Origin of the sequence: Pseudomonas sp. P7548, from assembly GCF_013386585.1 — a bacterium.
GTDB lineage: Bacteria > Pseudomonadota > Gammaproteobacteria > Pseudomonadales > Pseudomonadaceae > Aquipseudomonas.
In genome coordinates this window covers 1-57,671 of sequence record NZ_JACARO010000024.1, presented here as the reverse complement: position 1 = coordinate 57,671, position 57,671 = coordinate 1, and the positions used below count along the sequence as shown (strand labels likewise).

The window sequence follows — 57,671 nt, the reverse complement described above, 5'->3', positions numbered from 1 at the left end:
CCTACCTGCTGTGGTTGGGTGTGCAATGCCTGCGCGCGAACATGTTGCCCAGCCTCGACCCGACACATGCCATCACACAGGGCCACGCCTGGCGCGAAGCCTTCCAGCGCGGCCTGCTGACCAACCTGCTCAACCCCAAGGCGCTGCTGTTCTGTTCGGTGCTGCTGCCGCAGTTCATCAACCCGCAGGCCGGCCCGGTGGCGGCGCAGTTCGCGTTGCTGGGTGTGATCCTGGTGGCGGTCGGTTTCGCCTTCGACTGCTGCTACGCCCTGGCCGGTGCGCGCATCGGCCGATGGCTGGCGCGCAATCGTTCGGCGCAGCGGGTGCAGCAATGGTTGTTCGGCAGTCTTTTGATCGGTTTTGCGGTACGCCTCACCTTTGTGCAACACGCCTGAGCGGTCCGGCGTATCCACGTCATCTTTTGTATCAAAGACGCGTGTAAGATACGCCGCACTTAGCCAGGGATGCTCACCATGTTCGATTCGTTGAAAGCGATCAGCCGCCGTATAACCAGTGCGTTACTGACTGTGGTGGGGGCCGTCTTTGGCGAATGGCATCCGCCGTTCTGGCTGCGCGCTATCGGCCGGGGCCTGGCGAACCTGGGCCACAAGGCCCGCGCCTATCCGCGCCAAGCCGGTGCTGGTGTGCTGGGCCTGGCGTTGCTGGCCGGCGCCGGGTTCTATGGCTGGCAGTGGTATTCCCACCTGCCGCAGCCCCACACCGTGGGTTACTCGCTGCACAAGCCGAACCTGACCGACTACACCCAGCAGCCACCGGTTGTGGATAACTTGCAGGTGCGCTTTGCCGAATCCGTGGCCCCGCTGGCCGCCATTGGCAAGCCGGTCACAGAAGGCATCACCCTCAAACCACCCGTGGCGGGCGCCTGGCGCTGGTCCGATGACCGCACCCTGCAATTCGTGCCGGAAAAAGACTGGCCGGTAGACGCCCATTACACCCTGGACCTGGCCAAGAAAAAGCTGCTGGCCGACGGTGTATTGCTCAGCCAGTACAGCAGCCAGTTTTCCACCCAACCGTTCCGCGCCACCCTGGCGCAAAACGAGCTGTACCAGGACCCGTCCAACCCGACACTGAAACAACTGGTGGCGACCTTCCATTTTTCCCACCCGGTGGATGAAGACAACCTGCGTAAACGCGTGTCGGTGACCCTCGGCAAAGGCCTGGCCTACCGCGACGCCCAGTTGCCCAACCGCCCGGAAGTCACCTTCGACGACACCAGGCTCAACGCCTACGTCCGCTCCGCCGCCCTGGCGACGCCGCTGGAAAGCACGCCGGTGAGCGCCAAGCTCGATGAAGGCATCAAGGCCCGTGACGGCGGCAACGCCAGCACCGCGCCGCTGGTCTCGGAAGTCACCGTGCCCGGCCGCTATCGCCTGACCTTCACCGGCGCCGAAGTGAGTTTTGTCGACAACGAACGTGGTGAGCCGGAACCGGTGCTGATGTTCAGCAGCTCCAGCGCCGTCGCCGACGAAACCATTGCCGGTAAGGTGCAGGCCTGGCTGCTGCCGGAAAAAGCCCAGGACGACACGCGCCCCTATAACAGCAACGACATCGACGACGCCCTGCTGGCCCGCAGCACCAAGGTCACCCTGACCCACGTGCCCAGCGTCGAACCGCTGAACACCCTGCACGCCTTCAAGTTCAAGGCCCCGGCCGGTCGCGCTATTTACGTGCGCGTGCCTGCCAACCTGGAAGCCATCGGCGGCTACCTGGCGAAAAACCCTACGGCGTCGCTGATCAGCATGCCGGCGTACCCACGCACCCTGCAGTTCCTGTCTGACGGCGCACTGCTCAGCCTAAACGGCGAAAAACGCCTGGGCTTCATGGCCCGTGGCGTGCCCGGCGCCCACGTGGAAATCGCCCGCCTGCTGCCCAACCAGTTGCAGCACCTGGTGGACCAGAGCAGCGGCAGCTTTGCCCGGCCGAACTTTGGCAACGAATACTTCGACCGCATGGTTGAGCGTCAGTCGCTGGACATTCCCCTGTCGTCCAACGACCCGGCAAAAACCGTCTACGACAATGTGGACCTCAGCCATTACCTCACCGCTAACGGCGGGCGGCGCGGCATTTTTGTGCTCAAGCTCAGCCCGCAGGATGACCCGGCAACCCGCACCTTTGAGTACGACCGCAGCAGCACCAGCGACCTGCGCTTCATCGTGGTGACGGACCTCGGCATCATCGCCAAGCGCTCCAGTGACGGCAGCCATGACGTGTATGTGCAATCCATTGGCAACGGTTCGCCGGTGTCTGACGCCCAAGTCGACATCATTGGCCGCAACGGCTTGCCCGTGAGCAGCGGCCGCACCGACGCCGAAGGCCACGCGCATTTCGCCAAGCTGGATGAACTGCGCCGTGAGAAAACGCCGCTGATGTATGTGGTCACACGGGGCAATGACCAGTCGTTCCTGCCGATTGCCCGCCAGTCCCAACAGTTGGATTTGTCACGCTTCGACGTAGGCGGTCTGGAAGAGGACGGTGCGATTGATCGCCTCAGCGCCTACCTGTTCACCGACCGTGGTCTGTATCGGCCGGGCGAGACCGCGCACCTGGGCATGATCGTGCGCAGCGGCAACTGGAAAGGCGCCCTGCACGGCCTGCCAGTCGAGCTGCAAATCACCGACCCACGGGGCCTGGAAGTGATTCGCCAGCCCCTGAAACTGTCGGCCAGCGGCTTTGAAACCTTTGATTTCCCCAGCAGTGAAGTCGCCCCGGCCGGTGAATACACCGCGACCTTGCAGTTGATTGGCCAGAAGCAGACCCGCACCGACCTGGGCAGTGTCAGCTTCAAGGTGCGTGACTTCGAGCCGGACCGCATGAAGGTCAGCCTGAGCCTGCACGACACGCCGGTACTGGGCTGGATTCCACCGGACCAGGTGGTGGCCAAGGTCACCGCCATGCACCTGTTCGGCGCCCCGGCATCCGGCCGGCGTGTCACCGCCAAGATGTCCCTGAGCCCAACGCTCGCGGCGTTCGACCGCTACCCGGATTACCGCTTCCGCCTGAACAACGCCCTGGAGGACGCCAGCACCGAAGACCTGGCCGAAACCACCGTGGATGACAACGGCCAGGCCACGCTCGACCTCAACCTGCAACGCTTCGCCAACAGCACCTATCGCCTGCAGGTGATGACCCAGGTGTTCGAAGCCGAAGGCGGTCGTAACGTGGCGGCGCAAAACGCCTTGCTGGTGTCGTCCGCGTCTTACCTGGTCGGTGTGAAAAGTCAGGATTCGCTGTCGTACGTCGCCAAGGATGCGCCGCGCCAGGTGCAATGGCTGGCGGTCGCGCCAGACCTTACACCGGTAGCGGTAGACGGCCTGACCACTGAAGTGGTGGAGCACCGTTACGTGTCGGTGCTGGTGAAGCAGTCCAACGGCACCTACAAATACGAGTCGCGCATCAAGAACATCAGCCAACCGGCCTCACCGCTGGTGATGACCAAAGACGGCGCCAAGCAGGCCCTGAACACCGGTACGCCGGGGGATTTCACCCTGCAACTCAAGGACGCCAACGGCAACCTGCTTAACCAGATCGACTACAGCGTGGCCGGGCGCGGCAACACTTCGCGCTCCCTGGAGCGCAACGCTGAACTGCAACTGCGCCTGGATAAACGCAGCTATGCCACCGGTGATGAGATCGCCATCAGCATCCGCGCGCCGTACACCGGCGCGGGCTTGATCACCATCGAGCGCGACAAGGTCTACACCCAGCAGTGGTTCAAGGCTGACAGCACCAACAGCGTGCAGCACATCCGCGTGCCTGCGGGGCTTGAGGGCAATGCCTACGTCAACGTGCAGTTTGTGCGGGACATGGGCTCGGCCGAGGTGTACATGAGCCCGCTGTCCTATGGCGTGGTGCCGTTCAGCATCAACCTGGATGCGCGGCGCATGGCGCTGAAGGTCGAAGGCCCGGCGAAGATCGAGCCGGGGCAGGCCCTGGACATCAAGGTCACCGCCGACCGCCCGGGCCGCGCCGTGGTGTACGCGGTGGACGAAGGCATCCTGCAAGTGGCGCGCTACCAGACGCCGGACCCGCTGGGTTTCTTCTTCCAGAAACGCGCGCTGGAGGTCGGCACCAGTCAGATCCTTGACCTGATCCTGCCGGAATTCAGCCGCCTGCTCAGTGGGGCGGCACCTGGTGGTGATACAGAAGGCGCCCTGGCCAACCACCTCAACCCGTTCAAGCGTAAACACCAGCCGCCTGTGGCGTGGTGGTCCGGTTTGGTGGACCTGCCGGCCGGTGAAACCGTGCTGCACTACCAGGTGCCGGACAGCTTCAACGGAAAGCTGCACCTGTTTGCAGTGGCGGTGGATAACGACAGCGTCGGCGTCAGCGACGCCAACACCGAGGTACGCGGACCGATCGTGATCACCCCGAACGTGCCAGCCTTCGTGGCGCCGGGCGATGTGTTCAACGTAAGCGCCGGGGTGTTCAGCAACCTCGACGCCGCGGCGGATGTGAAGTTTGAACTGCAGACCAGCGACGGCCTGAACGTGCAAGGCGACAAGGGCAGCACGCTGTCGCTGCAACCGCGCAAGGAAGGCACGGCCGAATTCAAGATCAAGGTCGGCGAAACCCTGGGTTCGGCGGACCTGCGCTTTGTCGCCGTGCTGCCGGATGGCAAGCGAATCCAGGTGGCGGAAACCACCTCGATCCGCCCACTGAGCGAGCATTCCGTGGCCTTGAGCCTGGGCCGTTTCGACAGCGCCAGCAAAGAGCTCAAGCCCACCCGCGAGCTGTTCAGCCAACTGCGCGACGTGCAAGTGGGCGTGGCCGCGTCGCCGCTGGTATGGGCCAACGGCCTCAAGCATTACCTGGACGATTACGGCTATGCCTGCACCGAGCAATTGGTGTCCAAGGCCATGCCGGCGCTGATCTGGGGCGGCAACGCGCCGGAAGCCGAGCAGGCGTTCACAGGCGCGGTGCGCATGTTGCGCCAGCGTCAGAACGGCGCCGGTGGTTTCGGTCTGTGGGCCGCCAACCCGGATGTAGCCCCTTACGCCAGCCTGTACGCGACTGACTTCCTGATCGAAGCCAAGGAACGTGGGCTGCCGGTGCCAGAAGATCTGCTGGTGCGTTCCAATGCGTACCTGACCGACCTGGCCAATGGCCCGAGCGAAGGCCTGTCGGAATTGCGCAACCGCGCTTACGCCAGTTACCTGCTGAGTCGTCAGGGGATTCTGGTGAGCGGTGCGTTGAGTGATATCCGCGAGCGTTACGAGAGCTACTTCAAGGACACCTGGCAGAACGACTTGGGCGCCGCGTACCTGGCCGCCAGCTACAAGCTGCTCAAGCAGGATCGCCAGGCCGATACGCTGTTCCGCAAAATCCCGTGGCGCTCCCTTGTGGATAAGTGGGACAGCGACGGTCTGTACTACGACCCGTTGGTCCACGACGCAGAACACCTGCACCTGCTGGCGCGTCACTTCCCGGAGATGATCGACGACGTGCCGACGGCGCTGCTGGACAAGCTCGGCAAACGCCTCAACGAACAGCGGTACAACTCGCTGTCGGCTGCGCTGTTGCTGCGTGCCCTGGACAACTACGGCCAACGTGCGCAAAGCGACATGACGCTCAAGGCCACCGCGTGGCTGAGTGACAAACAACAGCAATTGCTGGAAATGGCTGGCCAGCCACCCCGCGCTGCCGTGCCGAGCGCCACGCAGAAACTGGTGATGGAGAAAACCGACGGCCCGGCCGCGTTCTACATGCTCAGCGAAGCCGGCTTCGACAAGGGTGCCAAGCTCAAGTCGATCACCAATGGCCTGGAAATCATCCACGAATACCTCGACCTCAAGGGCGACCCGGTGAGCAAAGTCGCCGTCGGCGATGAGTTCCTGGTGCGCCTGCGCCTGCGGGCCACCGACCGCGACCAAGTGCAGCAAGTGGCTGTGGTCGACCTGCTGCCGGGCGGGGTCGAGCCTGTGTATAACCTGCCACCGGAGCCGGAAGCCGCGAGCACCGAGGAAAGTGAAGGCGACGATGCCGAGTACGTGGAAACCGGCGAAGACAGCCAAGAGGCGGATGCCTGGCAAGCGCCGATCGGCGAAACCGAGCTGAGCAACTGGCAACCGGACTACGTCGACGTACGTGATGACCGCGTGGTGTTGTACGGCACCGCGCTGCGTGATGTAGGTACTTTCGTGTATCGCGTGCGTGCCACCAACGCCGGGACCTTCAATACGCCACCCGCTTATGCCGAAGGCATGTACGAAACCACCCTGCAAGGGCGCGGCAAAGTAGGCCAGCTTGAAATTACCAAGCCTTAAACGCCTGGCGCCGCTGTGTACGGCGGTGGTGGTGCTGGCGGGGTTGCGGCTATGGCCGCACGCCCCGCTGGAGCAGGCCGTGACCTCATCACGGGTGGTGCTGGCCGACGACGGTTCACTGCTGCGCATGACACTGGCGGACGACGGGCAATACCGCTTGTGGCTCCCCCTGGAGCGGATGTCACCTTCATTGGTCGAAGCCTTGTTGCTCAAGGAAGACCGTAATTTCTACTGGCACCCGGGGGTCAACCCTCCGGCATTACTGCGGGCGGCCATGGCCACTTACAGCGGTGGCCAGCGCCAGGGCGGCTCGACCTTGAGCATGCAATTGGCACGACGCCTGTGGGACCTCAACACCCGCCAGGTACCGGGCAAGCTGCAGCAGATGGCCCTGGCGCTATGGCTGGAAGCGCGCTACAGCAAGCACGACATCCTTGAGGCCTACCTGAACCTGGCGCCCATGGGCGGCAATATCGAAGGCGCCGAGGCCGCCAGCCGCATCTATTTTGGCAAGTCGGCGGCGCAGCTTTCGTTGTCCGAGGCGCTCGCGCTGGCGGTGATTCCCCAACAACCCGGACGGCGTGCGCGCTTCGGGCCATCGCTGCAAAACGCCAGGCTGCGCTTGATGGCCGACTGGCGCGCCACTTATCCACAGGACCCGCGCAACGACAGCTTGCTGGACTTGCCCCTGGAAGCGCGCAACCGCCAGCAGATCCCGTTCCTGGCGCCGCACCTGAGTGAACAGCTGCTGGCGTCCCAGCCGGGCAACGAACTCAACAGCACGCTCAACTTGCCACTGCAGCAATTGCTGGAACGCCTGATTACAGGCTTTATCGCCGAGCGGCGCAGCACCGGTGTGGAAAACGCCACAGCCATCCTGATCGACAGCCGCGACCAAAGCGTCAAGGCACTGGTGGGCTCGGCGGACTACTTATCCACAGGCATCCACGGCCAGGTCAACGGTGTACTGTCGCGGCGCTCGCCCGGGTCGACGCTCAAGCCGTTCCTGTACGGGCTGGCGCTGGATCAGGGGGTGATTCACCCCATGAGCATCCTCAAGGACCTGCCGAGTAACTTCGGCTACTTCCAACCGGAAAATTTCGACGGCAGTTTTGTCGGCCCACTGACGGCGCGGGATGCGTTGATCCGCAGCCGCAATATCCCGGCCGTGTGGCTGGCCAGCCAGGTAAAATCACCTTCGCTGTACGGGCTGTTACAACGCGCCGGCATCAAGGGCCTGCGCGACGAAAGCCATTACGGCCTAGCCCTGGCGCTCGGCGGCGGCGAGATGACCCCGGAAGAGCTGGCCCGTCTGTACGTGATGCTGGCCGGCGACGGGCATTTACGCCCGTTGCGCTATTTGCAGGAACAACCTCAATCCACCGGCCCGCAACTGCTCACGCCCCAAGCGGCATTCATGGTGCGTGACATGTTGCGCCGCAACCCACGCCCCGACGGGTTGCCGAGCCGCCATTGGCGCACTGCCTGGAAAACCGGCACCTCCTGGGGTTTTCACGATGCGTGGAGTGCCGGCCTGGTCGGCCCTTACGTGCTGGTGGTGTGGGTGGGCAACTTCGATGGCCGGCCGAACCCGGCATTTATCGGGGCCAAGACCGCCGCGCCGTTGTTCTTCCGCATCGCCGACGCGTTGCCCCTGGCGTTGCCCAACGTGGTGATCAAACCCGACAAGCCGCCCGTGGGGCTGGTGCGCATCGACGTCTGCGCCGCATCCGGCGAGCTGCCCAACCGCTGGTGCCCGCAAACCCGCAAGACCTGGTACATCCCCGGTGTGTCGCCGATTCGTGTATCCAACCTGCATCGCCCGGTGCTGATCGACACCCGCACCGGCAAGGCGGCGTGCCCGCCCTTTGATGCGCAATACACCCGAGAAGAAGTCTTCGAATTCTGGCCCAGCGACGTGCAACGCCTGTACCGCGCAGCCGGCCTGCCTCGGCGCACACCACCCACCGTGATGAAAAACTGCCAGCCCAATCGCATCAGTGACACGAGCGAAGCGCCGCAGATCCGCTCGCCACTGACCCAGGTGAGCTACCAGTTACGCCTGTCCCAACCCCAGGAAAGCATCCCGCTGAACGCCAACGCCGCCAGCGATGCGGTGACGCTGTACTGGTTCGCCGACCAGACCCTGATCGCCCAGGGCCCGCCGCAAGCCCTGCTGAACTGGCGGCCGGGCAAGTCGGGGGAGTATCGGTTGCGGGTCACCGATGATCAGGGGCGCAGCACCAGCCGGGGGCTGAAAGTGGAGTTCGTGCCCTGATCAGGCGTCTTCGTCGCTGAAACTGCCTTTGCTCACGCGTTTGGCAAAATGTTGATACGCCACGCCCATCTTACGTTGCTCAAACAGCGAGAACGCCAGGGTGCCGAGCAAGATCAGCATCCAGATCAAAAATTGCTTCAACGCATCCACATGGGCGACAAACAGCAGCAAGGCCACCACTCCGCCGATGACCGCTCCCAACCCTGCCCACGCGCCGAGTACACGTCCCACGGCCAGGCGTATCCCTTTGGGCAGCAACAACCGGGTCCAGATCAACACCATGAAAATCGTCAGCATGAAGCCGAACGCCGCCATGAACGGAATCGGAAAACCACCTTCGCGGTACAGCCAGGCGAGCAACTGATACACCGGACCCTGTCCGGCCATCTGTGGATAAGTGTCGGGCCCCGGTAAATGCAGTTGCGCAAAATGGGCCGGGGTCAGGGCCATCACGCCGACGCCGAGCAACCCGACTATCGCACCATAGAAGCCACCGGCGCGCCATAACGGCGCCAGCACGCGGCGGTTTTCCACATCGACGGTCAACGCCACACCAAACACGGCTTTCGGTTCTTTGCCCTGTGCGATCACTGTATGGCCATCGCGCTCACAGGCGTCGCCGATCAGCATCACGTCCAGATCCTGCACCAGCAGAAGTTCGCCCTGGCGACGGGAACTGCCCAGCAACGCGTATTCGTCAGGCGATTTATTGCCAAACAGGTCAATGCCCTCGGCAATCACCGCCACCTCACCGCTGGCGTCCTTCAGGCGGAAATCATTGCAGCGCGCCTCGCCAGACACTCGGCTCCAGCTCCAATCGCCGTCTTTGTCTTGGGTGCCTTCTTCGACAATCCATACATACCCCACGCACGGTTTGCCATTGACCGGCGACAGCTGGGTCTTGTCCGCAATGACCTTGCCGCGCACCTCCACCAGGCCCATGGCCAGTGAGCGTATCTGGCTGGTGGCCAGGCGCTGTTCGGTTTTGTAGAAGTTGGGGCCAAAGCTGACCAGCAGGCCGATCAGGATGAGCATCGGAAAAAACAGCGCGATCAGGATGTTCGGCGCGAACACCATCAAGGCGATAAAACCGGCGAGGAACACCAGGCCCAGCGCGGTTTTCCACTTCGGCTTTTTCACCACAACGCCCGCCTGAGTGGTTTTCATGCCCCGGCACCTCAAGCTTCACGCCTTCGTAACGGGTTTCTTCAGCGCTGATGGCCAGCAGCGGGATGCGCTGATAGCTGAGCATCCGCGCAAAGAACAGGTCGGGGAACACCGCAATGGCGATGTTGTAGAGGTTGACCGACTCATTGAAAAACTCGCGGCGGTCGGCAATGCGCTCCTCCACGGCCGAGATGGCTTGCTGCAACTCGACCATGTTGGGACCGGAGATCAACGTCGGGTAACCCTCCGCCACCGCAATCACCGACTTGAGCGCCGCATTCAACTGGTTGGACGCATCGACCTTGTCGTTGAGGCTGCTGGCATTCAGGTACTGCTGGCGCGCATCGCTGAGCCGGGTGAACAGCGCGTGCTCGTGATTCATGGCGGTCTGCACCACACGCATCAGGTCCGGGATCTGATCGGCTCGCTGCTTGAGCAGCACATCGATGTTGGCAAAGGCTTTATCCACATCGTTACGCCGCATCACCAGGCCGTTGTAGACCCCCACCATCCAGCCCACCAGGCCGACGACAATGATCAGCACAACGATGCCGGCAATTAGCAGTTCAATATTCATGGTGAGCGCGTCCCTGGGTGAGTTATCCACAGGGGGCATTCTAGGGTTAAAGCCGGACCGTGCGCTCGGCAGTAGCCCACAGATTCGACAAGAGGTCGTTAATTGGATTGGGCCATTCGCACCACTTCATTTCGGTCCACCTTGCCCAGCGCATTACGCGGGATGGTCTGGCTCAACACGATGCGCTGGGGCAATTTGAACGGCGCCAGACGCGTGCGCAACCAGGCGAGAATCTCATCCGCCGTGGTGTCGGCAGCATCCTGTTCCAGCTTGACCAGCACCACCACGCGCTGCCCGGCGTTGCAATCCGGCGCGCCGGCAACGGCGGCGTCGGCGATTGCCGGGTGCAGGATCAGTTGGTTTTCCACTTCCACCGGGGAGATCTTGTCGGTGAAGCAGACGATCTGGTCTTTGCAGCGCCCCACAAAACGAAATTCGCCGTTGGGTTCTTGCTGCATCAAATCGCCGGATGAAAACCAGCCATCACGGCTGTGGCTGATGATGTCGCCGGGGCCGGTCCAGTAGCCGAGGCTCAGATTGGGGCCGCACATCTGCAATTCGCCCACCTCGCCCGGTGCCACGGCCACGCCGTTGGCGTCAACCAGGCGGGCGCGCCCGGGCACGGCGGTGAGGGTGTCCCAGGCCGAACCGAAGGCCATGCTGCCCAGGCATTCCGTCAGGCCATAGGTGTTGTTCAGTCGCAGGTCAAAGGTGTCCTGAAAGGTCTCGGCCACCCTCGGCCGGCAGGCGTCGCCGCCAATCCCGCAGACCTTCAACGCGCTGAGATTCCGTGGGCGCCTGCGCTGGGCGTCCACCAGCGGCGGGCAGATAAACGGCGCGACAAACAGCATCGAGCCGCCCTCTTGCTCGATGGCGTCGAGCAGTTTGTCGGCATCGAAGCGGCTGAACATGACTTCCTGGCAGCCCTTGATGATCGTCGCCAGCAACACGAACGAGCCAGACACATGGGCCACCGGGGTGCTGCCGAGGGTGCACGAATCCAGATCCAGCTGCCACGCGCCCAAGGCGCCGACCACGTGGGCAATCGCGCGCTGGTTGTAGGCCACCAACTTGGGCATGCCGGTGGTGCCGGAGGTTGCCAACAGCAAGCAGGTTGAGTCGATATCAACGGGCACTGCCGCCGTTTGAGGGCTGCCTTCACCCAGCAGCGCGTGCCAGTTCGTGCTGCTGAAGGTGCGCGTGCGTTCGATAGCCGCGTCGTCTATCTGGGCGATGACGGGTTGCAAATCCGCTTCGTGGATAAACAGCCGAGGCCGCAGCCAGCCCAGAAACTCCTCCAGCTCCCGCGCGGTGAATTCGGTCTTGAGCGGCACCATGATTGCGCCGCTCATCATCGCGGCAAACAGGAACACCGCATACAGCGGCGAAGTGCGCACCAGCATGACGATCCGATCGCCCGGCTCGACACCCTCACGCTTGAACCCATTGCTCAGACGCACCACCTCACCGGCCAGGCGGTGATAGGACCACACGTCACCGTCGGCAATCAGGGCAATGGCATTGGGCCGTTCGGCCGCGTGCTGGAACAGGGCCTGCAACGGGGCTTGCGAGGCGGACAGGGCTTCAAGGGGTTCGAAACAGGTCAGCATGATGGTCTTCCAGGGGTGGCTTGGCGCGTTCTCCCCAAGGGAACACCTGGAAGGGCCGGTTTATTTCGTGAAGGTTCGTTTACGCATAATCGGAGACTCACATCCTTGTGGCGAGGGAGCTTGCTCCCGCTGGGGCGCGAAGCGGCCCCCGCTCTTTTGGGGACTGTTACGCAGTCCAGCGGGAGCAAGCGCCTTCGCCACAAAGACAGCGTCAGGCGACGACTTCGCCGAGGAAGCTGTAATCGATGTAACCCTCACCACGGCCGCCGTAGAAGGTGTTGCGGTCGTAATCATTAAGAGGCGCGCCGCTGCGCAGGCGCTCCGGCAGGTCGGGGTTGGAGATGAAGAGCCGGCCGAACGCGACCAGGTCGGCATCGCCCGCCGCGAGGATTTCCTCGGCGGTGTCCTGGGAAAATCCGCCAGCCGCCAGGATCGGCCCCTTGAAGATACCGCGCAGGCTTTTGGAGGCCACGGCAGGGACGTTCAACTCGATGTCTTCGTAACCGCGAATGCGCGGCTCAATGACGTGCAGATAGGCCAGGCCGAAGCGATTGAGTGCCTCGGCCAGGTAGCCGAAGGTCGCGGCCGGGTTGCTGTCGGACATGGTGCCGAACTGGCCGCTCGGAGAAATGCGCACCGCTACGCGGTTACCACCCCACACCGAGATCAGAGCCTCGACGACTTCGAGCATGAACCGCGTGCGGTTCTCGATCGGGCCGCCGTAAGCGTCGTCGCGGTGGTTGGAGCCGTCCTGCAGGAACTGGTCCGGCAGGTAACCGTTGGCGCCATGCAGTTCTACACCGTCAAAGCCTGCAGCCTTGGCGCGTTCTGCCCCACGGCGGAATTCTTCGATGACGCCTGGGATCTCTTCGAGACGGAGCGCACGGGGCACCACCTGATCCACCTCGGCGATGCTGTCACCGTCGCGGATCACCGATTTTTCTTCACCGCGAATCGCCGAAGGGGCGACGGGCTGCGCACCGTCCAGGTTGCCCGGGTGCGCCTGGCGGCCGCCGTGCCAGATTTGCAGGTAGATGCTGGCGCCTTTGGCGTGCACGGCGTCGGTCACACGCTTCCAGCCGGCCACTTGCGCATCGGTGTAGATGCCGGGCGCCAGTGCATAGGCGATGCCCATGGGCGACACGCTGGTGGCTTCGGCGATCAGCAACCCGCCTTGGGTGGCGCGCTGGGTGTAGTACTCGACCATCAAGTCGCCGGGTACATCACCGGCTTCGGTGCGCAGACGCGTGAGCGGTGCAAGCACGACGCGGTGAGTCAGGTTGAGGGTGCCGACTTGGGTAGCGCTGAATAGCTTGGTCATGATGAGTTCCGTGTTTTTGAGTGGATGCGGTGACTAGACCTGGGCGATGCCGCCATCGACAAACAGGTCGATACCGGCCACGAAGCTGCTGTCTTCAGAGGCGAGAAAGAGGGCAACCGATGCCACCTCTTCAGGCCGGCCAAGGCGACCGAGCGGAGTGGCGTGTGCGAATTGAACGCGCAGGGCGTCAGCCTCTTCGGGCGTGGACACCTGGCTGTCCATGATCGGTGTATCGATGGCGCCCGGGCTGAGGGTGTTGACCCGGATGCCGCGGTCTTTCAGCTCCATCGTCCAGGTGCGTGCGAACGAACGGACCGCCGCCTTGCTGGCGCTGTAGGTGCCGTAGGTGGGATAGCCTTTGACCCCGGCAATCGAGCCGGTGAGGATGACGCTGGCGCCATCGCGCAGCAGCGGCAACGCTTTCTGCACGGTGAGCGCGAGGCCGCGCACGTTGACGTCGAAGGTCTTGTCGTAGTGTTCGGTGGAAAACGCTTCCAGGGGGCGAAGCTCCACCACACCCGCGTTGGCAAACAGTACATCCAGCTTGCCCTTCGCCTGCTCGACCGTCGCGTAGAGCCGGTCGAGGTCGCGGGGTTCGGACGCGTCGCCCTGCACCGCCGTGATGTCGCCACCAATCAGGGTGACGGCGTTGTCCAGTTCGGCTTGCCGGCGGCCGAAGATGAAAACGCTGGCGCCTTCATCGACGAAACGCTTGGCTGTCGCCAGCCCGATACCGCTGTTACCGCCCGTGATGACGGCGACCTTGCCTTGTAGCCTGGCCATGCAGTGCTCCACCTGTTGAGTGCCCGTGGGTTACGGACCAAGGACTCAACGGTACTGACGGAGGTGCATGCCTTGTAGAGGGTGACCAAGCATGAAGGTTATTCCAGATCAGAATAGCTTGGCCTTGAGCAAGAGGATCAGGTCGGCGGGGATGCCGTTGCCATCCGCGATTCCACGAACGCAACAAAAGCCCGCGCCTTGGCGCTGGCCTGACGACCCGTGGGAAACACGGCCCACAGGTCGATCGAGGGCAGTGTCCAGTCTTGCAGCACGGGTTTCACGGTTCCGGCCTGTAGCTCGGGTGCGAACATCCATTCGGAGGAGATAGTGAGGCCCAGCCCCGCCAGCACCGCTTCACGAATACCTTCAGCCGCACTGATGCGCAGCCGCCCGCGAACGGTCACAGTGGTTTTTTCCGAACCTTGCTGAAACGCCCACACCGCGCCACCGCCCCGTTGGTCGTAGACGACGGCTTGATGGGACGCCACATCCGCAGGTACCTGCGGCTCGCCAGCGCTTTCGAAATAGGCCGGTGTGCCGAGCACCAGGCGGCGAGACTGGGCGATTTTCCTGGCGGTCAAACCGGAGTCGACCAGGTCGCCCATTCTCAGCGCCACGTCGATGCCGGCTTCGATGAGATCGACGTTGCGATCATCCAGCACCACCTCGACCTCCAGCGACGGGTGCTCCGCGAGGAACAGCCCCAGGTGCGGCACGATGTGCAGCCGTGCAAAGGTCACGGCGGCGCAAATCCGCAAACGGCCGGTGAGCGCCATCGCGGCTCCCCGCGCGGCCATGTCCGCCTCGTCAGCCTCTTCGATCGAACGCTTGGCGTGTTCGTAGAAGTTTTGTCCGGCTTCGGTGGGCGTCAGGCCGTGGGTAGAACGCAGCAGCAGGCGCACGCCCAGCCGCTCTTCCAGCTGGGCGATGGCTTTTGAAATCGCTGGCTGCCCCACGTGAAGCTGGCGTGCCGCACCGGAAAACGAACCGGTTTCAATGACGCGTACCAAGGCTTCCATGGCAGCCAGTCGATTCATGACGGTTTACTCCACGGTCACCGACTTCGCCAGGTTGCGCGGCTGGTCGACGTCGGTGCCCTTGAGCACGGCAACGTAGTACGACAGCAACTGCAGCGGGATGGTGTAGAGGATCGGCGACAGGGTGTCGTGGATGTGCGGCATGTTGATGACGTGGGTGCCTTCACCGTTGGTCATGCCGGCTTTTTCGTCAGCGAACACGATCAATTGGCCGCCACGGGCGCGCACTTCCTGCAGGTTCGACTTGAGCTTCTCCAGCAGTTCGTTGTTGGGCGCAACGGTGACCACCGGCATGTCGTCATCCACCAGGGCCAGCGGGCCGTGTTTCAGCTCGCCGGCCGGGTAGGCTTCGGCGTGGATGTACGAAATTTCCTTGAGCTTGAGCGACCCCTCCATCGCCACCGGGTATTGCGCACCACGGCCGAGGAACAGGGTGTGGTTCTTGTCGGCGAACAACTCGGCGACTTTTTCCACGGTGCTGTCCATGGCCAAGGCTTCGCCCAGGCGGGTCGGCAGGCGGCGCAGTTCTTCTACCAGCGTGGCTTCGACGCCCTCGGCGAGGGTGCCGCGCACTTGGCCCAGGGACAAGGTCAGCAACAGCAGGCCGACCAACTGGGTGGTGAAGGCCTTGGTGGACGCTACGCCGATTTCGCGACCGGCCTGGGTGAGCAGGGTCAGGTCGGATTCACGCACCAGGGAGCTGATGCTGACGTTGCAGATCGCCAGGCTACCGAGGAAACCCAGCTCCTTGGCGTTACGCAGTGCAGCCAAGGTGTCGGCGGTTTCGCCGGACTGGGAGATGGTCACGAACAGGGTATCGGGCTGCACCACCACCTTGCGATAGCGGAACTCACTGGCGACTTCGACCTGGCACGGGATACCGGCCAGTTCTTCCAGCCAGTAACGGGCAACCATACCGGCGTGGTAGCTGGTGCCGCAGGCGACGATCTGCACATTGCGCACTTTGGCGAACAGCTCGGCGGCTTGCGGGCCGAAGGCGTTGACCAGTACTTGATTCTGGCTCAGGCGACCTTCAAGGGTGCGTTGCACCACGGACGGTTGCTCGTGGATTTCCTTGAGCATGAAGTGGCGGAACTCGCCTTTATCGGCAGCCTCGGCACCGTCGCGGTATTGCACCGCTTCGCGCTCGACGGAATTGCCGTTGACGTCCCAGATCTGCACGCTTTCACGGCGGATGTCGGCAATATCGCCCTCTTCCAGGTACATGAAGCGGTCAGTGACCTGGCGCAGGGCCAGTTGGTCGGAGGCGAGGAAGTTTTCCCCCAGGCCCAGGCCGATCACCAGCGGGCTGCCACTGCGGGCGGCAACCACACGGTCGGGTTGGCTGGCGGACACAACGGCCAAGCCGTAGGCACCGTGCAGTTCCTTCACGGTGGCTTTCAGGGCCACGGTCAGGTCGCCCAGGGTCTTGAGCTTGTGGTTCAGCAGGTGCGCGATGACTTCGGTGTCGGTGTCCGAGGTGAACGCGTAGCCCAGGCCCTTGAGTTGTTCACGCAGCACTTCGTGGTTTTCGATGATGCCGTTGTGCACCACGGCCAGGTCGCCGGAGAAATGCGGGTGGGCGTTACGCTCGCAGGGCGCACCGTGGGTGGCCCAACGGGTGTGGGCGATGCCCAAACGACCTACCAGCGGCTCGCCGGCCAGGGCCTGCTCCAACTCGCTGACCTTGCCCGGGCGACGCATGCGCTCAAGCTTGCCGGCGTTGGTGAAGACCGCCACGCCGGCGCTGTCATAGCCGCGGTATTCCAGGCGCTTGAGGCCTTCGAGCAAGATGGCGGTGACGTTGCGTTCAGCGACTGCGCCTACAATTCCACACATGGTGTTTCTCCTAGATGATTGCCGCGCATATCAGCGTAATGCCGCGGGCTTGGATCTGGTCGCGGGCCTCAAGCGGCAGGCGATCATCGGTGATAAGGGTATGGACGCTGCTCCAGGGCAGTTCCAGGTTGGGAATCTTGCGGCCGATCTTGTCGGATTCGACCATCACCACCACTTCACGGGCGACCTCGGCCATCACACGGCTCAGGCCCAACAGTTCGTTGAAGGTGGTGGTACCGCGCTGCAGATCGATGCCGTCGGCGCCGATGAACAGTTGATCAAAGTCGTAGGAACGCAGTACCTGCTCGGCAACCTGACCCTGGAACGAGTCCGAATGCGGGTCCCAGGTGCCACCGGTCATCAACAGCACCGGTTCGTGTTCCAGCTCACTCAAGGCGCTGGCCACATGCAGGGAGTTGGTCATCACCACCAGACCGGGCTGGTGGCCCAGCTCCGGGATCATGGCGGCGGTGGTGCTGCCGCTGTCGATGATGATGCGGGCGTGCTCGCGCAGGCGCATCACGGCGGCACGGGCGATGGCGCGCTTGTACACCGAGATGGGCTGGGCGGCGTCACCCACCAGTTCCTGGGGCATAGTGATGGCACCGCCGTAGCGGCGCAGCAACAGGCCATTGCTTTCGAGGGCGGCCAGGTCCTTGCGGATGGTGACTTCCGAGGTTTCGAAACGCTTGGCCAATTCGTCCACGCTGACTTCGCCCTGTTCATTGAGCAAAGTCAGAATGTTGTGGCGCCGTTGGGGTGTATTTCGTTTCGACATGGTGATGATAAGTTTCGTTTCGAAAGATAACGAAGGCAATAAAAACCTATTGGCGAAAGATCGTCAAGCGGGGCGTGGAGAATTTTTGGGAAATCACAAACCAAATGTGGGAGCTGGCTTGCCTGCGATAGCGGAGTGTCAGGCGACACCCGTCTTGGATGTCAGACCGCTATCGCAGGCAAGCCAGCTCCCACAGGGGAACCTCACTAGGCCATAGAGCTGTGGATAACTCAGCTCTTCTTGATTTTGACCGGGCGTTTCCAGCCGTCGATATTGCGCTGGCGGGCACGGGCGACAGCCAGCTGAGACTTATCCACATCCTGATTGATCGTCGAACCCGCTGCGGTATTCGAGCCATCACCAATGGTGACAGGTGCAATCAGGGAGTTGTTGGAACCGATGAATACGTCTTCACCGATAGTTGTCTGGTATTTGTTGGCGCCATCGTAGTTGCAGGTAATTGCACCCGCACCAATGTTGCTGCGAGCGCCGATGACTGCGTCACCGAGGTAGGCTAGGTGGCCAGCCTTTGCGTCGTCGCCCATACGCGCGTTTTTCAATTCAACGAAGTTACCCACATGTGCCCTGGCCCCCATCACTGTGCCAGGACGTAGACGCGCAAACGGGCCGGCATCGCTGCCCTCGCCCATGATCGCGCCGTCAAGGTGGCTGTTGGCTTTGACCACCACGCCTTTGCGCAGAGTACTGTCCTTGATCACGCAGTTCGGGCCGATCACTACGTCGTCTTCGATGATCACGCGGCCTTCTAGGATCACGTTGATATCGATCAGCACGTCACGGCCGACGGTGACTTCGCCGCGTACATCAAAGCGAGCCGGGTCGCGCAGGGTTACGCCCTGGGCCATCAGGCGGCGGCCTTCACGGAGCTGGTAGTGACGCTCAAGCTCTGCCAGCTGCTTGCGGTCGTTGGCGCCCTGCACTTCCATCGGGTCGTGGGGCTGTTCCGTGGCAACCAGCAGGCCATCGCTCACGGCCATCTCGATGACGTCAGTGAGGTAGTACTCGCCCTGGGCGTTGTTGTTGGACAGGCGGCTCATCCAGTCGGCGAGCTTGTTGGCAGGCACCGCCATAATGCCGGTGTTGCCTTCGGTGATGGCGCGCTGGGCTTCGCTGGCATCTTTGTGTTCGACGATGGCGGCAACCTTGCCATCGGCGTTACGCACAATGCGACCGTAGCCGGTCGGGTCATCCAGCTCTACGGTGAGCAGGCCCATCTGGCCAGGCACCACGTGCTTGAGCAGGCGCTGCAGGGTGTCGACTTCGATCAGCGGCACGTCGCCGTAGAGGATCAGCACGGTGTCGGCGGTGATAAATGGCACGGCTTGCGCGGTGGCGTGGCCGGTGCCGAGTTGCTGGTCTTGCAATACGAAATTCAGGTCATCGGCCGCCAGGCGTTCACGCACCACATCGGCACCGTGGCCGATCACCACGTGGATGCGTTGTGGATCAAGTTGCCGGGCGCTGTGGATAACGTGGCCCAGCATGGAATTGCCGGCAACCGGGTGCAGCACCTTGGGCAGGGCCGAACGCATGCGGGTGCCCTGGCCTGCGGCGAGAATGACGATTTCAAGAGACATGAATGGCTACCAATCCTGGGCGGTCCGGCTTCAGACCAGAGAAGTGTTTTGCTGAAAAAGAAAAAGGGTAGCCGAGGCTACCCTTTTTAATCAATCGCGCTTGAAGCATGACGGCGTGGCCGCTTACTTCTTGCGGATCTGCTGGAGCGTGCGCAGCTGGGCTGCAGCCTCGGCCAGACGTACAGCAGCAGCGCTGTAGTCGAAGTCCGCACCCTTTTCGTTCAGGGCCTTCTCAGCAGCCTTGACGGCTTCCTGAGCGGAGGCTTCATCCAGGTCGCCAGCACGTTGCACGGTGTCGGCAAGTACCTTGACCATGTTCGGCTGAACCTCGAGGAAACCACCGGAGATGTAAAACACCTCCTTGTCCCCGCCTTGCTTGGTCAGAGTGATCGGACCTGGCTTCAAGCTGGTGATCAGCGGTGCGTGGCCCATGGCAATACCAAGGTCACCCAATTCGCCGTGTGCAATCACCATCTCTACCAGACCGGAGAAAATTTCCCCTTCCGCGCTGACGATATCGCAATGGACTGTCATAGCCATCTGATTGCCTCAACCTGATGAGCGCCCGTTTCCGGGCGCTTGGATTACAGTTTCTTGGCTTTCTCGATCGCTTCTTCGATGCCGCCGACCATGTAGAACGCTTGTTCTGGCAGGTGGTCGTAGTCACCGTTGAGGATGCCTTTGAAGCCAGCAATGGTGTCTTTCAGGGAAACGTATTTACCCGAGGCACCGGTGAAGACTTCAGCCACGAAGAACGGCTGCGACAAGAAACGCTGGATCTTACGAGCGCGGTTAACCAACTGCTTGTCGGCTTCCGACAGCTCGTCCATACCCAGGATCGCAATGATGTCCTTCAGTTCTTTGTAACGCTGCAGCACGTACTGAACGCCGCGAGCGGTGTCGTAGTGCTCCTGGCCGATCACGTTCGGGTCCAGCTGGCGCGAAGTCGAGTCGAGTGGATCGACCGCTGGGTAGATACCCAGGGAAGCGATGTCACGGGACAGTACGACGGTGGCGTCCAAGTGGGCGAAGGTGGTCGCAGGCGACGGGTCAGTCAAGTCATCCGCAGGTACGTATACCGCTTGGATCGAGGTGATCGAACCTTCTTTGGTCGAAGTGATACGTTCTTGCAGAACGCCCATCTCTTCGGCCAGGGTCGGCTGGTAACCTACTGCCGAAGGCATACGGCCCAGCAGTGCGGATACTTCAGTACCGGCCAAGGTGTAACGGTAGATGTTGTCGACGAACAGCAGAACGTCGTTACCTTCGTCACGGAACTTCTCGGCCATGGTCAGGCCAGTCAGTGCTACGCGCAGACGGTTTCCCGGCGGCTCGTTCATCTGACCGTAAACCAGTGCCACTTTGTCCAGAACGTTGGAGTCCTTCATCTCGTGGTAGAAGTCGTTACCCTCACGAGTACGCTCACCCACACCGGCGAACACGGAATAACCGCTGTGCTCGATGGCGATGTTACGGATCAGTTCCATCATGTTTACGGTCTTGCCTACACCGGCACCACCGAACAGACCCACTTTACCGCCTTTGGCGAACGGGCAAACCAGGTCGATAACCTTGATGCCGGTTTCCAGCAGGTCGTTGCCGCCAGCTTGCTCGGCGAACGACGGTGCAGCGCGGTGGATGCCCCAACGCTCGTCGGTGGCAATCGGGCCAGCTTCGTCGATCGGGTTGCCCAGTACGTCCATGATCCGGCCCAGGGTCGCTTTACCGACCGGTACGGAGATGGCTGCGCCAGAGTCGACAACGTCCAGACCGCGCTTCAAGCCTTCGGTGGAACCCATCGCAATGGTACGAACTACGCCGTCGCCCAGCTGCTGCTGAACTTCCAGGGTAGTTTCCGCGCCTTGTACTTTCAGCGCGTTGTAGATGCTCGGTACGCTGTCGCGTGGAAATTCCACGTCGATAACGGCGCCGATGATTTGAACGATACGTCCGCTACTCATAGCTGGATCCTCTGAATATTTGAACCGTTAAACCGCGGCAGCGCCGCCGACGATTTCCGAGATCTCTTGGGTGATCGCAGCCTGACGCGCCTTGTTGTAGATCAGCTGCAAATCGCTGATCAGATCACCGGCGTTATCGGTAGCGTTTTTCATCGCGATCATCCGCGCCGCTTGTTCAGCTGCGTTGTTCTCGACCACCGCCTGGTACACCTGCGACTCCACGTAGCGCACCATCAAGCCGTCAAGCAGCTCTTTGGCGTCTGGTTCGTAGAGGTAGTCCCAGTGGTGCTTGAGTTCCTGATCCGGAGTCGCCACCAGTGGAATCAATTGCTCCACGGTTGGCTGCTGGGTCATGGTGTTGATGAACTTGTTGGATACCACGGACAGGCGGTCAATCCGGCCTTCCAGGTACGCATCCAGCATCACCTTCACACTGCCGATCAAATCATTGATCGACGGCTCTTCACCCAGGTGGCTGATAGCTGCAACGACGTTACCGCCGAAGTTACGGAAAAAGGCCGCACCCTTGCTACCAACAACACACAGATCGATCTCGACGCCCTTTTCGCGGTTTACCGCCATGTCCTTGACCAGGGCCTTGAACAGGTTGGTATTCAAACCACCGCACAAACCACGGTCACTGCTCACTACCACATAACCCACACGCTTAACTTCGCGATCGATCATGAACGGGTGGCGGTATTCCGGGTTGGCGTTGGCCAAATGCCCAATTACCTGGCGGATACGCTCCGCATAAGGACGGCTAGCAGCCATGCGCATTTGTGCCTTGCGCATTTTGCTGACCGCCACTTTTTCCATGGCGCTGGTAATTTTTTGCGTGCTTTTGATGCTCGCAATCTTACTGCGAATCTCTTTTGCGCCTGCCATGTAACACCTATCAGGTTAGCAAGCGGGAGCCTTGCGGCTCCCGCTGCGGCTTACCAGGTTTGGGTGGCCTTGAACTTCTCGATACCGGCTTTCATGCCAGCGTCGATTTCGTCATTGAAGTCACCCTTCACGTTGATCTTGGCCAACAAGTCGGCGTGATCGCGGTTGAAGTAAGCAATCAGCGCTTGTTCAAAGCTGCCGACCTTGGTGATTTCGACGTCAGTCAGGAACCCACGCTCAGCGGCATACAGCGACAACGCCATGTCAGCGATCGACATTGGGGCGTATTGCTTCTGCTTCATCAGCTCGGTAACGCGCTGACCATGCTCAAGTTGCTTACGGGTCGCTTCGTCCAGGTCAGAAGCGAACTGGGCAAATGCCGCCAGTTCACGGTACTGAGCCAGAGCGGTACGGATACCACCGGAGAGCTTCTTGATGATCTTGGTCTGAGCGGCACCGCCCACACGGGATACCGAAACACCGGCGTTCACTGCAGGGCGGATGCCCGAGTTGAACATGGCCGATTCCAGGAAGATCTGACCGTCGGTGATGGAAATCACGTTGGTCGGAACGAACGCGGAAACGTCGCCAGCCTGGGTTTCGATGATCGGCAGTGCGGTCAGGGAACCGGTTTTGCCGGTCACTGCGCCGTTGGTGAACTTCTCTACGTACTCTTCCGAAACGCGGGATGCGCGCTCCAGCAGACGGGAGTGGAGATAGAACACGTCGCCTGGGTAAGCTTCACGGCCTGGTGGACGGCGCAGCAGCAGGGAAATCTGGCGGTAAGCCACTGCTTGCTTGGACAGATCGTCATAAACGATCAGCGCGTCTTCACCGCGGTCGCGGAAGTATTCGCCCATGGTGCAACCGGAGTACGGTGCCAGGAATTGCAGCGCAGGAGATTCCGAAGCACTGGCAGCCACGATGATCGTGTTGGCCAGGGCGCCGTTTTCTTCCAGCTTGCGAACCACGTTGGCGATGGTCGATTGTTTCTGACCGATGGCTACGTAGACGCAGAAAATGCCGCTGTCTTTCTGGTTGATGATCGCGTCGATCGCCAGAGCGGTCTTACCGATCTGACGGTCACCGATGATCAGCTCACGCTGGCCACGGCCGACTGGGATCATGGCATCGACAGCCTTGTAGCCAGTCTGTACAGGCTGGTCTACCGACTTACGCCAGATCACGCCTGGAGCAACTTTCTCGACCGCGTCGGTCTCGGTGTTGCCCAGTGGACCTTTACCGTCAACAGGGTTACCCAGTGCGTCGACAACGCGACCCAGCAGTTCCTTACCAACAGGAACTTCCAGGATGCGGCCAGTGCACTTGGCGCTCATGCCTTCAGCCAGACTGGTGTACGCGCCCAATACAACGGCACCTACGGAGTCTTGCTCCAGGTTGAGGGCCATACCGTAGACGCCGCCCGGAAACTCGATCATCTCGCCGTACATGACGTCGGCCAGACCGTGAATCCGCACGATGCCGTCAGATACGCTGACGACAGTGCCTTCGTTACGGGCTTGGGAGGTCACATCGAGCTTGTCGATGCGGCCCTTGATAATTTCACTTATTTCGGAAGGATTGAGTTGCTGCATTGCTCTGCTGCCCCTTCAAACTCAAGATTTCAATGCTTCGGCAAGTTTCGCGATTTTGCCGCGAATCGAGCCATCGATAACCAGGTCGCCGGCACGGATAACAACACCACCGATCAGTGATGCGTCCTCCGAAGCTTGCAGGCGCACTTCCCGATTGAGTCGTGCACTGAGAACCTTGGCGAGTTTGTCTTGCTGTTCTTGGTTCAATGCAAAAGCACTGGTCACTTCAACGTCTACCGACTTCTCTTCTTCGGCCTTGTACAGGTCGAACAGAGCGGCGATCTCCGGCAACAGCGGGAGACGGTCGTTTTCGGCAACGACATTGATGAAGTTCTGTGCCTTCACATCAAACTTGTCGCCGCACACTTCAATAAAAGTGGCGGCCTTGTCTGCGCTCGTCAGGCGCGGGGCCTTGAGCACGCGCTGCATGGTGTCGTCTTGCGACACCGCTGCTGCCAGGCCGAGCATGGCTGACCAAGAGGCCAGCTGCTGGTGGGCCTGGGCGTGCTCGAAGGCTGCCTTGGCGTAAGGTCGGGCCAACGTGGTCAGTTCTGCCATGATCGCCCTCGCTTAAATTTCAGCAGCCAGTTTGTTAACCAGCTCCGCGTGCGCGTTTTGATCGATTGTGGCACCGAGGATCTTCTCAGCACCGCCGACCGCCAGAGCACCCAGTTGGGCACGCAGCGCGTCTTTGACGCCGTTCAGTTCCTGTTCGATCTCGGCATGAGCCGAAGCCTTCACACGGTCAGCTTCGACGCGGGCTTTTTCAACAGCCTCTTCGACGATCTGGTTACCGCGTTTCTTGGCTTGCTCAATGATTTCAGCTGCCTGTGCCTTAGCTTCGCGCAGTTGATGACCCGCTTTCTCTTGGGCCAACTCCAGGTCGCGAGCTGCACGGGTGGCAGCGTCCAAACCGTCCGCGATCTTCTTCTGACGTTCGTGCAAAGCCGCGATGACCGGAGGCCACACGAACTTCATGCAAAACACTACAAAAATGAAGAACGCAACGGATTGGCCAATCAGGGTTGCATTAATGTTCACGCCAACACCTCGCTCATTCGTTGTCCATCACCCCAATCACTCGAAAAGTCGAGTGATTAGCCAGCGAGTTGACCAACGAAGGGGTTCGCGAAGGTGAAGAACAGAGCGATACCAACGCCGATCATGGTCACGGCGTCGAGCAGGCCGGCGACGATGAACATTTTAACTTGCAGCATTGGGACCATCTCTGGCTGACGCGCTGCGCCTTCCAGGAATTTGCCGCCCAGCAGGCCGAAACCAATGGCAGTACCCAGGGCGCCCAGGCCGATCAACAGTGCAACAGCGATAGCGGTTAGACCAACTACAGTTTCCATCTTTCCTCCCGACTTTTACGTCGTATGGTTTAGGTTTTTTAGATTTTAAAGCGGTAAAACAAATCGTTTCATAGCCCTGTTGGGCCACCTTCCCGTTTCACCGGGAAGGACATCAGACTAGTCGAGACTGGTCTTAATGGTTCTCTTCGTGCGCCATCGACAGGTAGACGATGGTCAGCATCATGAAGATGAAGGCCTGCAGGGTGATGATCAGGATGTGGAACACAGCCCACGCCCACTGCAGAACTACGCCCAGGCCGCTAAGCCAGAGCAGGCCGCTGCCGAACATCACAGCGATCAGGATGAACACCAGCTCGCCGGCATACATGTTGCCGAACAGTCGCAGGGCCAGGGAGATCGGCTTGGCGACCAGGGTCACGAACTCCAGCAGGAAGTTCACCGGAATCAGCAGGGCTTGAACGAAGATGTTCTTGCTGCCGAACGGGTGCAGGGTCAGTTCGCCGATGAAGCCGCCGATGCCCTTGACCTTGATGCTGTAGAAAATGATCAACGCGAACACCGACAGGGCCATGCCCAGGGTGGCGTTAGGGTCCGTGGTGGAAACCGCACGGAATGGAATGTGGTGATCGCCGGAGATCAGGATGGCCAGCTGAGGAATCCAGTCGACCGGTACCAGGTCGACGGCGTTCATCAGGAACACCCAGACGAAGATGGTCAGTGCCAGCGGTGCAATCACCGGGCTACGGCCATGGAAGCTGTCTTTCACGCTGCCATCGACGAATTCGACCAATACTTCAACGAAGTTCTGCAAAGCACCTGGCTGACCGGAAGTCGCCTTCTTTGCCGCCATGCGGAAAATCAGGACGAAGATCAGACCCAATGCGACCGACCAGCCCAGAGTATCCAGGTGGAAAGCCCAGAAACCCATTTCTTTGGCTTCTGCTGCGGAGTGGGCAAAGCCCCAGCCGCCATTGGGTAGCTGACCGAAGGTCAGGTTCTGCAAGTGGTGCTGGATATAGCCCGAAGCGGTTGTTTCTGCCATGGTTGCCTCAAACGCCCTAAGGTCTCGAAAGTCTTGTTTTCATTAGCAGGGGAGCGAACCAGCTGACCAGTTGGGTCAACACGAAGACGCCGAATACAGCCAGCGGCGCCAATGGCTTCACACCTGCAAAGGTCAGTGCAAACAGCACTGCCGTCAAAATCAGTTTCCCCGCCTCGCCGGCATAAAAGGACCGGACGATAGCCTGGGCTGCTCGGGCGCCGGAAAACCGAAAGGCCCTGTGAGCAAAATACATATTGGGCAGCAAGGCTATCAGGCCTCCGCAGAGTCCTGAATATCCGGCAACGACTCCATGCCAATACCAAAGCGCCAATGCGGCGATCAGCAAAATGACAAATTGAGCCAATAAAACCGGAAAAACGGCCAAGCGATGGAACGGCAACGTGTTTGGCGTGCGGGTTTCCATCACTCTTGCTCCTCAATGGTCGGCTGCCGGAAATCAATAACTTGGCATAATTTGTGCCGACAAAATGCGCGCAGAGTATAGGGGCGGTTCAGCCCCTATTCAACTGTCGGGTAGTGTTTTCCGATCGCGCGCTACATAAGCAAATGTTTCAGCGGATGTGGGCAAGGACGCCCTGAAGCTCATCGAGTGAGTTATATCCGATCACCAATTGCCCTTTGCCTTTCTTGCCATGGCGAATTTGCACCGCAGAGCCCAGGCGCTCGGCCAGGCGCTGCTCGAGGCGCGCGATATCCGGATCAGGTTTGGCTGTTTCGACCGGTGCAGGTTTGCCGCTGAGCCACTGGCGAACCAGGGCTTCGGTCTGACGAACGGTGAGCCCCCGTGCGACAACGTGTCGCGCCCCTTCAACCTGTTGATTTTCGGGCAAACCGAGCAAAGCACGGGCGTGGCCCATTTCCAGGTCGCCGTGGGACAACATGGTCTTGATGACTTCCGGCAGAGCGATCAGGCGCAGCAGGTTGGACACCGTCACGCGGGATTTACCCACCGCCTCGGCCACTTGCTGCTGAGTCAGCTGGAATTCCTGCTGCAGACGCTGCAACGCAATCGCTTCTTCGATCGGGTTGAGGTCTTCGCGCTGGATGTTCTCGATCAATGCCATAGCGATGGCGGTTTCATCCGGCACGTCGCGCACCATGGCCGGGATGGTTTCCTTGCCGGCCTGCTGGCTGGCGCGCCAGCGGCGTTCACCGGCGATGATCTCGAAGCGCCCACCACCGATTGGGCGTACCACGATTGGCTGCATCACGCCCTGGGCCTTGATCGAATTGGCCAGTTCCTCCAGCGCCTGGGGGTCCATGTCTCGGCGTGGCTGATATTTGCCACGCTGGATCAGGTCCAGGGGCAGGTGCTGCAACTCGCGCTCGTCGGCCTGTACCGCTTGTTCTTCAAGCGACGTGACGGTCGGACCACTCAGCAGTGCATCCAGTCCACGTCCGAGACCTCGTTTCTTGACGGCCATGGGGATTCCTTAAGTTGGCTGGGCAGCAGCGGTGCGTGAGTTGCGGCGTTGGCGACGAACCATCTCGCCGGCAAGGGCCAGGTAAGCCAGTGCGCCACGGGATTGTTTGTCATACGCCAGCGCCGGCATGCCGTAACTGGGCGCTTCGGCCAAACGGATGTTGCGTGGGATCACCGTGTCGTACAACTGGTCGCCAAAGTGTTCCTTGAGCTGCGCCGACACATCGTTCATCAGGCTCAGGCGCGGATCGAACATGGTGCGCAAAAGACCTTCGATCTGCAGGTTCGGGTTGAGCAACTCGGCGATACGCTTGATGTTATCCACAAGGTCGCTCAGACCTTCCAATGCGTAGTACTCGCACTGCATGGGGATAATCACCCCATCGGCGGCCACCAATGCATTAAGCGTGAGCATCGACAGCGACGGCGGGCAGTCGATCAAAATGTAATCGTAATTCTCGCGGATCGGCGCCAAAGCGCTGCGCAGACGGCTTTCTTTCATCTGCATTTCCAGCAGCACCACTTCCGCCGCGGTCAAGTCGCGGTTGGCCGGCAGCAGTTGATAACCACCGTGTTCGGAGAAGTGCATGGCCTGGGCCAGGTCGCACTCGCCAATCAGCAAGTCGTAGACCGAGTTTTCCAGGCCGTGTTTATCCACACCGCTACCCATGGTGGCGTTGCCCTGTGGATCAAGATCGATCAACAGCACCCGGCGCTTGGTAGCGACCAGGGATGCTGCGAGGTTGATACAGGTGGTGGTTTTGCCCACGCCACCTTTCTGGTTCGCTATCGCGAATACCTTAGCCATTCTTGCTTGTGTTCCCAATCATGCCGTGCGGCGCAGTATCAGCAGATGGCGTTGGCCTTGGCAACCGGGTACGGCCAAGGCGTGTTCGCTATCGAGGTGGAAGTCTGCCGGCAATGCTAACAGCTCATCGCTTGGATGGACGCCCTTCATTGCCAGCCAGCGGGTGTCGCGGTCGCCCAGGTGGCGAGTCCAGTTGCTGAAGTTCTCCATGCTGCTGAACGCCCGGGAAACAATTCCGTTGAAAGGCTGTTCAGGCGTGAAGGCTTCGACGCGACTGTGGATAACTTGCAGGTTATCCAGCTTGAGTTCGAGTTTGACCTGGGTCAGGAAGCGGGTTTTCTTGCCGTTGCTGTCCAGGCAAGTCACTTGGGACTCGGGAAACAGGATCGCCAGTGGAATACCCGGCATGCCGCCGCCACTGCCCACGTCGAGCCAGCGGCCGTTTTCGATGAATGGCATCACGCTCAAACTGTCGAGCAAGTGGCGGGACACCATTTCGTCCGGATCACGCACGGCAGTCAGGTTGTAAGCCTTGTTCCACTTGATCAACAGGGCCAGGTAACCCAGCAGCAGTTCATGCTGGGCGGCAGTCAGGTCAACGCCCAACTGGCGCGCACCTGTGGATAACTCTTCGGCATGTTGCGAGGTGACCAACGAACTCAAGCGCTTTGCTCCAACTGACGGCCCGCGCCGCGTTTTTTCAAATGAATCATCAATAGCGAAATGGCTGCCGGGGTGACGCCGGGAATACGTGAAGCCTGGCCCAGTGTCTCTGGACGAGTTATCCCCAGCTTGCTTTGAATCTCTTTCGACAACCCGGAAATCCCGGTGTAGTCGATATCCGCAGGCAGCTTGGTGTCTTCACTGGCGCGCAGACGAGCAATCTCATCCTGTTGGCGATCAATGTAACCGGCGTATTTGGTCTTGATTTCGACCTGTTCCGCGACCTGTGGATCTTGCGCGCCATTGCCTGTCACTTCGACCAGACCAGCGTAGTCGATTTCCGGACGAGACAGCAGGTTCAGCAAGTTGTATTCGTGAGTCAGCGGCGTGCCGAATTTTTCGGCGATCGCATCGCCCTGCTCCGTACGGGGGCGAACCCAGGTGCTTTTCAAGCGTTGTTCTTCCAGCTCGATGCTTTCGCGCTTTTTGCAGAAGGCAGCCCAACGCACGTCGTCGACCAAGCCCAACTCGCGACCTTTTTCGGTCAAACGCAGGTCGGCGTTGTCTTCACGCAGGATCAGACGGTATTCCGCCCGCGAAGTGAACATCCGATACGGTTCCTGGGTACCCAGAGTAATCAGGTCGTCGACCAACACGCCGATGTACGCTTCATCGCGACGCGGGCACCAGCTGTCTTTGCCCTGGGCGCGCAATGCTGCGTTGGTCCCGGCCAGCAAACCTTGGGCGCCGGCTTCTTCGTAACCGGTGGTGCCGTTGATTTGCCCGGCGAAGAACAGGCCGCCGATCACTTTGGTTTCCAGGCTGTACTTCAGGTCACGCGGGTCGAAGTAGTCGTATTCGATGGCATAGCCCGGGCGCACGATATGGGCATTTTCCATACCGCGAATCGACTGCACGATCTGGATTTGCACGTCAAACGGCAAGGAAGTGGAAATCCCGTTTGGGTACAGCTCGTGGGTGGTCAAGCCTTCGGGCTCGATGAAGACCTGGTGGCTTTGCTTGTCGGCAAAGCGGTGGATCTTGTCTTCAATCGACGGACAATAGCGTGGGCCAATACCTTCGATCACCCCGGAATACATCGGCGAACGGTCGAGGTTCGCAGCAATGATTTCGTGGGTGCGGGCGTTGGTGTGGGTAATCCAGCAGCTGACTTGTTTCGGATGCTGCTCTTTGGACCCCATGAACGACATCACGGGGATAGGCGTATCACCGGCTTGCTCGGTCATTACCGAGAAATCCACAGAACGCCCGTCAATACGCGGCGGGGTCCCGGTTTTCAGGCGGCCGACACGCAGCGGCAATTCACGCAGGCGTTTTGCCAGGGCAATCGAGGGCGGATCACCAGCGCGGCCGCCGGAATAGTTCTGCATGCCGATGTGGATAAGTCCGCCGAGGAACGTACCGGTGGTCAATACCACGGATTCCGCGAAGAAACGCAGGCCCATCTGGGTCACAACACCGCGCACCTGATCCTGTTCGACGATCAGGTCATCGGCGGCCTGTTGAAATATCCACAGGTTCGGCTGGTTTTCCAGGGTTTCGCGGACCGCGGCCTTGTACAGGATACGGTCGGCTTGAGCGCGAGTTGCGCGCACGGCCGGGCCTTTGCGGCTGTTCAGCACGCGAAATTGAATACCACCCTTGTCGGTAGCCATGGCCATCACGCCGCCGAGGGCGTCGATTTCTTTGACCAAATGGCTTTTGCCGATCCCACCAATGGCGGGGTTGCAACTCATCGCACCGAGGGTTTCCACGTTATGCGTCAGCAACAGGGTTTTTACGCCCATGCGTGCTGACGCCAGTGCTGCCTCGGTACCGGCATGACCGCCGCCGATGACGATCACTTCAAAACGGGAAGGGAAATCCACCACGCACCTCGTGCCTGCTTAATGTAGGTAATCAGGAATTGTTTGTTGAAAGGGTTTTAGAGCTTTGGCGGCAAGTATAGGGACTTAGCCCTTCCTAAAGAACCCTTTGCACAAAATTTAACCAGCTGTGGATGAATCACAGACAATAGAAATTAAAAGAGAGAAATTTATTAAATCTTTGTTTTTATGTTTATTTCTACTGACCTACCTTTCTGTGGATAGATTTACACATCCCTTTATTTACGTGGTGTACAGCGATTCAAAAGTCTGTGGTCATGTGCCAATGAGGCCCTTGGATAAGTGCTCTAAGCCTGTGGATGAAAGAGGTGGTTATCCACAGTCGGGTTTTTACTCAGGTTTCAGGCCCTGTTATCAACTGGGCACAGAGGCGGTTATTCACAGGGCTTAATCCACAGAAATTCACTTCCTGGGCCAAATGGCGTCCACGCGAATGCCTCCAAAGTCTTGGTGACGGAAGGAAAATTCGGGAGGTGTCGGGCGAAAGGGGGAGAACAGACAGGCACGAATGGCCTGTCTGTGGATAACGAAAGGTTATTTACCGATGCAAAAGCTGGAAAAGATTCGTCCGAGCAAGTCATCAGAGCTGAATGCCCCGGTGATTTCCCCCAACAGTTGCTGTGCTTGACGCAGATCCTCGGCCAACAGCTCTCCAGCACCTGCCAGGGTCAGCTGCGCCCGACCGTGCTCCAACGCCGCGCTGGCGTGTCGCAGGGCTTCCAGGTGCCTACGGCGTGCACTGAAGCTGCTCTCCGAGGTCTGCTCGTATCCCATGCAGGCCTTGAGGTGCTCACGGAGCAATTCCAGGCCTTCGCCGGCCGCCTTGGCACTCAAGCTGATGGTGACATGCCCGTCCGCACTGGTTTCCATCGCGATGGCTTCACCGGTCAGGTCCGCCTTGTTGCGGATCAAGGTGACTTTGGCCGGGTCCGGCCTTTGCTCAAGAAATTCCGGCCACAATGCAAAGGGATCTACAGCCTCAGGCGCCGTGGCATCCACCACCAACAGCACGCGATCCGCTTCACCGATTGCCTTGAGCGCACGCTCCACACCAATTTTTTCCACCTGGTCATCGGTATCGCGCAAGCCGGCCGTGTCGACCACGTGCAGTGGCATGCCATCAATGTGGATATGTTCACGCAGGACGTCCCGTGTGGTGCCGGCAATCTCGGTAACGATCGCCGCTTCACGGCCCGCCAACGCGTTCAGCAGGCTGGATTTGCCCGCATTCGGCCTGCCGGCAATTACTACCGTCATGCCGTCACGCAACAGCGCCCCTTGGCCCGCTTCACGCAGGACGGTGGATAACTCGTCGCGAACCTTGTCCAGCATCGCCAGAACGTGACCATCGGCAAGAAAGTCGATTTCTTCTTCAGGGAAATCAATGGCCGCTTCCACATAGATGCGCAGGCTGATCAGTTGCTCGGTCAAGTTGTGCACACGCAGGGAAAACGCGCCCTGCAGCGAGCGCAACGCATTGCGCGCTGCCTGTGCAGAACTGGCCTCGATCAAGTCGGCAATTGCTTCGGCCTGGGCCAGATCAAGCTTGTCATTCAGGAACGCCCGCTCGCTGAATTCCCCGGGCCGTGCCAGGCGGCAACCCAATTGCAGGCAGCGCTGCAGCAGCATATCCAGCACCACCGGGCCGCCATGGCCCTGCAGTTCCAGGACATCTTCACCGGTAAACGAGTTCGGCCCCGGGAAATACAGGGCCAGGCCCTCGTCTAATACGCTTTTGTCAGCATCCAGGAAAGGGCCGTAATGGGCATAGCGCGGCTTCAGCTCGCGGCCACTGATGGCCTGGGCCGCCACGCCTGCAAGCGGCCCGGAAATTCGAACGATACCGACACCGCCGCGACCTTGAGCGGTAGCGACAGCAGCGATGGTTTCACGAGGAGCGCTCATCAGCAGGTTCCAGAACAAAAGTGACAGAAAGCAAAACGCCCCACTAGGGGGCGTCTTGAGTGGTTATCCACAGAGTAATTTACGCCGCAGCTTTTTTGGTAGCCGCTTCGATTTTACGTGTGATGTACCACTGTTGAGAGATCGACAACACGTTGTTGACCACCCAGTACAGCACCAGACCAGCAGGGAACCACAGGAAGAAGAAGGTGAAGATGATTGGCATCATTTTCATGACCTTGGCCTGCATCGGATCCGGCGGAGTCGGGTTCAGTCGCTGCTGGATGAACATGGTCGCGCCCATGATGATCGGCAGGATAAAGAACGGGTCTTTGATCGACAGGTCAGTTATCCACAGCATGAACGGAGCCTGGCGCATTTCTACGCTTTCCAGGAGTACCCAGTACAGCGAGAGGAACACCGGCATCTGTACGAGAATCGGCAAGCAACCGCCCAACGGGTTGATCTTCTCCTTCTTGTACAGCTCCATCATGGCCTGGGACATTTTCTGCCGGTCATCACCATGTTGTTCTTTCAGAGCCGCCAGTTTCGGAGCCACGGCACGCATGCGCGCCATCGACTTGTAGCTGGCTGCCGACAGCGGGAAGAAGATCCCTTTGATCAGCATGGTCAGGAAGATGATCGAGAAGCCCCAGTTACCCACAATGCTGTGGATATGTTGCAGCAACCAGAAGATCGGCTGGGCAATGAACCACAGGATGCCGTAGTCCACAGTCAGTTCCAGGCCTGGGGACAACTCCTTGAGTACTGCCTGGCTTTTCGGGCCGGCGTACAGGGTAGCGCTGGTTTCAGCCTTGGCGCCTGGTGCCACGGTCAACGCCGGGCCAGTAAAACCAATGATGTAGTTGCCTTGGCTGTCTTTGCGGGTTTGCACCAGGTTGGCTTCACCCTTGTTCGGGATCCAAGCGGTCACGAAGTAGTGTTGCAACCAGGCAACCCAGCCACCTTGCACGGTTTCTTTCAGCGCGCCCTTGTCGATATCTTTCATCGACACTTTTTTGTACGGCTCGCTACTTGTCCACAGGGCGGCGCCCAAGTAAGTCGCGGTGCCGGTGGCAGTGCTGGAAGAAGGATCGGCGCTGTTGTCACGCTTCAATTGGGCAAACAGGTTGCCGGTCCATGCCTTGTCGCTTTCGTTGTCGATCAGATAAGTGACCTTCAAGTCGTACAAACCTCGGGTGAAGCTGAAACGCTTGATGTAATTGACGCCGTCGAGGCTGAATTTCAGGTCGACGTTCAACTGGTTCTGGCCATCAGCCAGTTGGTAAGTCTTCTGTTCGGTCGAATAAACCGGACGACCGGTCGCACGTGCATCCGGACCGTTGGTGCCGGTCAGGCCACTTTGTGCCAGATAAATACGTTCGCCACCGTTATCGAACAGTTGGAACGGAACATCCGGGTGATCCTGACGACGTGGATACAGCGGCAGCTTCAGCTGGGCGATATCACCACCTTGTGGGTCGATTGCCAGGTCGAGCACATCCGTTTTTACGTGGATGAGGTCTTTATTGGTGATAACCGGCGTTTCAACTGGGGTGCTGGTATCGGCATTCGCGCTGGGTACATCGGCACTGGCGGAAGCATTGTTACCCAACGGGGTGTCCGGAATAGCCGGCGCAGCCTGATTGGTAGCAACATTCTGAGTCGGCAGGGCAGCTTGGCCATAGTCCTGGTTCCAATTAAGAACCATGACGTAGGACACGATTGCCAGGGCGACGATCAGGATCGTGCGTTTAATATCCATGATTACTCGGCCATCGAAGAAGAACGGGAGGTAGGGATAGGTGGAACCGGGTCATAACCACCGGGATTCCACGGATGACAGCGACCTAAACGACGAAAGGTCAGCCAGCCACCGCGCAGAAGACCATGATTTTCTATGGCCTCTAACGCGTAGCAAGAACAACTGGGGTAGAAACGACAGTGGTTGGCCATCAGAGGACTAATGGCGTAGCGATAAAACTGGATCGGAACGAGGGCCAGTTTACGCATCAAGGCTGTCTACCCCTACAGTTTCGGAGCTGACTGCTGGTGCTGGCTTGTGGGTACGCGCCAAACGTTTCCAGAGCTTGCCGAAATGCTGAATCAATTCGGGGTTTTCTACATCCCCCAAGCCTTTGCGCGCGACGATAACAATATCCCAACCAACCAGAGTGTCCTGGTGGAGGCGAAACGATTCGCGCATCAGACGCTTGAGGCGATTGCGCTCAACGGAGAGCTTTACGCTCTTCTTGCCAATCACCAACCCGAGACGGGGGTGATCAAGATCGTTGTTACGCGCAAGGAGCAGGAGATTTTTCCCCGGAACCTTGCCGGTGGGGGAGTCAAAGACTGCCTTGAAGTGCCGGGGGGTTAGCAGACGCTTTTCCCGACTGAAGTCCTGACTCACCACCAGTACCGGATTATCAAACTGCCAGACGCGCACGACCTTTGGCGCGGCGACGCGACAGGACTGCACGGCCGTTCTTGGTAGCCATGCGAGCACGGAAACCGTGGGTACGGGCGCGTTTGATGGTGCTTGGTTGGAAAGTACGTTTCATGGCGTTGTTACCTGGTTCGTCCACAACGGGCCGGAATGGCCCCCGTTTTAAGAGACCGGCGATTCTAGAGAAAGCAAGCCTCTAGGTCAATTTCCAACCAGCTTTTCCTTTAATTAGATCTCTAACGGTCAGGAAGCTCTTTTCTGTGTGCCTGCCTTTCATGTGCTTGGGCATAGATATAAAAATAAAGAAGGAAGTTATTTAAAGCTTTTCTGTAAAGCTTATAAAAGCTAGAGAACAGATCGTCTGTGGATAACTGCATTGAGGCTAGATTCTACGTGCTGTACAGAGAATGACAACTACGGGGGAAAACGGTGCTCTCCCTGTGCTGCGCTGTCGGATAAGCTGTGGGTGAAACAGGTTGTTATCCACAGGTCAGTTACCCACAGACTTTCGACCCCACTTGTACAACGAGCTCAGGCGCGCTTATCCACAGAGCTTATGCACAGACCATTGGTCGTATTTTTTGTGGTTAAGGCATTGATTTTGGGTGTGCTGTGAGCAACCTACATGTGGATAAGTGGGCGTCTCGCCGCTACAATGGCGGCTGTTTTTGCCTCACCGGCTTTCAACTTAGGGGATATCCGTGTCAGTGGAACTTTGGCAGCAGTGCGTGGAGCTTTTGCGCGATGAGCTGCCTGCCCAGCAATTCAACACCTGGATCCGTCCGCTACAGGTCGAAGCCGAAGGCGACGAGTTGCGTGTCTACGCGCCGAATCGTTTTGTTCTCGACTGGGTCAACGAGAAGTACCTGAGCCGCGTTCTCGAATTGCTCGACGAACATGGCAACGGACTCGCGCCTGCGCTTTCCTTATTAATAGGCAGCAAACGTAGTTCCGCACCTCGCGCCGCACCCAATGCACCGCTGGCTGCTGCTGCATCGCAAGCCCAGGTAGCGACCGCTCCGGTTGCCACCCCGCCTGCCCCGGCACCTGCGGCGTCAAAATCTGCTGCGCAGAAGAATGCTCCAGAGCACGAAGAGCCGTCCCGCGACAGCTTTGACCCGATGGCCGGCGCCAGCTCACAACAGGCCCCGGTGCGTGCCGAACAACGCACTGTCCAGGTCGAAGGCGCGCTCAAGCACACCAGCTATCTGAATCGCACCTTTACCTTTGAGAATTTCGTCGAAGGTAAATCCAACCAGTTGGCCCGCGCGGCTGCCTGGCAAGTCGCCGACAACCCCAAGCACGGTTACAACCCGCTCTTCCTTTATGGCGGCGTAGGCTTGGGTAAGACGCACTTGATGCACGCTGTGGGTAACCACCTATTAAAGAAGAACCCGAATGCCAAGGTCGTGTACCTGCACTCGGAGCGCTTCGTGGCTGACATGGTCAAGGCCTTGCAGCTCAACGCAATCAACGAGTTCAAGCGGTTCTACCGCTCCGTTGATGCCTTGCTGATCGATGACATTCAATTCTTTGCGCGCAAGGAACGTTCCCAGGAAGAGTTCTTCCATACCTTCAACGCCCTGCTCGAAGGTGGCCAGCAGGTCATCTTGACCAGTGACCGGTACCCGAAGGAAATCGAAGGCCTGGAAGAACGCTTGAAATCCCGTTTCGGTTGGGGCCTGACCGTTGCGGTCGAGCCGCCAGAATTGGAAACCCGCGTTGCGATCCTGATGAAGAAGGCCGACCAGGCCAAAGTCGATCTGCCACACGATGCGGCATTCTTCATTGCCCAACGCATTCGCTCCAACGTGCGTGAACTGGAAGGCGCGCTCAAGCGCGTCATCGCTCACTCGCACTTCATGGGCCGCGACATCACCATCGAGCTGATTCGCGAATCCCTGAAAGACTTGTTGGCGCTGCAAGACAAGCTGGTGAGTGTGGATAACATCCAGCGCACCGTGGCCGAATACTACAAGATCAAGATTTCCGACCTGCTGTCCAAGCGCCGCTCGCGCTCGGTCGCACGTCCTCGTCAGGTGGCCATGGCACTCTCCAAAGAGCTGACCAACCACAGCCTGCCGGAAATCGGTGATGTGTTTGGCGGTCGCGATCACACCACGGTCTTGCACGCGTGCCGCAAGATCAACGAACTTAAGGAATCCGACGCGGATATTCGCGAGGACTACAAGAACCTGCTGCGTACACTGACTACTTGATGACACCAGCGCAGCTTATTAAGGCAAGGGACTAGACCATGCATTTCACCATTCAACGCGAAGCCCTGTTGAAACCCCTGCAACTGGTCGCAGGCGTCGTCGAGCGCCGACAGACCTTGCCGGTGCTCTCCAACGTATTGCTGGTGGTCGAAGGCCAGCAACTGTCCCTGACCGGTACCGACTTGGAAGTCGAGCTGGTCGGTCGTGTACAGCTGGAAGAACCCGCCGAACCTGGCGAGATCACCGTACCGGCGCGCAAGCTGATGGATATCTGCAAGAGCTTGCCGAACGATGCGCTGATCGACATCAAGGTCGATGAAGCCAAATTGGTCGTCAAGGCCGGTCGCAGCCGCTTCACCTTGTCCACGCTGCCAGCCAACGATTTCCCGACGGTGGAAGAAGGCCCAGGCTCGCTGACGTGCAGCCTGGAGCAAAGCAAGCTGCGTCGTTTGATCGAACGCACCAGCTTCGCGATGGCCCAGCAGGACGTGCGTTACTACCTCAATGGCATGCTGCTGGAAGTGTCCGAAGGCATTATCCGCGCTGTGGCTACAGACGGCCACCGCCTGGCGATGTGCTCGATGCGCGCTGACATTGGTCAGCCTGACCGCCACCAGGTCATCGTGCCGCGTAAAGGTATCCTGGAGCTGGCTCGCTTGCTCACTGAACCAGAAGGCATTGTCAGCATCGTGCTGGGCCAGCACCACATCCGCGCAACCACCGGCGAGTTTACCTTCACTTCCAAGCTGGTCGACGGCAAGTTCCCGGACTACGAGCGCGTTCTGCCTAAAGGCGGTGACAAGCTGGTACTCGGTGATCGCCAAGCCCTGCGTGAAGCGTTCAGCCGTACTGCGATCCTGTCGAACGAGAAGTACCGGGGTATCCGCCTGCAACTGGCCAATGGTCAGTTGAAAATCCAGGCCAACAACCCGGAGCAGGAAGAAGCGGAAGAAGAAGTGGGCGTCGACTACAACGGCGGTTCACTGGAAATAGGCTTCAACGTGAGCTACTTGCTCGACGTGCTGGGTGTGATGACCACCGAACAGGTTCGCCTGATTTTGTCCGACTCCAACAGCAGCGCCCTGGTGCAAGAATCTGATAACGACGACTCGGCTTACGTTGTCATGCCGATGCGCTTGTAATCATGCCCAGCAGAAGCTAGATGTCCCTCAGTCGCGTCTCGGTCACCGCGGTGCGCAATTTGCACCCGGTGACCTTCTCCCCCTCCCCCCGCATCAACATCCTCCACGGTGCCAACGGCAGTGGCAAAACCAGCGTGCTGGAAGCCATTCACCTGCTGGGGCTTGCTCGTTCCTTTCGCAGTGCTCGCCTGCTACCGGTGATTCAGTACGAACAATTGGCGTGCACAGTGTTTGGCCAGGTTGAACTGGCTGAAGGTGGGCACAGCGCCCTGGGGATATCCCGTGATCGTGGCGGGGAGTTTCAGATTCGTATCGATGGTCAAAACGCGCGCAGTGCGGCGCAGTTGGCAGAAATCCTGCCTCTGCAATTGATCAACCCCGACAGCTTCCGGTTGTTGGAAGGCGCCCCAAAAATCCGCAGGCAATTCCTCGACTGGGGAGTGTTCCACGTGGAACCGCGTTTCATGGCCACTTGGCAGCGCCTGCAGAAGGCCCTGCGGCAGCGGAACTCATGGCTGCGGCATGGTACACTTGACGCCGCTTCGCAAGCGGCCTGGGACCGGGAACTGTGCCTGGCCAGCGATGAAATAGATGAATACCGACGCGCCTATATCAAAGCCTTGAAACCAGTCTTTGAGCAGACCTTGAGTGAGCTATTGGATCTCGAGGGGCTGACGCTGAGCTACTACCGTGGTTGGGACAAAGAGCGTGAACTGAGTGCAGTGCTCGCCACGTCCTTGCAACGGGATCAGCAAATTGGCCACACCCAGGCCGGACCCCAACGGGCTGACTTGCGCCTTAGACTAGGCGCACACAATGCCGCGGATATCTTGTCCCGTGGCCAGCAGAAGTTGGTGGTGTGTGCACTGCGTATTGCCCAGGGCCACCTGGTTAGCCAGGCTCGGCGCGGTCAATGTATTTATCTGGTGGATGACTTGCCGTCAGAACTCGACGAGCAACACCGCCGTGCGTTATGCCGCTTGTTGGAAGACTTACGCTGCCAGGTGTTTATCACCTGTGTAGACCACGAATTATTGAGGGAAGGCTGGCAGACGGAAACGCCAGTCGCTTTGTTCCACGTGGAACAGGGCCGTATCACCCAGACCCACGACCATCGGGAGTGAAGGCATGAGCGAAGAAAACACGTACGACTCGACCAGCATTAAAGTGCTGAAAGGTTTGGATGCCGTACGCAAACGTCCCGGTATGTACATCGGCGACACCGATGATGGTAGCGGTCTGCACCACATGGTGTTCGAGGTGGTCGATAACTCGATCGACGAAGCTCTGGCCGGTTACTGCGACGATATCAGCATCATCATCCACCCGGACGAGTCCATCACCGTGCGCGACAACGGTCGTGGCATTCCGGTAGACGTGCACAAAGAAGAAGGCGTTTCGGCGGCAGAGGTCATCATGACCGTGCTCCACGCCGGCGGTAAGTTCGACGATAACTCCTATAAAGTTTCCGGCGGTTTGCACGGTGTAGGTGTTTCGGTTGTAAACGCCCTCTCCGAAGAACTGGTGTTGACTGTTCGCCGCAGCGGCAAGATCTGGGAACAGACCTACGTGCACGGTGTGCCCCAAGCACCGATGGCCATCGTGGGCGACAGTGAAACCACCGGTACCCAGATTCACTTCAAGGCCTCCAGCGAGACCTTTAAGAATATCCATTTCAGCTGGGACATCCTGGCCAAGCGTATTCGTGAGCTGTCCTTCCTGAACTCCGGTGTGGGTATCGTCCTTAAAGACGAGCGCAGCGGTAAGGAAGAGCTGTTCAAGTACGAAGGTGGCCTGCGTGCGTTCGTTGAATACCTGAACACCAACAAGACTGCGGTCAACCAGGTATTCCACTTCAACATCCAGCGTGAAGACGGCATCGGCGTTGAAATCGCCCTGCAGTGGAACGACAGCTTCAACGAGAACCTGTTGTGCTTCACCAACAACATTCCGCAGCGCGATGGCGGTACTCACCTGGTGGGTTTCCGTTCCGCACTGACGCGTAACCTGAACACTTACATCGAAGCCGAAGGCCTGGCCAAGAAGCATAAAGTTGCCACCACCGGTGACGATGCCCGCGAAGGCCTGACCGCGATTATCTCGGTTAAAGTACCGGACCCTAAGTTCAGCTCCCAGACCAAAGACAAGCTGGTGTCTTCCGAAGTGAAGACCGCAGTGGAACAAGAGATGGGCAAGTACTTCTCTGACTTCCTGCTGGAGAACCCGAACGAAGCCAAGCTGGTTGTCGGCAAGATGATCGATGCGGCACGTGCTCGTGAAGCGGCGCGTAAAGCCCGTGAGATGACCCGCCGTAAAGGTGCGCTGGATATCGCTGGCCTGCCGGGCAAATTAGCCGACTGCCAGGAAAAGGACCCTGCCCTCTCCGAACTGTACCTGGTGGAAGGTGACTCTGCTGGCGGTTCCGCCAAGCAGGGTCGTAACCGTCGCACCCAGGCCATCCTGCCGTTGAAGGGTAAGATCCTCAACGTCGAAAAAGCGCGCTTCGACAAGATGATTTCCTCCCAGGAGGTTGGCACCTTGATCACGGCGTTGGGTTGCGGTATCGGCCGCGAAGAGTACAACATCGACAAGCTGCGCTATCACAACATCATCATCATGACCGATGCTGACGTCGACGGTTCGCACATTCGTACCCTGCTGCTGACCTTCTTCTTCCGTCAGTTGCCGGAGCTGATCGAACGCGGCTACATCTACATCGCCCAGCCGCCGCTGTACAAAGTCAAAAAGGGTAAGCAAGAGCAATACATCAAAGACGACGACGCCATGGAAGAGTACATGACGCAGTCGGCCCTGGAAGATGCCAGCTTGCACCTGAACGACGAAGCCCCGGGGATTTCCGGTGAGGCGCTGGAGCGCTTGGTTAACGACTTCCGCATGGTGATGAAGACCCTCAAGCGTCTGTCGCGCCTATATCCGCAGGAGCTGACCGAGCACTTCATCTACCTGCCGGCCGTCAGCCTCGAACAGTTGGGCGATCATGCAGCAATGCAGGATTGGCTGGCCCAGTACGAAGTACGCCTGCGCACCGTAGAGAAGTCTGGCCTGGTGTACAAAGCCAGCCTGCGTGAAGACCGTGAACGTAACGTATGGCTGCCAGAGGTCGAACTGATCTCCCACGGCCTGTCGAACTACGTCACCTTCAACCGCGACTTCTTTGGTAGCAACGACTACAAAACCGTGGTGACCCTGGGCGCGCAACTGAGCACCCTGCTGGACGACGGCGCTTACATCCAACGTGGCGAACGCAAGAAGCAGGTCAAGGAATTCAAGGAAGCTCTTGACTGGCTGATGGCCGAAAGCACCAAGCGCCACACCATCCAGCGATACAAAGGTCTGGGTGAAATGAACCCGGATCAACTGTGGGAAACCACCATGGACCCAAGTCAGCGTCGCATGCTGCGCGTGACCATCGAAGACGCCATTGGCGCAGACCAGATCTTCAACACCCTGATGGGTGATGCGGTCGAACCTCGTCGTGACTTCATCGAAAGCAACGCATTGGCGGTTTCCAACCTGGACTTCTGATCAGACGAACCGGCAAAACAAAAAGGCCAACGCTTAGCGTTGGCCTTTTTTATTGGTCGTTTGAATGAGCATTTTTGAAATGCTCCACGTGGAACATCCCCGTTTACCCAGGAGTCGTCGCAGAAACGCTTTCCAACCGATACCCGTAGCCGTAGATGGTCAGCAGTTGCCATCCGCGATCTGCGGTGAGCCCCAGCTTGTTCCGCAGGCGGTAAATATGAGTGTCCAGCGGCCGTGAAGAGACCATTTCTTCATGGGTCCAAAACCGTTCATACAAGTATTCCCGAGACAGCGGCCGAGCCAAGTTGGCAAACAAGCAGCTAGCGAGTCGATACTCTCGCTCGGTCAGGTTGATCGGTTTGCCCGCACGGGTAACGGTCAACTCGGCATCATCAAAGGTCAGGTCATTGAAGCTCTGCACTTCATGAGTGTTGGTTTTTTGCAGGCCGTGGCGGCGCAAAACGGCCGAGACCCGGGCTTTCAATTCATTGGGACGGAAGGGCTTGCTGACGTAGTCATCGGCGCCGCTGTTCAATGCGGTGACGATATCGCTCTCGGCATCACGGCTCGTCAGCATGATCACCGCAGGGGGCGATTCCATGTGTTCGCGAGTCCAGCGCAAGAGAGCAATCCCGGTGATATCGGGCAACTGCCAATCGAGTATCAGCAGGTCAAATGTTTCCCGGCGCAGTTGGCGGAGCAGGTCTTCACCGCGTTCAAAAAAATGCAGGGACCAAGGCTGTTCCGTGGTGCTGGGGATTTGTCGCAGTGTCTGTTCAACCCGACGCAATTCAGCGGGCTCGTCATCCAGTATTGCGACACGCATGGGTGGGTCCTTTCTACGAAAAAATACGGCGGCCAACTTCGGGCTAGGCTGCTCAATTACCGGCCTTTGAATCTGAAGAATTGTGGTCAGACTCAACGGTCCTATGAATCCCTCGGTAGGCTGATATCAAAGAGCCCTTAACCTACTGAAAGATTTCAAAACCGATGTAGGAAAGATACCGGCTCCTGCCCCTGAGGAAAAGGATCAGCCGACACATGCGCTGCCGTCATCCTGTGCGCGTTGGTGTCAGATGCCTTCTGGAACCCATAACCTTGATGAGCACCATGACTTCTTCCCTTAACCGAGTGCGCTATGTCATCCCCTCATTGCTGGGTTTGGTGGTGGGGGCGGCCAGTGCTTCTGCTTTGGTGCGCCCCCCCTATGTTGATGACCAATGGTTGTGTCGAGCTCAGCCGTTACCGGCCGTTGTGCAGCACCTGACAGGAGAAGCCTGGAAGCTAGACACCAAGGGACAGTTACGCCTATTGCAGGAGGGCATGACGATTGATGAGAAAGAAGGTGTGAAAACCTCGGCGTCGGCGTTCGTTAGCCTGTTGCTGGGCGATGGATCCCGGGTGGTTCTGCCGTCCAGTTCGCAGGTGCGTTTGCATATGGTCGAGAAGCAATCGATTCCCCAGGTCATCCTGGAACAAGGCCAGGCCGAGGCCTATGTGATCAAGCGGCCCAGTGACCATGACCGGTTTCAGATCGTGACGCCCGTTGGTGTGCTGGGCGTGCGCGGTACGCACTTTCGGGTGCGGGACGATGGCGAGCAATCGGTGCTTGAGGTGCTGGATGGGCAGGTAGCGGCCAACCGAGACATCCGGAAAAAACCTAATGAAGACGAAGTAAAAGTCGGCGCACGCCAAGGCCTGCTGTTTAAGAAACAGGGTGATTTGAACGCCGTGACGCTCCTGCCCGCGCCCAAGTTAGTGGGTCAGGACGGTCAAAAAGGCGATGCACCAGTGTGGACGCTGTACGTGCGGCCCTTACCCGGCGCCCAGCGCTATCGCGCCCAAGTCGCCACCGACCAAGCCTTTATGAACATCAAGCAGGAAAACTTTTCCAGCGAGCCAAAAATGAGCTTCACTGGGCTCAAAGCATCGTTCTATCACGTGCGATTGTCGGCTTACGACGAACACGGCCTGGAGGGAATAACCGGGGTTTATGACATCTTCTACTATCCGCCCGCAACGCAGGCCAAGGCCTCTGGTGGCTAATCCATGATGCTCTGGCGCAAGGCCGAGAAACGCCAACCCACCCACGCCCAGCGCCTGTTCCACGGTTTGGTCCGTGAGTGGCTGTGGATAGGTTTGCTGCTCTTGCCTATCACTGCTTACCTGTCGCTCAGCCCAGGACTGGCGCTGAACAACCCGCTGTATGACAGCCTGCGCCGCCTCACCCCGCTGCCGGTAGACCCGCGTATTCTGTTGGTCACCATTGATGACAAGAGCTTGAAAGACCTCGGCCGATGGCCTTGGCCGCGCAGCCTGCACGCAGACCTGATTGACCGCCTGAGTGCTGCACAGCCGGCAGCCATCCTGTTCGATGTGATCTTCAGCGAACCCGGTGAGCCGGCCAACGATCGGCGCCTTGCCCAATCAGTGTGCGAGGCCGGTAACGTGTTGCTGCCCCTATTGCGCGAAGACGCCACCCGCTACAGCCAACCCAGCGCACAAATACTGCCGCTGCTCAAATGTGCCAAGGGCGTAGGGCATATCAATGTCGAGGCCGACAGTGACGGCGTGGTTCGCAACCTGTACATGCGTGAAGGCCCGCCTGATGACACCACGCCGCAACTGGCGTGGATGGCGTACACGCTGAGTGGCCAGGCGGACGAGATGCCAGGTGAGGCGCTGGAGCCGGTCAGTGCGCACTGGCACCGTGAACACGCCATACGTATTCCGTTCATTGGTGCCCACACGCACTTTCCGAGTGTGTCCTACGCCAGCGTCTTACGGGGTGAGGTGCCTGCTGAGCAACTGCGTGACCGGCTGATTCTGGTGGGTGCCACGGCGTCTGGCATGGGCGATCGTTTTGTCACCCCGCTCTCCTCTACCGTCGGTACCACGGCTGGGGTAGAGATCCAGGCCAACGTCCTTAACGGACTGCTTCAAGGCCGAAGCATCGTCGATCTTCCTGGTTGGCTGGCTGCGTTGATGGCGACTTCGGTGGTGGCGTTGCTGCTGGGTCTATTGCTCTACCGGCCGCGCTACGCCCTGTGGATGACCTTGGGCTGCATGGCTGCCGCATTGCTGGGCTCTTTGGCCTTGCTGCGCCTGGGCCATTGGTGGTCGCCTGCGGCGTGCCTGATTGGCCTGCTGCTCAGCTACCTGATCTGGAACTGGCGCCGCCTCAGTGTGATCCTTGCCTATTTCGGGTGGGAACTGGCCCGGCTCGACAATGAGCCCAAAGTGCTTCCAGAACGCCGCCGAGCGCCTGCCAGCAAGGGTGACGTGCTACAGGCGCGTATCTTTGCTCTGGAGCAAGCCGTAAGCCGTACGCGGGATACGCGACGCTTCATGGCCGATGGCCTCGAATGCTTGCCGGTAGCCACGCTGATTACCGACCCTCAGGGCAACATCCTGCTGGCCAACCGCATTGCCCGCGACGTATTTGGCCATGACCTGATCACCGCAAACCTGCTCGAAGAACTGGCCGACCTGGGCTACCCGCCGCTGCACAATGGCGTGCGCCCTGCCCTGTCCGCGCTGGAGTTGGTCGAGTTCCGGGACATCCACCAACGCAGCCTGCGCATGGAACTGGCCCCCATGTTGCCGGCCGACGGTGACGTCGCCCTGGGCTGGCTGCTGAGCCTCACAGACCTGAGCAAAGAACGTAACGCCCAGCAGCATCGGGAAACCATGTTGCGTTTCCTGTCCCACGACCTGCGTGCACCTCATTCTGCGATCCTTGCGCTGCTGGATGTGCACAATGGCGAGTCCCCGGTGTTCGCCCAGATCGAGCAACAAGTGCGACGTGCCTTGAGCCTCACCGAATCTTTCGTACAGTTGGCGAAGGCCGAGGCTGACGGTTACCAGTTCCAGCCAACCCTGTTCGCCATGTTGGTGATGGATGCCTTCGACCAGGTGGCGGTCATCGCGCAGCTCAAGGGTATTCATTTGGTCCACGACCTGGATGAGGCCGACGAGGGCATGATCCTGGCCGACCAATCGCTGCTGACCCGGGCGTTGTTCAACGTGCTGGAGAATGCGATCAAGTATTCAGCATCCGGCACCACCGTCCGCTTGAGCCACGCCAGCGAGCAGGGCTGGTTGGAGTGCCGCATCAGCGACCAGGGGCCGGGGATTGCGCCAGCGGATCTACCGGAGCTGTTCAGTCAATACCGACGCTTCGATTCGGCCCAGGGCAGCGAGGGGCTGGGGTTGGGCCTGACCATGGTCAAGGCCGTGCTGGAACGTCATGGCGGACGCATTCAGTGCAAAAGTGAGCTGGGCAAAGGCACGACATTCAGTCTGCAACTGCCCTTGCTGGACGACTGAAAAACGTACTTTTCTGCTGTGCATAAAAAACCGGTCACAAGGACCGGTTTTTTAATGCTGAAAAAACTTATGCACGTTTTTCGCGATTTTATGAGGTCGGGAAATATGTAAGTAAATCAGCCTGTTACGAATCAAAAAAGCCAATTCGCCAACAAACCGTACACAGGTTATCCACAGATCCTCAAACCGCCGGCGTCTCGACCACAACCGGCTCCGGCGGCAACGAACCCATGGCCCGTTGCTGGGCTTCATTCCACGCCTGGGCACGGTCATTCAGTGCCGCAATGGCGCGCGGGCCTTCACCTTCGGCGTACATCGGCTCGCCGATTACCACCGTGATGGTGCCCTCGCATTTGGCCCAACCGGTCTTTGGCCAGAACTTGCCAGCGTTGTGCGCAATCGGCAGCACCGGCAGGTTGGCGTTGACTGCCAAAGCCGTACCGCCGCGTGAGAACTTGCCTACGGTACCGTAGGGAACGCGCGTACCTTCCGGGAAGATCAGTACCCAAACGTTGTCCTTGAGCAGCTCATCGCCCTTCTTGGCCACGTGCTTGAGGGCGGCCTTGGGGTTGTCACGGTCAATGGCGATCGGCCGCAGCATGGCCATGGCCCAGCCGAAGAACGGCACATACAGCAGCTCACGCTTGAGCACCTGGCTCAGGGGTGAGAAATAGGCCGAGAGAAAGAACGTCTCCCAGGTGCTCTGGTGGTTCGACAGAATCACGCAGGGCTGGTCGGGCACGTTTTCGGCCCCCTTGACCTCGAAACGGATGTTCAGGAACACCTTGGTCAGCCACAACGCGCAGCGGCACCAATAGACGTTGATAAAGCGATAGCGCGCCTTGAACGGCAGGAAGGGCGCAATAAAAAAGCTCAGGGTGCACCAGAGGAACGAACTGGTGCCCAGCAGCAGGTAAAAGAAAAAGGTTCTGATGGCCTGCAAGATCGACATGGCGGCATTTACCGTTGCGGGACACGGCCCGCCTGTTAAAAGCGCACTCCCGAACAGTCCTTGGTCAGGAAGTCGAGGGCGGCTAGTTGTTGATAAGTTCTGCGGCAACCGCCGCCAGATCGTCAAAAATCAAGGTGCCTACCGGCAGGTTTTTCGCCTGGGTCTTTTCGCCTTTCCCGGTCTTAACCAAAACTGGCTGAGAGTCGACGGCTTTGGCCGCCTCCAGGTCACCGAGGCTGTCCCCGACGAACCATATCCCAGCCAGTGGCACCTTGTAATGTTCTGCAATGGTTTTCAACATGCCAGGCTTGGGTTTGCGGCAATCGCAGCCCTCGTCCGGCCCGTGGGGGCAGTACACGACCAGCCCCACCTCACCGCCCTGCTCGGCCACTAACGTGCGCAAGCGCGCATGCATGGCGTCCAGGGTGGCGATGTCGTAGTAACCACGGGCGATGCCGGACTGGTTGGTGGCGATGGCCACCGTCCAGCCGGCTTTGCTCAACTGCGCGATGGCCTCGATCGAGCCGGGCAGTGGGATCCACTCCGCCACCGACTTGATGTAAGCGTCGGAGTCGTAATTGATCACCCCGTCCCGATCGAGAATCAGCAGTTTCAACATGGTCAGCTCAGCGTCGAAATGTCAGCGATGTTGACGAACAAGCCGCGCAGGCGCGCCAGCATGGCGTAGCGGTTTTTCCGCACACCGGCATCGTCGGCGTTGATCATCACGGCTTCGAAGAACGCATCCACCGGCTCACGCAAGGTGGCCAGGCGTGCCAAGGCTTCGGCGTAGTTGCGTTCGGCGATCAGCGGTTTCACCGCGTTTTCTGCCTTGGCGATGGCCGAGTTCAGCGAGAACTCCTTGGCATCGGCAAACAGGCCAGGGTCGACTTCGGCGTTGCCCAGGCCTTCGGCCTTGCTCAGCAGGTTCGACACGCGCTTGTTCACAGCGGCCAGGGCATCGGCTTCCGGCAGTTTGCGGAAGGCCTGTACGGCTTGTACGCGTTGGTCGAAGTCCAGCGCCGAACCCGGCTGCAGGGCACGTACCGACAGGTACACCGACACGTCCACGCCTTCGTCTTCATAACGCGCACGCAGGCGGTCGAACACGAATTCCAGCACCTGCTCGGCCAGGCCGGCTTGCTTGACCTTGTTGCCGAACTGGCCCACAGCGAACACCACGGCCTGGGTCAGGTCGAGGTCCAGCTTCTTGTCGATCAGGATGCGCAGCACACCCAGGGCGGCACGGCGCAGGGCATACGGGTCTTTGCTGCCGGTTGGCAACATACCGATACCGAAGATACCCACCAGCGTATCCAGCTTGTCGGCGATCGCCACCGCTGCACCGGTCAAGGTGCTTGGCAGTTCAGCGCCAGCACCACGTGGCATGTACTGCTCGTTCAGGGCCAGGGCTACATCGTCGGGCTCGCCGTCGTTGAGGGCGTAGTAGTAGCCGGCAACGCCTTGCATCTCCGGGAACTCGCCGACCATCTCGGTGGCCAGGTCGCACTTGGACAGCAGGCCTGCACGCGCAGCCCATGCAGCGTCACCGCCAATGCGTGGCGCAATGTAGGCGGCCAGCTTGGAAACACGTACGGCCTTGTCGTAGACGCTGCCGAGTTTTTCTTGGAATACCACGTTCTGCAGGCGCAGGTTGAAGTCTTCCAGCTTCTGCTTCTTGTCTTGCTTGAAGAAGAACTCGGCATCAGTCAGGCGCGGGCGCACGACTTTCTCGTTACCGGCGATGATCTGCTGCGGGTCCTTGCTCTCGATGTTGGCCACGGTGATGAAGCGCGGCAGCAACTTGCCATCCACGTCCAGCAGGCAGAAATACTTCTGGTTGTCCTGCATGGTGGTGATCAGGGCTTCTTGCGGCACGTCGAGGAAACGTTCTTCGAACGAGCACACCAGCGGCACCGGCCATTCAACCAGGGCGGTCACTTCATCCAGCAGGTTTGGCGGCACGATGGCGGTGCCTTCCTGCAGGCGGGCCAGCTCTTCGGTCCGCTTGCTGATCAGCTCGCGACGCTCGTTGGCGTCGGCCAGCACGTAGGCAGCACGCAGGTCGGCGGCGTAGTTGGCCGGCGAAGTGATGCGTACAGCTTGCGGGTGGTGGAAGCGGTGACCACGAGAATCACGACCGGCTTTCTGGGCGAGAATGGTGCAATCGATGACCTGGTCACCGAGCAGCATCACCAGCCACTGGGTCGGACGCACGAATTCTTCTTTGCGCGCACCCCAGCGCATGCGCTTGGGGATAGGCAGGTCGTTCAACGAGTCTTCAACGATGGTCGGCAGCAGGCTCGCGGTCGGCTTGCCGGTGATGACCTGGCTGAACCGCAGTTTCGGGCCGCTCTGGTCGATCTCGCTCAGCTCGACGCCACACTTCTTGGCGAAACCCAGTGCCGCTTGAGTCGGGTTGCCTTCGGCGTCGAAAGCGGCCTGGCGCGGTGGGCCGTCGAGGTTGATGCTGCGGTCCGGTTGCTGGGTTTCCAGCGCGGTCAACAACACCGCCAGGCGACGTGGCGCGGCGTAGACTTTTTTCGCTTCGAATTTGAGGCCAGCGGTTTGCAGGCCTTTTTCGATACCGGCCAGGAACGCGTCGGCCAGGGTGTTCAGTGCCTTGGGTGGCAGCTCTTCAGTGCCCAGTTCAACCAGGAAATCTTGAGCACTCATTGTGCAGCCTCCAGCTTAGCCAACACTTCATCACGCAGGTCCGGGGTAGCCATCGGGAAGCCCAGCTTGGCGCGAGCCAGCAGGTAGGCTTGGGCGACGGAACGCGCCAGGGTGCGCACACGCAGGATGTATTGCTGGCGCGCGGTTACCGAGATGGCACGGCGGGCGTCCAGCAGGTTGAAGGTATGGGAGGCCTTCAACACCATTTCATAGCTTGGCAACGGCAGCGGCTGGTCCAGTTCGATCAGGCGCTTGGCTTCGCTTTCATAGAAGTCGAACAGTTCGAACAGCTTGTCGACGTTGGCGTGTTCGAAGTTGTAGGTGGACTGCTCCACTTCGTTCTGGTGGAACACGTCGCCGTAGGTGACCTTGCCGAACGGGCCATCTGCCCACACCAGGTCGTAGACCGAGTCCACGCCCTGCAGGTACATGGCCAGGCGTTCCAGGCCGTAGGTGATTTCGCCGGTCACCGGGTAGCACTCGATGCCGCCCGCTTGCTGGAAGTAGGTGAACTGAGTCACTTCCATGCCGTTGAGCCAGACTTCCCAGCCCAGGCCCCAGGCGCCCAGGGTCGGCGATTCCCAGTTGTCTTCAACAAAACGGATATCGTGGACCAGTGGGTCCAGGCCCACATGCTTGAGCGAGCCCAGGTACAGTTCCTGGAAGTTGTCCGGGTTCGGCTTCAACACCACCTGGAACTGGTAGTAGTGCTGCAGACGGTTCGGGTTTTCGCCGTAGCGGCCGTCAGTCGGGCGACGACTGGGCTGCACATAAGCGGCGTTCCAGGTTTCCGGGCCGATGGCCCGCAGGAATGTTGCGGTGTGGAAAGTGCCGGCGCCTACTTCCATATCGTAGGGCTGAAGTACCACACAACCTTGCTCGGCCCAGTATTGCTGGAGGGCGAGGATCAAGTCTTGGAAGGTACGCACGGCTGGCGTAGGCTGGCTCACGAAATTCACCTGTTACTTGGGCTGCGATTTAAAGAGCGGGAGTATACCCGATTCGGCCGCGCCACCATCCCCTGGAGCCTTATGCCACGCTGCTTTTGGTGTTCTGAAGATCCGCTGTACATGGCTTATCACGATCAGGAGTGGGGAACGCCGCTGCGCGACGCACAGGGCTTGTTCGAGTTGCTTTTGCTCGAAGGGTTCCAGGCGGGCCTTTCCTGGATCACCGTTTTACGCAAACGCGAGCATTATCGAAAGGTCTTGTTTGGTTTTGATGCGCAGCGCCTGGCGCGCTTGACCGATGACGAGATCGAAGCGCTGATGCAGGACCCGGGTATCGTGCGCAATCGCCTGAAGCTCAACGCCACCCGTCGCAATGCCGCGGCCTGGCTGGCGCTGGAGGACCCGGTAGGGTTGCTCTGGTCTTTCGTTGGCGGCAAGCCCAAGGTCAATCATTTCAAGGATCGCAGCGAAGTCCCGGCGATCACCCCCGAGGCCGAAGCCATGAGCCGCGCCTTGAAAAAAGCCGGCTTCACCTTCGTCGGCCCGACCATTTGCTATGCCTTCATGCAGGCCTCCGGCATGGTCATGGACCACACCCTGGACTGTGACCGTTACGCGGACCTGGCCAACGCCGGTTAGAATGCTGGCTTTGCGCACCACACACGATCAGGAGTGACCTGTGGAAAAGTTTAAAGGCGCCTTGCTGGTAGGCGCTCTCCGGTTGTTTGCCCTGCTGCCCTGGCGCGCTGTCCAGGCGGTCGGCACGGCGATTGGCTGGATCATGTGGAAAACCCCCAACCGTTCCCGCGACACGGTACGGATCAACCTCTCCAAGTGCTTCCCGGACATGGACCCGGCCGCCCGCGAACGCCTCGTCGGCCAAAGCCTGATGGACATCGGCAAGTCCCTGACCGAAAGCGCCTGTGCCTGGATCTGGCCGGCCCAGCGCTCCATCGACCTGGTGCGTGAAGTCGAAGGCCTGGACGTGCTGCACGAAGCCCTGGCCTCCGGCAAAGGCGTGGTTGGCATCACCAGCCATCTGGGCAACTGGGAAGTGCTGAACCACTTCTATTGCAGCCAGTGCAAACCGATCATTTTCTACCGTCCGCCCAAGCTCAAGGCGGTGGACGAATTGCTGCGCAAGCAGCGCGTGCAGTTGGGCAACCGCGTGGCGGCCTCCACCAAGGAGGGCATCCTCAGCGTGATCAAGGAAGTGCGCAAAGGTGGCCAGGTGGGCATTCCCGCCGACCCGGAACCGGCTGAATCGGCCGGGATCTTCGTACCGTTCTTCGCCACCCAGGCACTCACCAGCAAGTTCGTGCCGAACATGCTGGCGGGCCACAAGGCTGTTGGCGTGTTCCTGCACGCGCTGCGGCTGCCGGACGGTTCGGGTTACAAAGTGATTTTGGAAGCAGCGCCGGAAGACATGTACAGCACCGACACCGCCACGTCCTGCGCGGCGATGAGCAAGGTGGTGGAACGGTATGTCGGCGCCTACCCAAGCCAGTACATGTGGAGCATGAAGCGCTTCAAGAAGCGCCCACCGGGCGAGGCGCGCTGGTACTGATACCGGCCTGACATGTGTAGTGAGCGAGCTTGCCTCGCGCGGGCAAGCCCGCTCACTACAACAGCACGCGCCTAAACGCGATCCAGCTTTTTCAGGAACACTGTCATCTCTTTCTCGGCCTGTTTATCGCCATGGGCCTGGGCCGCCACAATCCCCTGCTCCCACGCCAGCCGGGCCGCCGCGCGGTCTTCCAACCCCAATTGCGCCTTGCCCAACAGCTTCCACGCCGCCGAATATTTCGGGTCGAACTCCACGCACTTGCGCAAATGCTCCGCCGCCTTGGCGTGGTCCTTCAAGTCCAGGTAACCCTTGCCCAGCCCAAAGCGCAGCAGCGAATTATCCACGCCCTTGGCCAGCATTTTCTCGAGTGACTCAAGCATACGAAGAACCCTGTAGGAGCCGGCTTGCCGGCGATAGCGTCATCAGAAAAAGCTCAGCCCCACGTGGAACAACTTCTCCACATCGCGGATATGTTTCTTATCCACCAGGAACAGGATCACATGGTCACCGGTAGCGATCACCGTGTCGTCGTGGGCGATGATCACCTCTTCGTCACGAATGATCGCGCCAATGGTGGTGCCTGGCGGCAGGCCGATATCGCGGATGGCTTTGCCGATCACCTTGCTCGACTTGGCGTCACCGTGGGCAATCGCTTCGATGGCCTCCGCCGCGCCACGGCGCAGGGAGTGCACACTCACAATGTCGCCACGGCGCACGTGGGCGAGCAACGTACCGATGGTGGCCAGTTGCGGGCTGATGGCGATGTCGATATCGCCGCCCTGGATCAGGTCCACATAGGCCGGGTTGTTGATGATGGTCATCACCTTCTTTGCCCCGAGCCGCTTGGCCAGCAGCGACGACATGATGTTGGCTTCGTCATCGTTGGTCAGCGCCAGGAAGATATCTGCGTCGGCGATGTTTTCTTCCATCAGCAGGTCGCGGTCTGAGGCACTGCCTTGCAGTACGACAGTACTGTCCAGCGTGTCGGACAAATGCCGGCAACGTGCCGGGTTCATCTCGATGATCTTGACCTGGTAGCGGCTCTCGATGGCCTCGGCCAAACGTTCGCCGATCTGCCCGCCGCCGGCGATGACGATGCGCTTGTAGGTCTCGTCGAGGCGGCGCATTTCGCTCATCACTGCGCGAATATTCGCCTTGGCAGCAATGAAGAATACTTCGTCGTCGGCCTCGATCACCGTGTCGCCCTGGGGCAGGATCGGCCGGTCACGCCGGAAAATCGCCGCGACGCGGGTTTCCACATTTGGCATGTGCTCGCGCAACTGGCGCAGTTGCTGGCCCACCAGCGGGCCACCGTAGTAAGCCTTCACGGCCACCAGTTGGGCCTTGCCTTCGGCAAAGTCGATCACCTGCAAGGCGCCAGGGATTTCGATCAGGCGCTTGATGTAGTGGGTAACCACTTGTTCCGGGCTGATCAGCACGTCGACCGGAATCGCGTCGTTGTCGAACAGGCCGGCGCGGGTCAAGTAGGCCGCTTCGCGCACGCGGGCGATCTTGGTCGGGGTGTGGAACAGGGTGTGGGCGACCTGGCACGCGACCATGTTGGTCTCGTCGCTGTTGGTCACCGCCACCAGCATGTCGGCGTCGTCGGCACCGGCTTGGCGCAGCACGGTCGGGAACGACGCGCGGCCTTGTACAGTGCGGATGTCCAGCCGGTCGCCGAGGTTGCGCAGGCGCTCGCTGTCGGTGTCGACCACCGTGATGTCGTTGGCTTCGCTGGCCAAATGTTCAGCCAGCGTGCCGCCGACCTGCCCTGCCCCAAGGATGATGATTTTCATCCGGTCACTCCCTTAAAACCGTTCAGCCGCGAGCGGCGGCGATCTTGATCAGTTTGGCGTAGTAGAAGCCGTCGTGGCCGCCTTCTTGGGCGAGCAATTGGCGACCGTGGGGCTGCTTGATGCCGGCCGTGGTAGCCAGGTCCAGTTCGCGTGCGCCGCTGGTACGGGCAAGGAAGGCTTCGATGACCTCGGTGTTCTCGGTCGGCAGCGTGGAGCAGGTGGCGTAGAGCAGGATGCCGCCGACTTCCAGGGTTGGCCACATCGCGTCGAGCAATTCGCCTTGCAGCACAGCCAGGGCGGCGATGTCGTCGGGTTGGCGCGTGAGCTTGATGTCCGGGTGACGACGAATCACGCCGGTGGCGGAGCACGGCGCGTCCAGCAGGATGCGTTGGAAGGGTTTGCCGTCCCACCAGGTGGCGGTGTCGCGGCCGTCGGCAGCGATCAGCTCGGCGCTCAGGCCCAGGCGTGCAAGGTTCTCACGCACGCGCACCAGGCGCTTGGCTTCCAGGTCGACCGCGACCACACCGGCGAGGTCTTTTTCGACTTCCAGAATGTGACACGTCTTACCGCCCGGAGCGCAGCAGGCGTCGAGTACGCGTTGGCCGGGTGCCAGGTCGAGCAGGTCGGCGGCCAGTTGCGCCGCTTCGTCCTGCACGCTGATCCAGCCTTCGGCAAAGCCCGGCAGGCTGCGCACATCGGTGGCGGCTTCGAGCACGATACCGTCGACGCTGTACACGCATGGCGTGGCGTTGATACCGGCGTTGGTGAGCAATTGCAGGTAGGCGTCGCGGCTGTGATGACGACGGTTGACCCGCAGGATCATCGGCGGGTGGGCGTTGTTGGCGGCGCAGATGGCTTCCCATTGCTCAGGCCAGAACGCCTTCAGCGATTTTTGCAGCCAACGCGGGTGGGAGGTACGCACCACCGGGTCATGCTCCAACTCGGCCAGCAGCGCTTCGCTTTCGCGCTGGGCGCGGCGCAGCACGGCATTGAGCAGGGCCTTGGCCCACGGCTTTTTCAGTTTGTCGGCGCAACCCACGGTCTCGCCGATGGCGGCGTGGGCCGGCACGCGGGTGTAAAGCAGTTGGTAGAGGCCGACCAGCAACAGCGCTTCCACATCAGCATCCGCCGCCTTGAACGGTTTTTGCAGCAGCTTGGCTGCCAGCGCCGACAAGCGTGGCTGCCAACGGGCGGTGCCAAAGGCCAGGTCCTGGGTGAAACCTCGATCGCGGTCTTCAACCTTATCCAGCTGGGTGGGCAACGAACTGTTCAGCGAAGCCTTGCCGTTGAGGACGGCAGCCAAAGCCTTGGCGGCGGCCAGACGTGGGTTCATTGGGCAGCACCCAGGACGGTGCCTAGGGCAAATTTCTCACGACGGCTGTTGAACAAATCGCTGAAGTTAAGCGCCTTGCCGCCAGGCAATTGCAGACGGGTCAGGCACAGCGCCTGTTCACCGCAGGCCACCAACAGGCCCTCTTTGCTCGCGCCGATGATCTCGCCGGGCGCGCCTTTGCCTTCTGCCAGGGTCGCGGCCAACACCTTCAAGGCTTCGCCGTTGAGGGTGCTGTGGCAGATCGGCCAGGGGTTGAAGGCGCGTACCAGGCGCTCCAGCTCAACGGCTGGGCGGCTCCAGTCGATGCGTGCTTCGTCCTTGTTCAGCTTGTGGGCGTAAGTGGCCAGGCTGTCGTCCTGCACTTCGCCTTCCAGGGTGCCAGCCGCCAAGCCGGCAATGGCCTGGATCACGGCGGGCGGGCCCAGCTCGGCGAGGCGGTCGTGCAGGCTGCCGCCGGTGTCTTGGCCGGTGATCGGGGTGGTCACCTTGAGCAGCATCGGGCCGGTGTCCAAACCCGCCTCCATGCGCATCACAGTCACACCGCTTTCGCTGTCACCGGCTTCCACGGCGCGTTGGATCGGCGCCGCACCACGCCAGCGGGGCAGCAGCGAGGCGTGGCTGTTGATGCAGCCCAGGCGCGGGATATCCAGCACCGCTTGCGGCAGGATCAGGCCGTAGGCCACGACTACCAACAGGTCGGGTTTCAGAGCCGCCAACTCGGCCTGGGCCTCGGCGTTGCGCAGGGTCGGCGGTTGCAGTACGGGGAGGTTGTGTTCCAGCGCCAGTTGCTTGACCGGGCTCGGCATCAGTTTTTGCCCGCGACCGGCCGGGCGATCCGGTTGGGTGTACACCGCGACGATGTCATAAGGGCTGGCAAGCAGGGCCTTGAGGTGTTCGGCGGCAAATTCGGGAGTGCCGGCAAAAACAATGCGCAGTGGCTCGGTCATGGGAGGTCTCGGTTAAAAACAGTCACAAAAGAAAAAGGCTTGCCGCAGCAAGCCTTTGGAAGAGAGGCATCAAGCTTGCTGGCGATGCTTTTTTTCCAGCTTCTTCTTGATCCGGTCACGCTTGAGCGTGGACAGGTAATCGACAAACAGCTTGCCGTTGAGGTGGTCGCATTCGTGCTGGATGCACACCGCCAGCAGGCCTTCGGCGATCAGCTCGAACGGCTTGCCATCACGGTCCAGGGCCTTGATCTTCACGCGCAGCGGGCGTTCGACGTTCTCGTAGAACTCAGGCACCGACAGGCAGCCTTCCTGGTACTCACCCATCTCGTCGGTCAGCGGTTCGAACTCGGGGTTGATGTACACCATCGGTTCGCTGCGATCTTCCGACAGGTCCATGACCACGACGCGCTGATGCACGTTGACCTGGGTCGCGGCGAGGCCGATGCCCGGGGCTTCATACATTGTTTCAAACATGTCATCGACCAACTGACGAACCTTGTCGTCCACTACGGCCACCGGTTTGGCGATCGTGCGCAGGCGCGAGTCGGGAAATTCGAGGATGTTCAAAATAGCCATAAGCGTAATTGCTGCACATGTGAGGTAGAGGCAAATCGGCGTTGGGATGGACCCAGACAGCCGGTGTGAAACGCCCAAAAGCCACGAAGGCACGGGGATTTCACGCGAACGCACATAATAAAGGAGATTCACCCCATGAGGAAATCGCTACTCGTCTTGCTGCTGTGGGCCCCTTTCGCCATGGCCCTGCTACCCCCGCCCGCCCAGCGTCTGGATCAACCGACGCAACAGGCGATCCAACGCTTCCTGCTGCACAACCGCATTCTCGATACCCCGCAGGATTTGGACAATGCGCCGTACATCGTCGCGGCGGACGCCGGGCGTGTCCTGGGCGCCCATGACGAACGGGTGCATGCCCGGGGCCACCTGGACCCGGCCCTGCCCACCTATGGGA

The 57,671-nt window shown here is 59.9% G+C and carries 47 protein-coding genes and 2 pseudogenes (1 of these 49 running past the window's edge); 12 read left to right on the top strand and 37 right to left on the bottom strand.

Translation table 11 applies throughout. From position 1 onward, the window contains the following. The 3 genes from HX803_RS12535 to pbpC form a co-directional block, all read left to right on the top strand. Positions 1 to 395: the 3' portion of a LysE family translocator gene (locus HX803_RS12535; RefSeq protein WP_178920942.1), read on the top strand. 235 nt of this gene lie to the left of the window's left edge; the window shows 395 of its 630 coding nt (coding positions 236–630); its start codon lies beyond the left edge, outside the window; its stop codon occupies positions 393 to 395. A gap of 78 nt (positions 396 to 473) precedes the next feature. After that, complete coding sequence (locus tag HX803_RS12530) at positions 474 to 6,284, top strand: alpha-2-macroglobulin (RefSeq protein WP_178920941.1); 5,811 nt, start codon at positions 474 to 476, stop codon at positions 6,282 to 6,284. Then, positions 6,265 to 8,562, top strand: coding sequence for a penicillin-binding protein 1C (gene pbpC / locus HX803_RS12525; RefSeq protein ID WP_178920940.1), 2,298 nt, complete (start codon positions 6,265 to 6,267; stop codon positions 8,560 to 8,562). Before HX803_RS12530 ends, pbpC begins: the two co-directional genes overlap by 20 nt. Here the strand turns inward: pbpC and HX803_RS12520 are convergent, their stop codons facing one another. From HX803_RS12520 to rpmH, 27 genes and pseudogenes are all read right to left on the bottom strand, one after another. Continuing rightward, on the bottom strand, positions 8,563 to 9,729 hold the full coding sequence (locus HX803_RS12520) for a hypothetical protein (protein WP_178920939.1): 1,167 nt from the start codon (positions 9,727 to 9,729) through the stop codon (positions 8,563 to 8,565). A gap of 94 nt (positions 9,730 to 9,823) precedes the next feature. Continuing rightward, positions 9,824 to 10,132 (bottom strand): annotated as a pseudogene (locus HX803_RS32695) (LemA family protein); the annotation flags it as partial. Positions 10,133 to 10,404: 272 nt separating this feature from the next. Beyond that, the gene (locus HX803_RS12510; RefSeq protein WP_178920938.1) at positions 10,405 to 11,916 is read right to left on the bottom strand and encodes a class I adenylate-forming enzyme family protein; all 1,512 of its coding nucleotides are present in this window, start codon (positions 11,914 to 11,916) and stop codon (positions 10,405 to 10,407) included. A gap of 211 nt (positions 11,917 to 12,127) precedes the next feature. Beyond that, positions 12,128 to 13,237, bottom strand: a complete 1,110-nt coding sequence (locus tag HX803_RS12505; RefSeq protein WP_178920937.1) for an alkene reductase — start codon at positions 13,235 to 13,237, stop codon at positions 12,128 to 12,130. 33 nt (positions 13,238 to 13,270) lie between these two features. Beyond that, positions 13,271 to 14,020: an SDR family NAD(P)-dependent oxidoreductase gene (locus HX803_RS12500; protein ID WP_178920936.1), complete on the bottom strand. Its 750-nt coding sequence runs from the start codon at positions 14,018 to 14,020 to the stop codon at positions 13,271 to 13,273. Positions 14,021 to 14,157: 137 nt separating this feature from the next. Next, positions 14,158 to 15,057 carry a LysR family transcriptional regulator gene (locus tag HX803_RS12495; RefSeq protein ID WP_178920935.1) on the bottom strand — a complete coding sequence of 300 codons (900 nt, stop codon included), beginning with the start codon at positions 15,055 to 15,057 and terminating at the stop codon, positions 14,158 to 14,160. Positions 15,058 to 15,063: 6 nt separating this feature from the next. After that, positions 15,064 to 16,896, bottom strand: coding sequence for a glutamine--fructose-6-phosphate transaminase (isomerizing) (gene glmS, locus HX803_RS12490; RefSeq protein ID WP_178920934.1), 1,833 nt, complete (start codon positions 16,894 to 16,896; stop codon positions 15,064 to 15,066). Between the two features lie 10 nt (positions 16,897 to 16,906). Then, positions 16,907 to 17,674 (bottom strand): DeoR/GlpR family DNA-binding transcription regulator, encoded by a 768-nt coding sequence (locus HX803_RS12485; RefSeq protein WP_122716288.1) that lies wholly within the window; start codon positions 17,672 to 17,674, stop codon positions 16,907 to 16,909. A gap of 230 nt (positions 17,675 to 17,904) precedes the next feature. After that, positions 17,905 to 19,272 carry a bifunctional UDP-N-acetylglucosamine diphosphorylase/glucosamine-1-phosphate N-acetyltransferase GlmU gene (gene glmU / locus HX803_RS12480; protein ID WP_178920932.1) on the bottom strand — a complete coding sequence of 456 codons (1,368 nt, stop codon included), beginning with the start codon at positions 19,270 to 19,272 and terminating at the stop codon, positions 17,905 to 17,907. 123 nt (positions 19,273 to 19,395) lie between these two features. Continuing rightward, positions 19,396 to 19,812: a F0F1 ATP synthase subunit epsilon gene (locus HX803_RS12475; RefSeq protein ID WP_178920930.1), complete on the bottom strand. Its 417-nt coding sequence runs from the start codon at positions 19,810 to 19,812 to the stop codon at positions 19,396 to 19,398. A gap of 44 nt (positions 19,813 to 19,856) precedes the next feature. After that, positions 19,857 to 21,233: a F0F1 ATP synthase subunit beta gene (atpD, locus tag HX803_RS12470; RefSeq protein WP_178920928.1), complete on the bottom strand. Its 1,377-nt coding sequence runs from the start codon at positions 21,231 to 21,233 to the stop codon at positions 19,857 to 19,859. Positions 21,234 to 21,260: 27 nt separating this feature from the next. Then, entirely contained in the window at positions 21,261 to 22,121 is an 861-nt protein-coding gene (atpG, locus tag HX803_RS12465) for a F0F1 ATP synthase subunit gamma (protein ID WP_010207685.1), read from the bottom strand. A gap of 50 nt (positions 22,122 to 22,171) precedes the next feature. Continuing rightward, positions 22,172 to 23,716 carry a F0F1 ATP synthase subunit alpha gene (atpA, locus tag HX803_RS12460; protein WP_016970694.1) on the bottom strand — a complete coding sequence of 515 codons (1,545 nt, stop codon included), beginning with the start codon at positions 23,714 to 23,716 and terminating at the stop codon, positions 22,172 to 22,174. 21 nt (positions 23,717 to 23,737) lie between these two features. Beyond that, positions 23,738 to 24,274 carry a F0F1 ATP synthase subunit delta gene (locus tag HX803_RS12455; protein ID WP_016970693.1) on the bottom strand — a complete coding sequence of 179 codons (537 nt, stop codon included), beginning with the start codon at positions 24,272 to 24,274 and terminating at the stop codon, positions 23,738 to 23,740. Positions 24,275 to 24,286: 12 nt separating this feature from the next. Beyond that, complete coding sequence (locus tag HX803_RS12450; protein WP_060756576.1) at positions 24,287 to 24,757, bottom strand: F0F1 ATP synthase subunit B; 471 nt, start codon at positions 24,755 to 24,757, stop codon at positions 24,287 to 24,289. A gap of 56 nt (positions 24,758 to 24,813) precedes the next feature. Continuing rightward, complete coding sequence (gene atpE, locus HX803_RS12445) at positions 24,814 to 25,071, bottom strand: F0F1 ATP synthase subunit C (RefSeq protein WP_002555987.1); 258 nt, start codon at positions 25,069 to 25,071, stop codon at positions 24,814 to 24,816. Positions 25,072 to 25,204: 133 nt separating this feature from the next. Beyond that, positions 25,205 to 26,074: a F0F1 ATP synthase subunit A gene (atpB, locus tag HX803_RS12440; RefSeq protein ID WP_058424360.1), complete on the bottom strand. Its 870-nt coding sequence runs from the start codon at positions 26,072 to 26,074 to the stop codon at positions 25,205 to 25,207. A gap of 16 nt (positions 26,075 to 26,090) precedes the next feature. Then, positions 26,091 to 26,498 carry a F0F1 ATP synthase subunit I gene (locus HX803_RS12435; RefSeq protein ID WP_071485335.1) on the bottom strand — a complete coding sequence of 136 codons (408 nt, stop codon included), beginning with the start codon at positions 26,496 to 26,498 and terminating at the stop codon, positions 26,091 to 26,093. Positions 26,499 to 26,646: 148 nt separating this feature from the next. Continuing rightward, positions 26,647 to 27,519 (bottom strand): ParB/RepB/Spo0J family partition protein, encoded by an 873-nt coding sequence (locus HX803_RS12430; protein WP_016970690.1) that lies wholly within the window; start codon positions 27,517 to 27,519, stop codon positions 26,647 to 26,649. Positions 27,520 to 27,528: 9 nt separating this feature from the next. Then, complete coding sequence (locus HX803_RS12425; protein WP_176994571.1) at positions 27,529 to 28,326, bottom strand: ParA family protein; 798 nt, start codon at positions 28,324 to 28,326, stop codon at positions 27,529 to 27,531. Between the two features lie 18 nt (positions 28,327 to 28,344). Then, the gene (gene rsmG, locus HX803_RS12420) at positions 28,345 to 28,989 is read right to left on the bottom strand and encodes a 16S rRNA (guanine(527)-N(7))-methyltransferase RsmG (RefSeq protein WP_090401325.1); all 645 of its coding nucleotides are present in this window, start codon (positions 28,987 to 28,989) and stop codon (positions 28,345 to 28,347) included. Further along, a complete protein-coding gene (mnmG, locus tag HX803_RS12415) occupies positions 28,986 to 30,878 on the bottom strand; it encodes a tRNA uridine-5-carboxymethylaminomethyl(34) synthesis enzyme MnmG (protein ID WP_178920926.1) in 1,893 nt (630 codons plus the stop codon). The genes rsmG and mnmG overlap by 4 nt, the downstream gene beginning before the upstream one ends. A 552-nt stretch (positions 30,879 to 31,430) precedes the next feature. Beyond that, positions 31,431 to 32,801, bottom strand: coding sequence for a tRNA uridine-5-carboxymethylaminomethyl(34) synthesis GTPase MnmE (gene mnmE, locus HX803_RS12410; RefSeq protein WP_178920924.1), 1,371 nt, complete (start codon positions 32,799 to 32,801; stop codon positions 31,431 to 31,433). 79 nt (positions 32,802 to 32,880) lie between these two features. Then, complete coding sequence (yidC, locus tag HX803_RS12405) at positions 32,881 to 34,563, bottom strand: membrane protein insertase YidC (protein WP_176994575.1); 1,683 nt, start codon at positions 34,561 to 34,563, stop codon at positions 32,881 to 32,883. 2 nt (positions 34,564 to 34,565) lie between these two features. Continuing rightward, a complete protein-coding gene (yidD, locus tag HX803_RS12400) occupies positions 34,566 to 34,811 on the bottom strand; it encodes a membrane protein insertion efficiency factor YidD (protein WP_003213574.1) in 246 nt (81 codons plus the stop codon). Next, positions 34,804 to 35,211, bottom strand: coding sequence for a ribonuclease P protein component (gene rnpA, locus HX803_RS12395; RefSeq protein WP_372339908.1), 408 nt, complete (start codon positions 35,209 to 35,211; stop codon positions 34,804 to 34,806). Before rnpA ends, yidD begins: the two co-directional genes overlap by 8 nt. A 13-nt stretch (positions 35,212 to 35,224) precedes the next feature. Continuing rightward, entirely contained in the window at positions 35,225 to 35,359 is a 135-nt protein-coding gene (rpmH, locus tag HX803_RS12390) for a 50S ribosomal protein L34 (RefSeq protein ID WP_003213577.1), read from the bottom strand. Between the two features lie 586 nt (positions 35,360 to 35,945). Between rpmH and dnaA the strand changes: the two genes are divergently transcribed. Genes dnaA through gyrB form a run of 4 tightly spaced genes read left to right on the top strand, consistent with a single transcriptional unit; the run spans position 35,946 to position 42,151 of the window. Further along, positions 35,946 to 37,463: a chromosomal replication initiator protein DnaA gene (dnaA, locus tag HX803_RS12385; RefSeq protein WP_178920920.1), complete on the top strand. Its 1,518-nt coding sequence runs from the start codon at positions 35,946 to 35,948 to the stop codon at positions 37,461 to 37,463. A gap of 38 nt (positions 37,464 to 37,501) precedes the next feature. Beyond that, complete coding sequence (gene dnaN / locus HX803_RS12380; protein ID WP_176994578.1) at positions 37,502 to 38,605, top strand: DNA polymerase III subunit beta; 1,104 nt, start codon at positions 37,502 to 37,504, stop codon at positions 38,603 to 38,605. Positions 38,606 to 38,625: 20 nt separating this feature from the next. Continuing rightward, on the top strand, positions 38,626 to 39,729 hold the full coding sequence (gene recF, locus HX803_RS12375) for a DNA replication/repair protein RecF (RefSeq protein WP_101265038.1): 1,104 nt from the start codon (positions 38,626 to 38,628) through the stop codon (positions 39,727 to 39,729). Positions 39,730 to 39,733: 4 nt separating this feature from the next. Beyond that, on the top strand, positions 39,734 to 42,151 hold the full coding sequence (gyrB, locus tag HX803_RS12370; RefSeq protein ID WP_176994579.1) for a DNA topoisomerase (ATP-hydrolyzing) subunit B: 2,418 nt from the start codon (positions 39,734 to 39,736) through the stop codon (positions 42,149 to 42,151). A 103-nt stretch (positions 42,152 to 42,254) separates the two neighbouring features. On the opposite strand, the gene HX803_RS12365 is transcribed toward gyrB, so the two are convergent. Next, the gene (locus HX803_RS12365; protein WP_178920918.1) at positions 42,255 to 42,977 is read right to left on the bottom strand and encodes a response regulator transcription factor; all 723 of its coding nucleotides are present in this window, start codon (positions 42,975 to 42,977) and stop codon (positions 42,255 to 42,257) included. A gap of 284 nt (positions 42,978 to 43,261) precedes the next feature. Between HX803_RS12365 and HX803_RS12360 the strand changes: the two genes are divergently transcribed. Both HX803_RS12360 and HX803_RS12355 read left to right on the top strand, forming a co-directional pair. Beyond that, a complete protein-coding gene (locus HX803_RS12360; protein ID WP_178920943.1) occupies positions 43,262 to 44,197 on the top strand; it encodes a FecR domain-containing protein in 936 nt (311 codons plus the stop codon). 3 nt (positions 44,198 to 44,200) lie between these two features. Then, positions 44,201 to 46,480 carry a CHASE2 domain-containing protein gene (locus HX803_RS12355; protein WP_178920916.1) on the top strand — a complete coding sequence of 760 codons (2,280 nt, stop codon included), beginning with the start codon at positions 44,201 to 44,203 and terminating at the stop codon, positions 46,478 to 46,480. 181 nt (positions 46,481 to 46,661) lie between these two features. On the opposite strand, the gene HX803_RS12350 is transcribed toward HX803_RS12355, so the two are convergent. The 4 genes from HX803_RS12350 to glyQ all read right to left on the bottom strand — a co-directional run bounded on the left by HX803_RS12350 (position 46,662) and on the right by glyQ (position 51,058). Continuing rightward, positions 46,662 to 47,432, bottom strand: coding sequence for a 1-acyl-sn-glycerol-3-phosphate acyltransferase (locus tag HX803_RS12350; RefSeq protein WP_178920914.1), 771 nt, complete (start codon positions 47,430 to 47,432; stop codon positions 46,662 to 46,664). An 82-nt stretch (positions 47,433 to 47,514) separates the two neighbouring features. Next, on the bottom strand, positions 47,515 to 48,051 hold the full coding sequence (gmhB, locus tag HX803_RS12345) for a D-glycero-beta-D-manno-heptose 1,7-bisphosphate 7-phosphatase (protein ID WP_012721458.1): 537 nt from the start codon (positions 48,049 to 48,051) through the stop codon (positions 47,515 to 47,517). A gap of 2 nt (positions 48,052 to 48,053) precedes the next feature. Further along, a complete protein-coding gene (gene glyS / locus HX803_RS12340; RefSeq protein WP_178920912.1) occupies positions 48,054 to 50,108 on the bottom strand; it encodes a glycine--tRNA ligase subunit beta in 2,055 nt (684 codons plus the stop codon). Then, positions 50,105 to 51,058, bottom strand: a complete 954-nt coding sequence (gene glyQ, locus HX803_RS12335; protein ID WP_003187265.1) for a glycine--tRNA ligase subunit alpha — start codon at positions 51,056 to 51,058, stop codon at positions 50,105 to 50,107. Before glyQ ends, glyS begins: the two co-directional genes overlap by 4 nt. Positions 51,059 to 51,139: 81 nt before the next feature. On the opposite strand from glyQ, the gene HX803_RS12330 reads away from it, so the two are divergent. Together HX803_RS12330 and HX803_RS12325 are read left to right on the top strand one after the other, a co-directional pair. Then, complete coding sequence (locus tag HX803_RS12330) at positions 51,140 to 51,697, top strand: DNA-3-methyladenine glycosylase I (protein ID WP_176994585.1); 558 nt, start codon at positions 51,140 to 51,142, stop codon at positions 51,695 to 51,697. Positions 51,698 to 51,737: 40 nt separating this feature from the next. After that, complete coding sequence (locus HX803_RS12325) at positions 51,738 to 52,625, top strand: lysophospholipid acyltransferase (RefSeq protein ID WP_178920910.1); 888 nt, start codon at positions 51,738 to 51,740, stop codon at positions 52,623 to 52,625. Between the two features lie 71 nt (positions 52,626 to 52,696). Here the strand turns inward: HX803_RS12325 and HX803_RS12320 are convergent, their stop codons facing one another. The 5 genes from HX803_RS12320 to def form a co-directional block, all read right to left on the bottom strand. After that, complete coding sequence (locus tag HX803_RS12320; RefSeq protein WP_178920908.1) at positions 52,697 to 53,005, bottom strand: tetratricopeptide repeat protein; 309 nt, start codon at positions 53,003 to 53,005, stop codon at positions 52,697 to 52,699. 42 nt (positions 53,006 to 53,047) lie between these two features. Further along, positions 53,048 to 54,421 (bottom strand): Trk system potassium transporter TrkA, encoded by a 1,374-nt coding sequence (trkA, locus tag HX803_RS12315; protein ID WP_178920906.1) that lies wholly within the window; start codon positions 54,419 to 54,421, stop codon positions 53,048 to 53,050. 22 nt (positions 54,422 to 54,443) lie between these two features. Further along, on the bottom strand, positions 54,444 to 55,754 hold the full coding sequence (rsmB, locus tag HX803_RS12310) for a 16S rRNA (cytosine(967)-C(5))-methyltransferase RsmB (RefSeq protein ID WP_178920904.1): 1,311 nt from the start codon (positions 55,752 to 55,754) through the stop codon (positions 54,444 to 54,446). Further along, positions 55,751 to 56,701: a methionyl-tRNA formyltransferase gene (gene fmt, locus HX803_RS12305; RefSeq protein ID WP_178920902.1), complete on the bottom strand. Its 951-nt coding sequence runs from the start codon at positions 56,699 to 56,701 to the stop codon at positions 55,751 to 55,753. Before fmt ends, rsmB begins: the two co-directional genes overlap by 4 nt. A gap of 69 nt (positions 56,702 to 56,770) precedes the next feature. Beyond that, a complete protein-coding gene (def, locus tag HX803_RS12300; RefSeq protein ID WP_016978734.1) occupies positions 56,771 to 57,277 on the bottom strand; it encodes a peptide deformylase in 507 nt (168 codons plus the stop codon). A 135-nt stretch (positions 57,278 to 57,412) separates the two neighbouring features. Here def and HX803_RS12295 point away from each other — a divergent pair. Further along, positions 57,413 to 57,671 (top strand): annotated as a pseudogene (locus HX803_RS12295) (peptidoglycan-binding protein); the annotation flags it as partial.

Coding starts and splice junctions, on each gene's coding strand:
- HX803_RS12530 (WP_178920941.1), top strand. CDS start 474: ATGTTCGATTCGTTGAAAGCGATCAGCCGCCGTATAACCAGTGCGTTA.
- HX803_RS12520 (WP_178920939.1), bottom strand. CDS start 9,729: ATGAAAACCACTCAGGCGGGCGTTGTGGTGAAAAAGCCGAAGTGGAAA.
- HX803_RS12510 (WP_178920938.1), bottom strand. CDS start 11,916: ATGCTGACCTGTTTCGAACCCCTTGAAGCCCTGTCCGCCTCGCAAGCC.
- HX803_RS12505 (WP_178920937.1), bottom strand. CDS start 13,237: ATGACCAAGCTATTCAGCGCTACCCAAGTCGGCACCCTCAACCTGACT.
- HX803_RS12500 (WP_178920936.1), bottom strand. CDS start 14,020: ATGGCCAGGCTACAAGGCAAGGTCGCCGTCATCACGGGCGGTAACAGC.
- HX803_RS12495 (WP_178920935.1), bottom strand. CDS start 15,057: ATGAATCGACTGGCTGCCATGGAAGCCTTGGTACGCGTCATTGAAACC.
- glmS (WP_178920934.1), bottom strand. CDS start 16,896: ATGTGTGGAATTGTAGGCGCAGTCGCTGAACGCAACGTCACCGCCATC.
- HX803_RS12485 (WP_122716288.1), bottom strand. CDS start 17,674: ATGTCGAAACGAAATACACCCCAACGGCGCCACAACATTCTGACTTTG.
- glmU (WP_178920932.1), bottom strand. CDS start 19,272: ATGTCTCTTGAAATCGTCATTCTCGCCGCAGGCCAGGGCACCCGCATG.
- HX803_RS12475 (WP_178920930.1), bottom strand. CDS start 19,812: ATGGCTATGACAGTCCATTGCGATATCGTCAGCGCGGAAGGGGAAATT.
- atpD (WP_178920928.1), bottom strand. CDS start 21,233: ATGAGTAGCGGACGTATCGTTCAAATCATCGGCGCCGTTATCGACGTG.
- atpG (WP_010207685.1), bottom strand. CDS start 22,121: ATGGCAGGCGCAAAAGAGATTCGCAGTAAGATTGCGAGCATCAAAAGC.
- atpA (WP_016970694.1), bottom strand. CDS start 23,716: ATGCAGCAACTCAATCCTTCCGAAATAAGTGAAATTATCAAGGGCCGC.
- HX803_RS12455 (WP_016970693.1), bottom strand. CDS start 24,274: ATGGCAGAACTGACCACGTTGGCCCGACCTTACGCCAAGGCAGCCTTC.
- atpE (WP_002555987.1), bottom strand. CDS start 25,071: ATGGAAACTGTAGTTGGTCTAACCGCTATCGCTGTTGCACTGTTGATC.
- atpB (WP_058424360.1), bottom strand. CDS start 26,074: ATGGCAGAAACAACCGCTTCGGGCTATATCCAGCACCACTTGCAGAAC.
- HX803_RS12435 (WP_071485335.1), bottom strand. CDS start 26,498: ATGGAAACCCGCACGCCAAACACGTTGCCGTTCCATCGCTTGGCCGTT.
- HX803_RS12430 (WP_016970690.1), bottom strand. CDS start 27,519: ATGGCCGTCAAGAAACGAGGTCTCGGACGTGGACTGGATGCACTGCTG.
- HX803_RS12425 (WP_176994571.1), bottom strand. CDS start 28,326: ATGGCTAAGGTATTCGCGATAGCGAACCAGAAAGGTGGCGTGGGCAAA.
- mnmE (WP_178920924.1), bottom strand. CDS start 32,801: ATGAGCGCTCCTCGTGAAACCATCGCTGCTGTCGCTACCGCTCAAGGT.
- yidC (WP_176994575.1), bottom strand. CDS start 34,563: ATGGATATTAAACGCACGATCCTGATCGTCGCCCTGGCAATCGTGTCC.
- yidD (WP_003213574.1), bottom strand. CDS start 34,811: ATGCGTAAACTGGCCCTCGTTCCGATCCAGTTTTATCGCTACGCCATT.
- rpmH (WP_003213577.1), bottom strand. CDS start 35,359: ATGAAACGTACTTTCCAACCAAGCACCATCAAACGCGCCCGTACCCAC.
- dnaN (WP_176994578.1), top strand. CDS start 37,502: ATGCATTTCACCATTCAACGCGAAGCCCTGTTGAAACCCCTGCAACTG.
- recF (WP_101265038.1), top strand. CDS start 38,626: ATGTCCCTCAGTCGCGTCTCGGTCACCGCGGTGCGCAATTTGCACCCG.
- gyrB (WP_176994579.1), top strand. CDS start 39,734: ATGAGCGAAGAAAACACGTACGACTCGACCAGCATTAAAGTGCTGAAA.
- HX803_RS12365 (WP_178920918.1), bottom strand. CDS start 42,977: ATGCGTGTCGCAATACTGGATGACGAGCCCGCTGAATTGCGTCGGGTT.
- HX803_RS12360 (WP_178920943.1), top strand. CDS start 43,262: ATGACTTCTTCCCTTAACCGAGTGCGCTATGTCATCCCCTCATTGCTG.
- HX803_RS12355 (WP_178920916.1), top strand. CDS start 44,201: ATGATGCTCTGGCGCAAGGCCGAGAAACGCCAACCCACCCACGCCCAG.
- HX803_RS12350 (WP_178920914.1), bottom strand. CDS start 47,432: ATGTCGATCTTGCAGGCCATCAGAACCTTTTTCTTTTACCTGCTGCTG.
- gmhB (WP_012721458.1), bottom strand. CDS start 48,051: ATGTTGAAACTGCTGATTCTCGATCGGGACGGGGTGATCAATTACGAC.
- glyS (WP_178920912.1), bottom strand. CDS start 50,108: ATGAGTGCTCAAGATTTCCTGGTTGAACTGGGCACTGAAGAGCTGCCA.
- HX803_RS12330 (WP_176994585.1), top strand. CDS start 51,140: ATGCCACGCTGCTTTTGGTGTTCTGAAGATCCGCTGTACATGGCTTAT.
- HX803_RS12320 (WP_178920908.1), bottom strand. CDS start 53,005: ATGCTTGAGTCACTCGAGAAAATGCTGGCCAAGGGCGTGGATAATTCG.
- trkA (WP_178920906.1), bottom strand. CDS start 54,421: ATGAAAATCATCATCCTTGGGGCAGGGCAGGTCGGCGGCACGCTGGCT.
- rsmB (WP_178920904.1), bottom strand. CDS start 55,754: ATGAACCCACGTCTGGCCGCCGCCAAGGCTTTGGCTGCCGTCCTCAAC.
- fmt (WP_178920902.1), bottom strand. CDS start 56,701: ATGACCGAGCCACTGCGCATTGTTTTTGCCGGCACTCCCGAATTTGCC.
- def (WP_016978734.1), bottom strand. CDS start 57,277: ATGGCTATTTTGAACATCCTCGAATTTCCCGACTCGCGCCTGCGCACG.